The sequence below is a fragment of the Aliidiomarina quisquiliarum genome, from assembly GCF_023922585.1.
GTDB lineage: Bacteria > Pseudomonadota > Gammaproteobacteria > Enterobacterales > Alteromonadaceae > Aliidiomarina > Aliidiomarina quisquiliarum.
Genome location: NZ_JAMFTN010000028.1, coordinates 1 through 55047 on the forward strand (window position 1 = coordinate 1; position 55047 = coordinate 55047).

Sequence of the window (55047 nt, forward strand, 5' to 3'; positions counted from 1 at the left end):
CAGCCGATGTAGCTGCTTATATGAAGTATTACAACCTAAAAAGACTGCATACGTCTAATGGTGATATGACTCCGGTTGAGTATGAAAATCATCAATTAAACGTGTCCACTTGGGCTTGACCAGTACATTAAGCTAAGGTGGCTTCGCGCTAGACGGTAAACTGCTAGCTGAAGGTAGTAACGGACAACGCTAAACAGCTGAGAAATGTGAACTTGCTGTTGTTACAAAGGAATCCATTTTGTTGTGGCTTGGCTTATATTTCCGTTATTGCCCACTTTCTTTACTATCGACTTTACCTCTACACTTAGTGCCATAAAAATATAAGCATACGCAAGGAGGCGTTATGGGCTTTGCTGTGGTGATATGCCGCGCGCAAGTTGGCATGGATGCACCGGAAGTAAAGGTAGAAGTAAACCTGGGCCGAGGGCTGCCGGCCTTTCAAATTATAGGCATGCCGGAAACCACGGTACGAGAAGCCAAAGACAGGGTTCGCACGGCCATTATAAATAGCGGGCTAGAGTTTCCGGTGGCGCGCATTACGGTGAACCTTTCGCCTGCGGAGCTTCCCAAACACGGCGCGCGGTTTGACTTGGCCATTGCGCTCGGTATTCTTGCTGCCAACGATGCCATACCCGGCTCGGCCCTGGAGCAAATAGAATGTTATGGCGAACTAGCGCTCGACGGTGCGTTGCGTACGGTGCCGGGTATGCTGCCCGCATTACTTGCCACCCAACAGGCTAAGCGCACAGCCTTGATCCCGCCGGCGAACCAAGCTGAAGCAGCATTGCTGCGTAAATCCATGGCCTTTATTGTGTCAGACTTAGAAACGGCAGTATTGCACCTTACCCAGCGTGCAAAATTGACGCTGGTTGAGCCCGCCGAGCTTGATACGCAAATACAACAAGGGCCTGATATGGCCGATGTACAAGGTCAGCCTTTGGCCAAGCGTGCATTATTGTTAGCGGCTGCAGGTGGCCACCACGTTTTATTTGTTGGGCCTCCGGGAACCGGCAAAACCATGTTGGCAAAGCGTATGAACGGGCTAATGCCGCCATTAAATGAAGCCCACGCACTTGAAGTGGCAGCAATACAATCGCTCAGCAACCAACCCTTTGAATTAAGTAGTTGGCGCCAACGGCCTTTTCGTAGCCCCCATCATTCGTGTTCGGCTACCGCTTTAGTGGGGGGTGGATCTATTCCTCGCCCTGGTGAAATAACTTTAGCCCACCGTGGCATTTTATTTTTAGATGAGCTGACAGAAATGCCCCGCCATGTGCTGGACTCGTTGCGTGAACCGCTTGAGTCGGGCCGAGTTCATATAAGCCGCGCGAAACAACAAACAGAATATCCGGCTCGGTTTCAGTTGGTGTGTGCGCTGAATCCTTCGCCGTGTGGTCAGTTCGATGGTGACATTGCTTCAGCGCGAGCCACGCCAGATCAAATATTAAAATACTTAGGTCGGCTTTCAGGGCCATTTTTAGACCGAATAGACTTACAAGTTGAAGTGCCCCGGCAACCGGAGGTGCTGCGCCATAGGCAAACAAAAAGCTTAACGCCGAATACTGAAACAACGGCGGAGCTTGCTCAGCAAGTAGCAGCCGCTCGTGATATTCAGTACCAACGCCAAGGGGGGCTAAATACGGAGCTAGATGTGAAGCAGTTACACAATATATGTGTATTAGAAGCGGAAGATCATGACTTTCTTGTTAACGCGATTGAAAAGTTGCAGTTGTCGCACCGGGCCTATCATCGCACCTTACGTTTAGCGCGCACCATTGCCGACTTAGCTGGGTTGGAGCATATTGCTCGGCCGCACTTAGCCGAAGCGATGAGTTATCGTGCTTTAGACACGTTGCTAGCAAGGCTAAAGGAATTGTAATGTTCACCTACCGAACCTTTGTTGTATTTGTGTATCTACTGTAAAGTTAAAAGAATGAAAAACATGCGCAACGACAGTCGCTTTACAGTGAAAGCGACAAGAGCAGCGAGCAACTTCTAAGGTGGGTTCATGAAATTAATCAAAGTTTTTTTGTTCGCTGTTGTTATTTCTCTTTGCATTGGAATAACAAGCCAGCCAGCGGTAGCTGCTAGTGTTCAACTTCAAATAGACACATTACCCGACGAGCTGCGGCAGGTGATGGCAATGGCTTCCGAGGGGCGGCTAAAGGAAGCAGAAGACGAGCTGAAGTCGCTGCGCTCAACATTTGGTCACACGGCCGACTATTATTTTATAAAGGGCAGCTTAGCGCCTTTTAAGCTGGCAGAAGCTTCCGTGGTACGGGCGCCATTTATTGCTAGGGGCATGCGTAAAGACTGGGAAAAAGCAGTGGAAATAGACCCTAACCACGAACTTGCTAGCTTTTCTTTGGCGCTATTTTACGGTGCTGCACCAGGGTTGATTGGCGGTGACAAAGATAAAGCAGCGGCAATTTTGGCGCATTTACAAGCACTCGATTCGCCTTGGCAGTACCCTCTAAAAGCAAATTTAGCATTTGCACAAGAAGCAAGTTTGGACGTAGTAAAGGCAGCCCATTTTGAGTGGATTGAATTTGCTCCGAAAGAAATTCCCCCGCGCTTTAACTTAGCTACTTACCTTATTAATCATGAAGATTATGAAGCAGGGGCTGTGCAATTAACTCAGTTAGACGAGTTATTACAGACGCTAGGCGTTAGCTTAGAACGAGATGCTGAAGAGCAAGAGACAGCCCGAAATACGAGCGAAGAAATTGCAGCGTACCAGCTGAAGGTAGACTACCAATGGGGCAAACTTGCAGCTGAATCGGGCACTCATTTAGCAACGGGCCGAGAGCGTTTAATGGCATTAATTACCACCGAGCAGTTACCTGAAGGTATTGGCATGGGCTTTGTGCATGCGCGGTTGGCGCAAGTGTTTCAACATTTAGGCGAACCCGCCTTAGTGGCTGAACACCGCACAGCAGCAGAGCTGCTGGCAAGCGGTGATACTAATTTAACCGGCTTAATTAAAAAGTTAGACGGCTAACTACCAGCTGTATTCTTCATTGTCGAGCCAACCCCAAGGTGCTGGGGGAGTTGCTATGGGCTTGCTCAAGTCAACTTCAACTTGAAAGTCGCGTTCGTCTCGAAGTAACTGGTAACGCAACGTAGAAGCATTCGGGAAAGACACCACCCAAGTATTGCCTACAGATGCCGGCATATCATGCTCAGAAAACAGCACTTTGCTGTAATCGTCGGCTGGGAACACTTGGTTGTTGGCAGTGCCAATAGTAAAGGTACTGCCGCCATAACCAGTGACAGGGTCATGGCTGCCGTCGGCTAAACGGTGGTCGTGTTTAAGCTCCAAAGCATCTACGCTACGGCTAAATACCCAAGTGCGTGAATGGTCGTTGTCGACGTGTAAAGGCACACGAATACGATTTGTGCTGCATTCTTTCACTTCAATTACAATGCGAGCGGCCATCCAGTCGGCGTCAAGTTCGGGGTCACCAACACTGACCCGACCTTCGTATGAATTACCACAATGGGCTGCCAAGGAAGCAAAAAACTCATCTTGTGGGCTTTCTGCAGCAGGGCTACAAGCTGCTAATAATGGTAGGGCAACCGCTAGTGATAAAAAACCAGACCTTGTGTTCATATATTTACCTTTTAGGAAAAATTCGAATTCAGCACTACACCTATAGTACCTATTATTATACGTATTCTACAGGCGAGTTATTTGGGTTGAATAAGTAGCTGGCAAAGTTGATATAACGTAGCGTTGATTCGAATGGTAGGGCAGGGTTAGGTCTTGTACTATAAATGACAAAGCATTCCTATAAATAATATGTGCTGAAGAGAGTGATATGAAAGTATTTGGTAATGCGTTAGAAATGATTGGCAACACGCCTATGGTGCGTGTGAATTATCTCGACACTGGGTTATGCCAGTTATACTTAAAGTTAGAAACACATAACCCTAGTATGTCGATTAAAGATCGTATCGCTGTTTATATGATAGAAGCTGCTGAAAAAGCTGGCGAGATATCTCCTAGCGACACCTTAATAGAAGCAACCGCAGGTAACACGGGCTTGGGCTTAGCCATAGTAGCAGCACAAAAAGGCTATGCGCTTATTATTGTGATGCCCGACAAAATGAGCCGCGAAAAGCTATATAATTTAAAAGCACTGGGTGCAGAAGTAATTGAAACCCGCTCCGATGTGCAAAAAGGCCACCCTGAGTATTATCAAGACGTTGCGGAACGCATAAGCAAAGAGCGTGGCGCTTTTTATATCAACCAATTTGAAAATCCTGCCAACGTGCAAGCTCACTATGAAACCACTGGCCCAGAAATTTGGCAGCAAATGGACGCCAAACTCGACGCTTTTGTGTGTGGTGTTGGCTCGGGCGGAACCCTAACGGGCATTGGCCGTTATTTGCGGGAACAAAAAAGTGATGTGGAATTAGTGCTTGCCGATCCAGAAGGCTCTATTTTAGCGCCGCTCCTTAACGAAGGGAAAACGCCTAAGGCTGGCAGCTGGCGCGTCGAAGGTATTGGCGAAGATTTTGTGCCTAATATTTGTGAGCTTGAATTGGCGAGCACGGCTTATGCAATTTCGGACCAAGAAAGCTTCCAAGTTGCACGAGACGTATCACTAAAAGAAGGCCTGTTGGTTGGGTCGTCGTCGGGCACGCTGATTGCCGCTGCGTTGCAATACTGCCAAGCCCAAACCGAACCGAAGCGCGTAGTGACCTTAGTGTGCGACACGGGTGCGCGCTATTTATCTAAACTATTTAATGACGAGTGGCTTGCCGCTCAGAATTTTGAAAACGAATAGGTGCTCTATGCGCGACAATAAAAACTTAGCTTTTGCCACCCGAACCATTCATGGTGGCCAAGAGCCTGAGCCAGTAACAGGTGCGGTGATGCCGCCAATAGTGACCAGTTCTACGTATGTGCAAAAAAGCCCTGGTGTGCATTCAGGTTTTGAGTACTCACGCTCCCACAACCCCACTCGGTTTGCTTGGGAACGCTCGGTGGCAAATTTAGAAGGCGGGCAACAAGGCTATGCCTTTGCTTCGGGTATGGCAGCTACTTCGACTATGTTGGAAGTGCTCGATTCCGGCGACCATGTGATTGCCATGGACGACTTATACGGCGGTAGTTTCCGTTTGTTTGATAAGGTACGCGAGCGCTCTGCTGGGTTGCAGTTTAGCTATGTGGATTTAGCCAACTTAGACGCCATTAAAGCAGCATTAAAGCCTGAAACCCGCATGATTTGGATTGAAACGCCGAGTAACCCTATGCTGAAACTGGTCGACATTGCAGCCATAGCAGCGATTGGCCATGCCCACCGCGAAGACATGGTGGTAGTGGTGGATAATACCTTCGCCACGCCCTATAACCAACGCCCGTTAGAACTAGGTGCCGATATGGTGATGCATTCAGCAACCAAATATTTAAATGGCCATTCCGACATGGTAGGCGGCATTGCGGTGGTAGGTGAGCGTAACGATTTAATTGAAAAAATGACCTTTTTACAAAACGCCGTTGGTGCTGTTGCTGGCCCTTTCGACAGTTACCTTGCATTGCGTGGAGTGAAAACCTTAGCCTTGCGTATGCGCCAACATAATGAAGCGGCACTAGAAATTGCCCAGTGGCTAGAGCAGCACCCACGGGTGCGGAAAGTAATACATCCTGGTTTAACAAGCCACCCGCAGCACGAACTCGCTAAAAAACAAATGCACGGCTTTGGCGGGATGATTTCTATTTTCTTAGACGGTGATTTGAGCCATGCCCGCACTTTTTTAGAGCAGGTGAAAATATTTGCCTTAGCAGAAAGCCTAGGTGGGGTAGAAAGCTTAATTGAACATCCAGCCATTATGACCCATGCGTCGATACCAAAAGAAACTCGCGAAAAACTAGGTATTCACGACAACTTTGTCCGTATTTCAGTGGGTATTGAAGACACCGCCGACTTAATTGCCGACCTAGAGCAAGCATTGGCGGCCATGTGAATAAGGAACATAAAGCATGAGTAACAAGCAACAAAGCGTACAGCCATTTCACTTGGCTATTCCAGTGGATAACCTTGAACACGCTCGATCATTTTATGCGAATGTGCTTGGTTGCGCGCAAGGGCGTAGCTCGGAGCAATGGATTGACTGGAACTTTTTTGGCCACCAATTGGTAACTCACGTGGCGCCGGAGCGAATTTTGCCACCGGCACACAATGCCGTGGATGGGCATAATGTGCCGGTGCCTCATTTTGGCGTGGTACTGGGCATGGAGCAGTGGCAAGCTTTGGCGGATCGCGTACGTGCCGCTGGTATTGAATTTGTTATAGAGCCTTACCTTCGCTTTGAAGGCCAACCAGGCGAACAAGCCACCATGTTTTTCTATGACTACTCAGGCAATGCCCTTGAATTCAAAGCATTTGTCGACCTAAACCAGTTGTTTGCCAGTTAAGGTAAATTAGTCGTCAAAACAAATAAAGTGTTCCGTGGCTACCGCCGCATTCATCGTTAAGCACGAATGTGGCGGCACTATAATAACTAAGTCACCAAGCTTAAGTTCACGCACCATAGCGGCGGGCAAACGTAATTTTCCATGCTCTTGGGAAAGGCTAATCACCACGGCATCGGTAATAGGCGCCCCCCAGCCGTTGGCGGTATTGTGCATAACCTGTCCGAAAATACGTTCGCTGCTGCCATTAGGCTGGGTGGTATCTACCCAGTCTTTTCCAAAGTGCACGGCACCACCATGAACCACCACTTCATTGCGCTCTGGGTAGCGAGCAATAACAGGGCAGGCCATGGCTAAGGCAATATTTTGCCAGTTGCAGGCGCCAATGGTTTTTTGCTGCAAGTCGTAAAACACATAATTGCCTGGGCGAATTTCATTGGCCATAGGAAAACTGTCCATACGGCTACAAGTGGGCGTGTCGCCAGTCGACACCCAAAGCGGGCTGCCGTGCCACGCCATCATATCTATCAACTCTTTTAAACGCGCTGAACTTTCTTGATGCACCGCTTGAATAGCCGCGTCGCCCGTGGCGTTATAGCTGTGGCCACTATGCACCATTAAGCCAATGCGCTGCACCTTGGGCTGTGCTTGTAAGGCATCGAGCAACGACCGAATACGGTTGTGTTGTTGCCAATGCATACCGGTACGGCCGTATCCGGTGTCTATTTCAACCATCACCTTAAGCGCATGGGTAATATTATTTATGACGGCTAAAGCGTCTTCGTGCTCAATGGTTAAGGTTAAACTTACTCGGCTGGCTAAACTATTTAGGGCAGGCAATTCGCGTGGGTTAAGCGGAATAGCAATATGAATGTCGGTCCAGCCGGCGTCGGCAAATTGCTGCGCCATAGTCAGTGACGACACGGCAATAGGGGTGCTTTCGGGTGGCCCAAACCATTTGCCAATAAAGTTTGATTGGTGGGTTTTGAAGTGCGGCCGTAGGGCAACCCCAGCTGCATTGGCTTTTTCTTGCATGGTACGAATATTGTGCTGGGCACGGCGGCGGTTTATTAATACCGTGGGGCCGGCAATTGTGTCCCAATTAATTTTCATGACGTCATCTCCAATGGGGTAACAGGCCAAGGCAAACAGGTAACGTCGAGGTTACCGCCACTTAAAATAAGCCCGGTGGTTTTGTTGGCAAAAAAATCAGGGTAAGCCAGTACAGCAGCTAACACCGTGGCCGACGAAGGCTCAATAATAATTTTAAGCTCTTGCCAAACAAGCTTCATGGCCTGTACTACGTCGAGGTCGCTTACTTTTAATATTGCCGCTACGTCACTTTGAATAATTGGAAAAGTAAGTTCACCTAATTGGGTAAGTAAACCGTCACATATACTCACTAAACCACGTGAAGGTTCAATTTTACCACTTTGTAGCGACGCCCAAGCATCGTCGGCCCGTTCTGGCTCAGCGGCGTACACGGTCATATTCTGGCTGTGACCCACCATGCAGGTGCCAGCCAATAAACCACCGCCACCCACAGGAGTAATTAAATTGTCTATGCCAGGCACTTGTTTAATCAGCTCAAGAGCCGCGGTACCTTGGCCCACAATAATGTCGGCGTGGTTATAAGGAGGAATAAAAAGCGCGTTTGGGGCTGCTTGCTGTTGTTGGTCAATAAACGCTTGGCGAGCGGGCATGCCTGCACTTATTTCCGTTATTTTTGCGCCATAACGGGCAATGTTGGCCTTCTTAAAAGCTGGCGCAGTTACTGGAACAGCCACATGAACTGGAATATTAAGCATTTGACCCGCACAAGCGAGCGCGGCGCCATGGTTTCCAGAAGACACGGTGTAAACGCCACCAGCACGTTGTTCGGCGGTAAGTTTTAGTAGTGAGTAACAGGCGCCACGAAACTTAAAAGCCCCCGTACGCTGAAGGTTTTCGCACTTGAAAAACAACGTGCCGTTCACTAACTCATTTAATGCAAAGCTTTGTAACACTGGGGTTTTTACAATATAGGGTGCGATTAACTGTTCGGCTTGGTGCACGGCGGCAAGGTTAATTGCGCCGAAACCTGCCGCAGACTGCCATGCTGCCACTTTTTGCCTCTTTCTATGTTAGGAGTTACTGGTGATGAACTGACCAAAAGAGTACACTATGCTGGCCTCAACAGGCTAGCCCAATTAGCGCACTAAGAACCGCACTTCAGGAGATAAGAATGGATATTTGGACGGCTTCGATTACGTTATTACTGATTATGAACCCACTAGGCAACTTGCCTATTTTTCTTTCAGTACTGCGTCATATTGAACCTAAGCGTCGTCGTGTGGTGTTGGCGCGTGAGCTTATTTTCGCCTTAATTATTATGCTTATTTTCTTATATGCGGGCACGGGCCTATTAGAAAGCTTAGGGTTACGCCAAGAAGCGGTAGGTATTGCCGGCGGTATTATTCTTTTTATTATTGCTTTGCGAATGATTTTCCCGCAACCAGGTGGAGTACTTGGCTTACCCGCGGGTGAAGAGCCATTTTTAGTACCCTTAGCCACGCCATTAATTTCAGGGCCGTCGTTACTGGCGTCGCTGATACTGTTAGCGAACCAGTCGCCCGATCGTATGCTCGACTGGACCATAGCTGCTGTTGGCGCCTGGTTAGTGTCGGCAACCGTACTTATGTTTAGTAATGTGTTTTTACGTGCTTTAGGTCAGCGAGGCTTAAACGCTATCGAACGCTTAATGGGTATGATCTTGATTATGATTGCGGTGCAAATGTTCCTCGACGGCATTATGCAATATGTTGAACAAGGTGCGCTGGCATGAGCCGGCGTACCTTATTCCAACGTATTCGGGCCCTTGAACCCGATAGCCAAGGCGTGTTAGCAGCTTACTTATGTGAGCGCCTACTCCCAAACTACGACTTGTTTGCTGAGCAAATGCAGGCAGGCGACAGCAAAATATTGCGTGGCATGCTGAATGCTATATGGGACAAGTTTGCCACCGGTAAAGGGGCAGACTGGGAGCGCTGGCAAGAAAAAATAGAAACCGTAACGCCCAGCGAAATAGAGCACGATGTACTGGGTGTTTATCCGGCTATTGCAGCCTGTACAGCGCTAAGTAGTTTAGCCCAAGGGTTAGCTGATCGGGAAGCGGGCCCCTTTTTAGACGTGGCTAAAATTTCGCAAGGTAGTGTGGCGCATTATTTAGAGTTAGGCGAATGTGCCGATATAAACGATGCCGCCGCACGCGCTGAAGCAATTGAAAACCATGAACTTATGCTTTACGAAGAAGCCACCCAAGAGGCCATGGTAGAATACCTTGAGCGAGTGGGAGTCGTAACGAAAGGGTTAGTTCGCGACGTTCGCCAAATTGCTCGCGAAGAAGGCCATTCTAACTTAGGCTTGTAAGTTGCTAGGTTGGTTAGCTGGTAAGATAAAGACGAGCACTTGATTGACCCATTATTTTTTCTTTCTGTAAATTCCAATGGCTTGGTAACTGTATTGCAGCATTAACTTCTGTTTCAAGGTAAACCAAGGCGTTTTCAGCCAGCCAATTGTGTTTAGCCAGTAACTCTATGGCTTGGTTGGCAAGGTTTTTATGGAACGGTGGGTCAATAAACACCAGGTTACAGGCTTGCTGTACGGAAGCCTGTGCTAATAACGTTAAGGCGTTGCCAGGGTGCACCTGGCTTATGTTTTCTGCTTGAAGTGTGGCAAGGTTGGTTGTTAATTGTTGGGCTGATGCGGGCTCCTGCTCAAAAAATATAACATGGGCGGCACCGCGAGAAAGGGCTTCAATACCTAGGCTGCCGGTGCCGGCAAATATATCGAGTACCTGTACGTCGGCGAGTTTAAACTGCAGCCAGTTAAACACGGTTTCTTTTAATCTGTCGGTAGTTGGACGCAGTCCGTCAGCGTCTAATACTGGTAGCTTGCGACCACGCCAACGGCCACCAATGATTCTGATTTGGCCCATCGCTGCAGTTGTTTTTTTTCGCGCCATTGGTATGTCCTAATTTAAAACAAAATGTTTACCCGCTCATAGGTGAAATGATACATGAATTGCCCGTATGATGGAGGCAATAAGATAAGCCACCTATGTTATGATTTATTTTTCTCGGAGAAGTATGTGATATGAGTGAGAAAGGCTCTCTTTTTTCATCGTGGTTCAGGCGTAAAAAGACCGTTGACACCGACTCGGTAGACCCTCAGGTGCCCGAGCAAGAAGTGCCGGTAGAAAACGCAGAAGAGCCAGCGCCCGTCGAGCCCGTTACAATTGAACCAGAACCAAAACCCGAATCTGAATCTAAACCTGCGGTTGAAGCTGAATCTGCCCCAGCAGAGCCAGAAACTGTAACGGCCACTCGGCCGAAGAAGAAAAGCTGGTTGCAACGACTACGGGAAGGCTTACAGAAAACTTCAGGTAGTTTAGGCAGTGGTTTAAGTAATTTATTCCGCGGCAAAAAAATTGATGACGAGCTGTTTGAAGAGCTAGAAACCCATTTGTTAATGGCCGACGTTGGCATTGAAACCACCTCACGTATTATCGAGCTATTAACCGAGCACGCGTCGCGCCATGAGTTACAAAACGCGGAAGCTTTATACGACCGTTTAAAAGAAGAAATGGCGCGCTTACTTGAGCCAGTGAACCAGCCCCTTATTATTCCAGAAAACCACGAAGGTCCTTTTGTTATTTTAATGGTGGGTGTAAACGGGGTGGGTAAAACCACTACGATTGGTAAGTTAGCTCGCCAATTTAAAGCTGAAGGAAAGTCGGTTATGTTGGCAGCAGGCGACACTTTCCGTGCTGCTGCGGTAGAACAACTGCAAGTATGGGGTGAACGGAACGATATAGCGGTTATTACCCAGCATACGGGCGCCGATAGTGCGTCGGTATTGTACGATGCGGTAGAAGCTGCAAAAGCTCGGGGTATTGATGTATTGTTAGCTGACACGGCAGGGCGTTTGCAAAATAAGTCTAACCTAATGGAAGAATTACGGAAAATTGTTCGGGTTATGCAAAAAATAGACCCGAATATGCCCCACGAGGTTATGCTAACTCTCGACGCTGGTACCGGCCAAAACGCAATTAGCCAAACGAATTTATTTAACGAAACCGTTCCGTTAACGGGTTTAGTAATGACTAAATTAGACGGCACAGCCAAAGGTGGAGTTATTTTTGCGTTGGCAGATCAATTTAAAATACCTATACGTTATATTGGCGTAGGCGAACAACTGGAAGACTTGCGGCCCTTTAATGCCAACGAATTTGTGGCCGCCTTGTTTGCTAACAACGAGGCAAAGGATACCTAACACGCTATGATCCACTTTGAACAAGTAAGTAAAACTTACCCAGGCGGCTTTCAGGCACTTAAACAAGTGAGTTTCAGGCTTGAACAAAGCGAAATGGCGTTTCTTACGGGTCATAGTGGAGCAGGCAAAACCACGCTTCTAAGGTTAATTTCATTAATGGAGCGGGCGTCTATTGGCCGCGTAGCTATTAATGGCCACGACTTACGCAAAGTAGGGCGCAAACAAGTACCTTACTTACGCCGCGACATAGGCATGATTTTTCAAGACCACCGCTTACTTATCGATAAAACTATTTTCGATAACGTGGCCTTGCCGCTTTATATAGAAGGCTACACGCAAGGCGAAGCCCGCAAACGAGTACAAGCTGCGCTTGATAAGGTGGGTTTAGCAGGCAAAGAGCGTCATTACCCAATGATGCTTTCAGGCGGCGAACAACAGCGAGTAGGCATTGCTCGAGCTATTGTAAACAAGCCGCCTTTATTGCTCGCCGACGAGCCAACAGGAAACCTAGACCCAAAATTGTCAATGGAAATTATGCGCTTATTTGAAAGCTTTAACGACGTGGGGGTAGCCGTGTTAATTGCAACCCACGACTTAGGGCTGATTGCACGTATGAAATACCGCACCTTAACGTTAAAAAATGGCCAAATGATTAATGACGGTCTTGCGCATCATTCGGAGCAGCTAGACGGAGCTGTTTTATGAATAGCGGTAAAGTGAAAATATCGGCTTGGCGTCGTTTTGTCATGTTCTGGGTGCATAATCTTCAGCAAGCGTTAGGAAGTTTGGGTGAGCTAACGCGTAATCCGTGGGCGTCCATGATGACTATTGCGGTATTAGGGCTAAGCTTAACCTTACCAAGCACGTTATATGTAGTGGTTAAAAATAGCCAAGCAGCTACGGTGGGTTTAAGCGACGCGGCCGAAATAAGTTTGTATTTGCGTAAAGATTTGAAACAGCACGACGTGGAAACCTTTGCTAAGCGTATCGAATTAAGAAATGACGTAGAGCAAGTGCAAATTATAATGCGCGATGCCGGCCTGCGCGATTTTCGTGAAAGCTCGGGTTTTGGGAGTGCGCTCGACTATTTAGACGAAAACCCATTGCCCGACGTGCTGGTGGTGTTGCCCCAGGCAGATTTTAAGTCGGTTGAGCGGGCGCAAGGTTTGTTAGCGCAATTACAACAAGAGCGCGAAGTAAGCTCAGCAAGTTTAGACTTGCAGTGGCTAGAACGACTGCAAGCTTTGGTTCGTTTTGTTGAAGATGTACTAGGTGCACTTGCGGTGTTATTGTGTGCGGCGGTTGTACTTATTGTAGGTAATACCATACGGCTGATGATTTTAAATCGGCGCGACGAAATTATTGTTATGAAGCTGGTTGGCGCTACTGATGCTTATATCCAGCGACCATTTCTATATACGGGCTTTTGGTATGGTATAATAGGTGGTGTAGTGGCGTGGATAGCCACTGCAATACTTGTTTTTTGGATAGCTCGAGCAGTGTCGGGAGTAACGGTTCTTTACGACAGCTCGTTTCAGTTGTCAGGTTTGAACTTTACCGAACTGATGATTTTATGGCTGGTTGCAGTGGTGTTAGGGCTAATAGGTTCTTTTATTGCTGTGCGCCGGCATGTGGCGGCTATTGAGCCGCGGTAAAACATAGGTTTGTTCCTACTTGCGCGACGCTCTAGCTCTGCTAGAATGCAAGTTTCCGGGAACTTTTAACCGGTTTATGGCTCTAATGTTTTGAGCGTTTAAAGTGGGTTATTTTAGGCTGATGTTGAGCTAAAATAACCGCTGGAAAACAATGCATTTTAAGTCATACATTCGCTTGAAGAGAGGTTTGTCGATGACTAATCAAATTAATTCAATGGCTATAACAGTCCCACAAACGGGCAGTCTAGAGGCCTATATAACTTCGGTGAATCGCATTCCTATGCTAACACCCGAAGAAGAAATAGAACTAGGTGAACGCCTACAAGAATCAGGCGACCTAAGCGCAGCAAAACGACTAATCATGTCGCACTTACGCTTTGTGGTACATGTAGCGCGTGGTTATTCGGGTTATGGCTTACCCCAAGCTGACCTTATCCAAGAGGGTAACGTTGGCTTAATGAAAGCGGTAAAGCGCTTTGATCCTACTTTCGGGGTACGTCTGGTTTCTTTCGCGGTGCACTGGATAAAAGCAGAAATTCATGAGTACGTGCTACGTAACTGGCGCATTGTTAAGGTAGCTACTACTAAAGCACAGCGTAAGTTGTTCTTTAACCTGCGCCGTTCGAAAAAGCGTTTAGGTTGGTTTACGGGTGAAGAAGTAGAAACGGTTGCCCGTGAATTAGGGGTAACGCCGAGCGACGTAATGGAAATGGAAACGCGCATGAGCGCCCATGATCCTGCCTTTGAACTAAGCTCCGACGATAGCGATGCGCGGGAAGGTGCTAACTTTTCGCCAGCCCAGTACTTACAAGATCATGCTTCTAACCTTGCTGAAGAAGTTGAACAAGAAGACTGGGAAGAGCATAACAACAAGCGCTTAAGTTATGCTATGTCGAGCTTAGACGAACGGAGCCAGCACATTGTACGTGCTCGTTGGCTGGAAGAAGATAAAACCACACTGCAAGACTTGGCTAATTATTACTCTGTTTCTGCAGAGCGTATTCGCCAACTTGAAGTGAATGCAATGAAGAAATTGCGCTCTGCCATGCAGTGATAGCAATACCATCGATGAAATGTCGAATAGGGTGCGGTGCGTGTTGTATCGCGCCCTCTATTTCTAGCCCCATTCCTGGTATGCCTAACGGTAAACCCGCCAATACCCCTTGCATACAGCTTACCAAAGACTTTACCTGCGCCATTTTTGGCCAGCCCGAGCGGCCGCAAGTGTGTCGAGACTTTACTGCCGAAATAACAACCTGCGGCAACACGCGCGAGGAAGCGCTTATTTACATATCGCGGTTAGAAGCAGAAACCAGTAGTTAAAGTATTACTTTGTTAGGTAGGTGCTTGGGTTGACGGGATCACCACGGTGGCGAATTTCAAAGTACAGCCCTGGCTCACTTTGGCCGCCACTTTGGCCCACTAAAGAAATAATCTGCCCTTGCCGCACGGCCTCGCCCACGTCGAACATTAATGCTTGGTTATAACCATACAAACTCATAAAGCCTTCACCGTGGTCTAGCACTATCACTAAACCAAAGCCCCGCAACCAATCAGCAAATAGCACCCTGCCGTCGGCAATACTACGCACGGGTACTTCAGCGGTGCCGTTTATAACAATACCGCGCCAATTAACCTGGCTACTTCGCTGTTCACCAAAACGATGGCGCAACTGACCGCTTAATGGCCAAGGTAGCTTGCCGCGTAAATTAGCTAAACCAGATAAATTGATATCGCTGGCACGCAATACGTCGGCAAGGGCGGCAAGTAATTCAGTCATTTCTTGTTCATTTTGCAGCATGGCCTGAAGCTCGCTAGAGGTAGAGCTTTGTGCTGCTTGAAGTGCTGCCACGCGCTGTTCTTGCTCATTCTGCTGGGTTTGCAAGCGGCTGCGTTGGCGCTCTTGTTCGGTGCGCCGTTGGGCTAAGCGGGTATGCTGTGCTGCCAAGTTGGTTTGAACTTCAACCAATTCCAGCTCGGTGGCGTGTAGGTTGCGTAGCTGGCTTAAGCGTGCTTCATTTAAATGGCGATAATATTCTAGTAAGCGTTCGAAGCGACCAGGATGGTCTTGATTCAGCAGTAATTTCAGGAAGTTATAATCACCAGAGCGATAAGCCGCTTCAATTTGATCGGCCAGCACACCAGCTTGTTGCTGCAAGCTTAATTGAAGTAAGTTTTGTTCCTCTTCTAACTCACGAATACGTGCCTCAATACCGCCCATTTCCTGCTCTGTACGGCGCAGGGCTTGGGTGCTGGTGGCAATGTTTTGTTCAATGTCCCGCAGTGCTTTCTCGGTACTGGTAAGTTGTTGCTGGCGCCGTTCAAACTGGCGCCGTTGTTGGGCTATATTCTTTTGTAAGTCACGTAGCTGTTGCTCTGTACGGGCAAGCTCTTGGCGCGCGTCGCTTTGTTGGGCGCCCACGGCAGTAAAGGCCAAACTAAGGCACAAAAAAAACACACAGGCAAGAGCATAGTTACGCGCAGTCATTGTTACCTACTTCAGCTGCATAAGAGTCTTGCCAGTCATTTCTGCTGGCTGCTCCATACCCATTAGGTGCAGCATGGTGGGGGCCACGTCAGACAAGCGCCCGCCACTGGTTACTGGGGTAGCGTCGCGGCCCACATAAATAAAGGGTACTAAGTTGCTGGTATGAGCGGTATGCGACTGGCCGGTGGCGTGGTCTGCCATTTGTTCAGCATTACCATGGTCGGCGGTAATTAAAGCTTCGCCACCATAGGTTTTTAACGCTTCGACAATGCGGCCGACACAAGCGTCTAGGGCTTCGCAGGCTTTTACCGTGGCATCAAAGTTACCGGTATGGCCTACCATGTCGCCATTGGGGTAGTTACAAATAATAGCGTCGAATTCACCCGACTTTATAGCTGTAACTAAGGCGTCGGTCAAAGCTTCAGAGCTCATTTCAGGCTGTAAATCATAGGTGGCAACTTGGGGCGAAGGAATAAGAATACGCTGTTCACCTTTAAATTGCTGCTCGCGGCCACCACTAAAAAAGAACGTTACATGGGCGTACTTTTCAGTTTCAGAAATTCGCAATTGAGTTTTATTATGTTTTTCTAGCCATTCACCAAATACATTGGTTAGTGTTTCAGGCGGGAAAGCTGCCGGGGCGTCAATGTCGGCGGCGTATTCCGTAAGCATTATAAAATCGCTTAGCGCTGGGGCTTGGCGTGCAAAATGGTTAAATTCCTTATCAACAAAACAATGGGTTAATTCACGGGCCCGATCAGCACGGAAGTTCATAAAAAACACCGCGTCGTTGTCGCCAATAGGTGTTGCGCCGTTAATCCAAGTGGGCTTCACAAACTCGTCGCTTTCACCACGGTCGTAGGCTGCAGCTAAACCCGCTGCTGCTGTTGCCGCAGGATAATCAGTTTGTGCCGCTGTAAGTAGCAGCCAAGCCTGTTCTATTCGGTCCCAACGATTGTCGCGGTCCATGGCATAATAACGGCCACATAAACTAGCAAAGCGTGCGCCGGGAATATCAACAAAAGCTTGTTCTAGCTTTTCAATGCTGGCTGCTGCAGAGCGTGGCGGCGTGTCTCGGCCGTCTAGAAATGCATGCACTAAAATAGATTCAGCACCGCGTTGGTGAGCCATTTGCGCCATGGCAAGTAAGTGGTCTTCGTGGCTGTGTACGCCGCCTGGGGAAAGCAGGCCGATAATATGTACGGTGCCATTTTTTGCCGCGCAGCGTTCCAAGCCTTTAACTAATACTGGGTTGTCAAAAAAGTCGCCGTCGGTAATGGCCTTAGAAACTCGCGTGAAGTCTTGATACACAATGCGGCCGGCACCTAAATTCATGTGGCCTACTTCAGAATTACCCATTTGGCCTTCGGGTAAGCCAACAGCTAAGCCTGAACCGTCTACTAATGTATGTGGTGCAGTGGTATATAATGAGTCTAAAACCGGTGTGCGGGCATGAGCAATGGCATTATCAGGCGCCATTTCACGGTCTCCCCAGCCGTCGAGTATAACAAGCACAAGTGGGTTTTTACGGACAGCAGCAGATGTCATTGTTACTCCTAGCGGAACATTTGTTTTTGAAAGCGTCGGAAACGATGATAATAGTGCCAAGAGTTTACTTTATTTAACAACCCGAAGCACCCCAAGCAAAGATTATTTACTGATCCTAAGCGTTATAGTGGTTATACTCTGCAGCTATATTTTTGTGCGGGCAATGTTAGGAGAGGTCATGGACCAAATTATTGAGTTTGCTACTGAACATTATATTATGAGCGCCCTATGGTTAGGTGTGCTGGTTATGTTAGTGGCAGATATCGTTAAAAATCGCTTTTCAACGGTCACAAGCTTAAGTCCACAGCAAGCGACACTGGTGGTAAACCGTGGCGGAGTATTTGTAGATATTCGCAGCGAGGAAGAGTACAGCCAAGGGCATATTCATAATTCTCGGCTCATTAGTTTGCAAAATATTCGCCAAGGAAACATGAAAGAGCTTGAGAAATACAAAAATGCCCCCATTGTTACTATATGCAATTATGGAAATACAGCACGAACGGCAGCAGCGCTGCTAGCGAAGGCTGGTTATAGTCAAGTGTCTGTGTTGCAAGGTGGTATGCGGTCCTGGAAAGGAGCGGGTATGCCTGTAAGTAAACGCGCATCGAGTGCACCAAAGCAAAAGAAAACTAAGAAATAATCCAATTCATCATGAACTTTTAAGGTAAAAACAATGGCTGACGAACAACAAAATGCAGGCGCACAAGACGTGCAACAACAAGAACCACAATTCGCTATTCAGCGTATTTATGTAAAAGACGTGTCGTTTGAAACGCCTAACTCGCCGGCAATTTTCCGCAAAGAGTGGGCACCAACAGTAAGCGTCGACATGAACGTGAACAACACCAAGTTAGAAGACAACCTACACGAAGTAGTGTTAACCCTTACGGTTAAAAACACCATTGGTGAAGAAACTGCGTTTTTATGTGAAGTGGCTCAAGCAGGTATTTTCTCTATTGGTAGTGAAGTACCAGAAGAGCAATTACCACAACTTTTAGCAGCATTCTGCCCAAATATTTTGTTCCCTTATGCGCGCGAATCAATTGCTAACTTAGTAAACCGTGGTACTTTCCCACAGTTAAACTTAGCACCGGTAAACTTCGACGCAGTATTTGCTCAGCACATTCAGCAGCAACAAGCGGCTGAAGGTCAGAAGCTAGACGCGTAATGAACACTACCTGCGACCCAAATGTGGTAACAGTATTAGGGGCGGGGTCTTATGGCACCGCCCTTGCTATTTGTATTGCTCGTAAAGGTATTCGAACCCTACTTTGGGGGCGAGACCCAGCCGCAATGCAAGCCATGGCCGACAGTCGCAGTAACGAACGTTATTTGCCAGGAATTCAATTTCCGGCCAGCCTCGAACCGGTTTCGAACTTAACTGAGGCAGTAGCTGCTTCTGCCATTATTTTAGTAGTGGTGCCAAGTTACGGGTTTTCCGAGGTATTGAAGCAAATTAAACCTGCGTTGTGCCAAACAGCCCGTGTGGCTTGGGCAACAAAGGGGCTAGAGCCTGAAACAGGGCGTTTATTGTCGGAAGTAGCAGGCGACATTCTAGGCCCAGAACGACCCTTAGCGGTACTTTCCGGGCCAACTTTCGCACGCGAAATGGCGCTTGGTATGCCAACGGCTATTTCTGTGGCAGCGACCGAACCTAAATTTATCACCATGCTTTCAAACGCCTTACATTGCGACAAGTCGTTTCGAGTTTATTCCAACGACGACTTTATTGGCATGCAAGTGGGTGGCGCGGTTAAAAACGTGATCGCAATTGGTGCTGGCATGGCCGACGGCCTTGGTTTTGGCGCCAATACCCGTACCGCGCTAATTACTCGCGGCTTAGCCGAACTCACGCGGTTGGGTTTAGCCTTAGGCGGCCAGCCAGAAACCTTTACCGGTATGGCGGGCTTAGGCGACCTTATTCTTACCTGCACCGACAACCAGTCGCGTAACCGGCGCTTTGGCTTAGCTATTGGCCAAGGCAAAACCGTTGAGCAAGCCATGGCTTCGATTGGCCAAGCAGTAGAAGGCTACCGCAATACCCGCGAAGCTTTTGCTTTAGCCAAGCGTTACAATGTTGAAATGCCCATTGTAGAACAGCTTTATTACGTGTTGTACGAAGGCAAAGAGCCAGTACAGGCAGCGCATACTTTGTTAGGCCGGGCGCAAAAAAACGAAAGCGAAACAGGCAATAATTAAATATTACAGCAAGCCTCGTTCAGCAAACGACACGGTTTCCCCAGCGCCAATTACAAAATGGTCTAGTACCGCCACATCTATGGTCTTTAAAGCCTCCTGAATGCGCTCTGTTACGCGCCTGTCGGCTTGGCTAGGCTCGGCCACGCCACTAGGATGATTATGCGCCAGAATGATGGCAGCGGCGTTTTTGTCGAGCACTAATTTAACAATTTCCCGAGGGTATACGGGTGCCGCGTTAATAGTGCCGTAAAAAAGCTCTTCGTAATGCAGCAAACGATGTTGGTTGTCGAGCAGCAAAAGGGCAAACACCTCGCGGGTTTGGTGCCGTAGTTTGGTAGCCAAATAATCGCGTACTAGCTGTGGGTTGGTAAAACCCGCACCAAGTTTTAAAGTGCTAGCCAGATAGCGCTGCGACAGTTCTAGAATAACTTGTAACTGCATACAGCGCGCAACGCCTACCCCATGCAGTTTTTGTAATTGGGTTGACGGCATGGCCAACAGCTCGGCTAAACCGCCAGCCTGTTGCAGAAGGCTTCGCGCCCAAGTCATGACGTCTTGGCCGGCAGTGCCAGTACCAAATAAAACTGCTAGTAATTCAGCGTCGCTTAACGACGCTGAGCCATGAGCAGCAAGCTTTTCACGTGGTCTTTCGGCCACCGGCCATTCACGAATGTGCATGATNAGTTTAGTTCGTCCGTGTTAATCTAACGTAAGGGTTCACCTCGTAAAGAACAACTATGCTAGCGCTTAAAAACCGTAATCTATTGCTGATTGTTACCGGCGGTATCGCCGCGTACAAAACACCAGAACTGGTTCGCCGCTTGAGCGAACATCAAGTAACCGTGCGTGTGGTTATGACCAAAGGCGCTAAAGCCTTTATTACGCCACTTACGTTACAAGCTGTGTCGGGCCACCCAGTGCACGACGACTTACTTGATCCCGTAGCTGAAGCAGCCATGGGGCATATTGAATTAGCCCGCTGGGCCGATTTAATTGTTGTGGCTCCAGCCACCGCCAGTGCTATTGCACGCTTAGCCCATGGTTTTGCCGACGATTTATTTTCTACCTTATGCCTTGCCACCGACGCGTCCATTGCCGTAGTGCCGGCTATGAACCGACTGATGTGGGCAGCCCCAGCAGTGCAACGTAATGTGGAACTGCTAAAAGGCGACGGTAAATTAATCTGGGGGCCTGGTGAAGGCTCGCAAGCTTGTGGCGAAGTAGGGGCAGGGCGCATGTTAGAGCCGGCGGAAATTTTGCAACACATAGAAGGCTTCTTTAGCACCACCACAGCTATTTCCACAGTACCAGCAGAGGCAACAAAGCAAACCGTGGGCGCGACTATGCATGGTGAGCATGTGGTAATTACGGCTGGCCCAACTCGAGAAGCCTTAGACCCGGTTCGTTATATTACCAACCATAGTAGCGGCAAAATGGGCTTTGCGCTTGCCGCAGCGGCTGTTTTAGCCGGCGCAAAGGTTACCCTTATTGCTGGACCCGTTTCGTTACCTACGCCAGCAGGGGTAGAACGTATAGACGTGGAAAGTGCGCTTGATATGCAAGCGGCAGTAGCCAGTACCTTAAGCGCTTGCACGCTATTTATCGCCTGTGCTGCGGTTGCAGACTTTCGTGCTGCCGATGTGGAGACGCAAAAAATAAAGAAAACCACCGACGCCGACACAGTAACGCTTACGTTAATGAAAAACCCAGATATTTTAGCTTGGGTGGCAGAGCAAGAAAATGCACCTTTTACCGTTGGCTTTGCTGCTGAAACCCAGCACGTTGCAGACTATGCAATAGCGAAACTAAACCGCAAAGGCATTGATATGATTGTAGCCAACGACGTGAGCCAAGCCGGTTTAGGCTTTAATAGCGACGACAACGCCGTAGAGGTATTTTGGCGCGCAACAGGCAAGGTAAATGAATCTGGTGAAGCAGAGGTTGGCCGCAAAGCGTTCTCGCAACGTAGTAAGGCGTCTTTAGCCAACGATTTAATTCAACTCATTAGAGAACAAAAAAATTATGAGTAAAAGTATTGATGTAAAAATATTAGATCCGCGAGTAGGTAAAGACTTCCCCTTACCAGCCTATGCCACCGAAGGCTCGGCAGGAATGGACTTACGCGCTTGTTTGTCGCAAACCGTTACCCTAGAGCCAGGCCAAACTGAGTTGATTGGTACTGGTATCGCCATTCATATTGGTGATGCAAACTTAGCCGCTACTATTTTGCCGCGTTCCGGCTTAGGCCATAAACATGGTATTGTGCTTGGTAACTTAGTGGGTTTAATTGATTCCGATTACCAAGGTGAACTCATGGTTTCGGTGTGGAACCGTGGCAACACTACCTTTAGCATTGAGCCAGGCGAGCGCATTGCGCAAATGGTTATTTTACCCGTGGTGCGGGTCGACTTTAATATTGTTAGCGACTTTACCGCAAGCGACCGTGGCGAAGGTGGCTTTGGTCACTCGGGCCGGCATTAAGCAAGCCAGCCCGCAGGTTATGTTTATTGATTAGATTGATTACAGGAACCATACACTTATGACTACGGCACGGAAAACAAATCGCAAGGAAGAAATTCTTGGCACGCTTGCGCACATGCTTGAAACAAGTATTGGCAAGCCTATTACCACAGCTAAGTTAGCAGCAGAAGTGGGCGTTTCAGAAGCAGCGTTGTACAGACACTTCCCGTCGAAGGCTAAAATGTTTGATGACCTGATTAATTTAATCGAAGACATATTGTTAGGCTCGATTAACCGTATGCTAGAGCAAGAAAAAAACACCATGAGCCGCGTACGAGAAATGATTTTAATTTTATTTCGCTTGGTTGAGCAAAGCCCAGGTATGAGCCGAGTTCTAACCGGTGACGCTTTAATGGGCGAACATGATCGTTTAAGGCTGCGCATTGTGATGTTATTTGATAAACTTGACAGTCAGATGAAGCAAGTGCTGCGCGAACGCCGTTTACGTGAAGGCGCAGAATTTGCGACAGATGAAGGTGTTTTAACAAATGTTGTTATGGCATATGCAGAAGGAAAGCTGCTACAATTCGTTCGATCTGGTTTTAAAACCAAGCCCAGCGCCCAGTTTGAAACACAATGGGCGTTGATAGAACGGCAGCTTTTAGGATCATAATTTGGCGAAAGCTCGACATGAGCCAAGCGAAAGATCAGCTAAATTTCAGAAATCGCTTGCTTTTGCAGCGATATTTTTGTATAAATTGCGCCCTCGAATTTAGGGCAAAGCCATAAAGGCTATCAGGCGAGCTGCAAGCAATTTCGGAGTAAAAGATAATGTCTCGAGTATGTGAAGTAACAGGAAAGCGGCCAATGGTTGGTAACAACCGTTCACACGCAAGAAATGCGACCCGCCGTCGGTTCCTGCCAAATCTGCAATCACACCGTTTCTGGGTAGAAAGCGAGAAGCGTTGGGTGAAATTGCGTATTTCAACCAAAGGTATGCGTATTATCGACAAAAACGGTATTGATACTGTTCTTGCCGACTTGCGTGCCAAAGGTATCCGGGTTTAATCCGGCTATAAAAAAGGAGAACAACGATGCGCGATAAAATTCGTCTGATTTCTTCTGCTGGTACAGGATATTTCTACACCACAGATAAAAACAAACGTAACATGCCTGAAAAGTTTGAGATCAAGAAATATGATCCAGTCGTTCGTAAGCATGTGCTTTTCACAGAAGCAAGAATGAAGTAATAAAAACCCGGCTGCGGCCGGGTTTTTTATCCCTGTGCATACCATGTATTCACTCTTTCTACCCCACCAACGCCTACGCGCCTTCTATATTTTAGTAATGCTTTCGTACCTACCGCCTTTTTTCTGGCAGCTAGTTAGTGGCAACGGTATTTATCAGCATGGCTACCATATTTTACTGGTGCTGCTTGCTTCAGGCGTAGCCACGGGTGCTGCCGTACGTTCACCAAGGCTCAGCCTGTTTTTATTTGCTTCAATGCTGCTGAATGTAATTATTTTATTGCTAGACGCTGTTGGCATACGTTTATCTATGGGCGCTTCCTTGGCCGCTTTAACCCTGTTGGTGCTATGTTTAATGTTTTATTATGGGGTTTGGGCTGTTGTTTTAGTTAACCGTTTACGAGCTAAAAAATAACTCGCTGGCAGGCATGCTTTAAGCCGAAGGGTCTACGCGGCCTGCGTCGCTACCATTATGGCGAAACCAACCAGTAATACTGTAACGGGTGCGGTGAGCTTCTTTTACTTCATGCACAAACACATCACTTAAAAATACTACCAAAGTTGATTGCTTAGGTAATATGCATTCCAACACTTGTTGCTGGTCGCCATAAATAATTAACTCACCACCATGCGCGTTGGTCCAGTCAGGGTTAAGGTAACAAACGGTAGACAACACGCGATTGCCGCGGCCTTTAAAGGCGTCTAAATGCTTCTGGTAGCGACTTCCCGGTTCATAGCGGGCTAGGTGGCACTCGTAGTCGAATAAGCCCAGGAACAAGCGGCGGTTAAGTGCCACGCGAAGTTGTTCCATGTGTTCAAGCCACATGGCTTCAAGGGGTTGTTGCGTGCTTAACCAATGAATTTTGTCGCTCCGCACAAGAGTATTAACCGTATGCTTTTGCTCACGGCCGATTCCGGCTAAGTGCCATTGGCTAGATGGCAAACTTTGCGCATAGTTATAAAGTAGGCTAGCTTCTGCTTGTTCAAGAAAGTCGGGTATGATGGCATATCCTTGTTGAGCAAGTGCGTCGCACATGAAATCAATTGAATCATTCAAACATGAGCGGAACACAAGTATGTTAACTCCTTAGGCAATGTAACGAACTCTTACTATAAGCATTAAATGTAGTGCTGAGTATCATTTTAAACGGTTGTAGACCATATATATATGAAAAATAAGCGTAGACAAGAAAGTGATTACCGAACGGTGCTGGGCTTTACCTTAAGTAAACGGGGCTGGAACAACGTACTTATTTACGTGGTACTGATTGTTATGTTTGTGTTCTATTTTCTTGGCCATGATAGCGGCAAAGTTGCTTCGGCAAGTCGTTGGCAGCCTTTTGCAGAGCGCACCTTGGTAGCTATTTCCGACCATAAAGTAAGCTTAGTGCGCGTGGCGAATAATTGGGAGCAGCGGGCAGGCAACACACTTGCGGCTAACGCCCAAGCGCGCTGGCTACAGGCGTGGCAGGAACTTAGCCTAGAGCCATCAGAGCAATTGTTAGCTGGGCGAGAATATCAGGTTGAGCTTACTTTTGCCGACGAAGCAGAAAGTTGGAAGGTAGGAGTGTTTTTTTATAACGGTGAAGCATTTGTGGCTTTGCCTGGCGCCGACCAAGTATTTCGTGTGGTGGGCGACCATGCTGCGCTAGAAGCGCAGAGCTTTTAACGTAGTTGGTGGAGTATAACGGTGCCAGAATTACCCGAAGTAGAAGTTAGTCGGTTAGGTATTCAACCCTATTTAGAAAACCAGCAGGTGGCTGAATTAAAGGTTTATCAGCCTAAACTTCGCTGGATGGTGCCAACGGAAGCACAGGATATTGTCGGACAAACGGTTCGCGCAGTGAAACGTCGTGCTAAGTACCTGCTGATAGAAAGTGACCCAGGCACGCTAGTAGTTCATTTAGGTATGTCGGGTAATTTACGCGTATTGCCCGCAGGCAGTCCATTAGCAAAGCATGATCATGTGGAATTAATAACCAGCGCCGGGCAAAGTTTACGGCTAAATGACCCGCGCCGGTTTGGCTGCGTGCTTTGGCAAACGCCAGACAAGCCGTTGAGCCAGTTGGCGCGCCTTGGGCCAGAGCCGCTTTCAGCAGACTTCAACGACGATCATTTGTTTGCTCAATCACGAGGAAAAAAAGCAGCCGTAAAAACCTTTATTATGGACAATTATATTGTGGTTGGTGTTGGCAATATTTACGCCAATGAAGCGCTGTTTATGAGCGGTATCGATCCTCGCCGTGCTGCAGGGCGTATTAGCAAGGCGCGCTATCGTGTGCTTACCGAAGCAATTCGTACGGTTCTTGCCCAAGCTATTAAACAGGGCGGTACTACGTTAAAAGACTTCAGCCGCGCTGATGGCCAGCCCGGTTATTTTGCCCAAGAGCTGGCGGTTTATGGCCAGGGTGGTAAAGCGTGCCCACGCTGTCAGCGGGTGCTTAGCGAAATACGGCTAGGCCAGCGCAGCACGGTGTTTTGTAAAGCATGCCAAACCTAAACCGAACGTTCGCTAAACTGAATTAAGGTTTGGCAAAAGCGCTCTGGCTCATTTAAAAATGGCGTATGGGCGCTGTCTTCAAATATTTCCACATGGTCGATGGTTTTATTCAATAGGCTGGCCTGCTTCATTGGCACTAAGCTGTCGCGACGACCATAAAGGCGCAGCGTAGGGCATGTTAAAGCTTCAAACTGTGTACGCAAGTCGAGCTCTTGCAGCCAATTTAGCCCCGTTACCAGTGCTTCAGGGTGAGGCTCGGCACCCTGTGCTAGTAATTCTTGCATAAGACGAATATCGCGGATGATATGAGGACTACCCATGGCTTGCACTGCTAAGAAGCGCTCAATGGTGGCAGCAAAGTCGCGTCGTAGCTGTTTTTGAAACATGGCTAATACCGACTCTTGAATACCTGGCCAATGCGGTGCCTGAGCAAATTTAGGCGTGCTAGCAATAAGGGCCACACGTTGAATGTTCAAGTTACCTCGTGCCGCTAAGGCAATGGCATACAACCCGCCCATCGACCAGCCTAATAGGTTTATGGGGCCAGGCTCGTGAGCCAACAAATGGTCTTCTAAGGCGCTTACGGCCGTTTCAAAATCAACATAGTCGGGGTGCCAACTACTGTCACCAAAACCGGGTAAGTCGACGGCCCGAATACGTATTGACGGACTTAATGTTTTTAGCAGTGGCTGCCAAATAGCGCGATGCATGCTCCAACCGTGTAGAAACACCCAAGACGCACCCTTGCCATGTACGCTATCGATTATATGCATTGTTATGTTGCTCCCGGCTAACTATAACTACTGAAACACCTTTAGAATGCATGGTAACCATGTTCAGTAGCTTGGGCAAAAACATTTCTACTTTAACTCGAATGTGTCCCTTGTGTCATTATGGCCAAGCAAGCGCACTGGGTTTATGCCGCGTATGTTTTAACGACTTACCTCGCTGCCCACCCGTTGATCTAACTGTACACATGGCTCAAGCGCCAAAAGGCGTTCGACTTATTCTAGCGTCACTGTGGTATATGGCTGAAGTGCGCTACTGGCTGGCGGCATTTAAGTTTCGTGGTCGCTCGGGTGAAGCCAATGCCATGGCCACCTTAATATGCGCCCAAGCGGTACAGCACTACCGTCAACAACAATTAAAGCTACCGAATTATTTACTACCTGTACCTATGACTAAAAAGGCATGGGCCGCACGGGGCTATAACCAAGCGCAATTGCTAGCTGAAGCCGTGTCTGAATTATTGGGAATTCCAGTTTGGTATGGGGTGGTGCGAACAAAGCAAAATATAAAAGCGCACAAGCTCGGGGCAAAGGCGCGGCGGCAAGTACTGAATGAAAGCTTTAGGCAGGTAGGCAAGTTACCGCGCGGAACACGCATTGCCTTAATTGATGATGTTTTAACCACAGGGGCCACACTCGGGGCTATTGCGTCGATATTGCCCCGAGCGGGCATTATTGTAGATGCATGGACTTTAGCTTACACGCCGCCGCCCATGCTCAACAAAGAGCGCTATTAATGGCTGTGCGCAGCTTCGTCTTCTTCTTCAACTGCTTCGTCGGCAGCTGTGCCAGCGGTATACTGCGACCAGTAAATAGCATTACTTAATAACTTCGAGGTGCCCCAGAAAAAAGCACGGAAGTTTAAGTTATCGGCAAAGCCAACTACTCGGCCAGCACCTAGGCGGTGCGCCACAATAGCAGTTTTGCCACCAAGTACAGTACGGTTTCCTGCTGAAGTAAAGCCCGCGAGTACCGGCTGCTCGGCATAGCGGGCAACGTCGACAAAAGGTGCTTCGTTAACGTCGAAAGCAATGGTGCTATTTTTGAACACGGGCAATTCATTGCGCGGAAAGCCAACCGTAAGTGGGTGACTTAAATCAAGCTGCGCGTTAAAAATTGCTCCAGCAATACGTTTTTGGGCAAAATGATCACTACGATCACCATAGCTAAGCGTGTTAGTAGGGAACTGCTCGTCGAATACACTCTGCTCAACAGCTTTAGCACTAAGGAGTTTATTTTTGCTCATCCATACCGCACCACCTTTTTGACCAATAAGTGTGCCACCCTTACGTACCCAAGCTTCAAGCTTGGCACGATTGGCTTCAGTCATGGTGCTATAGCTACCGTTAACTAAAATAATGTGGGTATAACGGGTTAGGTCGGCGCGGCCTAAACGGTCAATTTCCACTTTACTTACCGGTAGGTTTACATGGCGATCAAGGTAGTACCAGGCTTCACCAGCTTCTTGGGTGTTAACCCCATGACCCACGAGCATCATTACGCTTGGGGTAGGTGCTGGGTCAATACTGCGGCTACCAATGTCCATGCCTGTAGTAGGGGTTAATCCACCCGCTAAAGTGGCAACCTTAATTTCATTGCTATCGGCTAGCTGTTGTAAAGCTACTTTCACTTCGGCCCACGGCTTGCTTTGGTAGGCACGACTAACAATAACGGCACCTCGCTCGTAAGCAACAGTACCTGTTGGGGTATTAATGGTTACTGGCTCAACCGCTAAGCGGGTGTGAATACCTTGTTGCTGTAACTGGGTTAGCAAGCGTGGAGCAAAGTACGACTCCCAGCTAAACATATAGCCAACGCGAGTGTCGGCTAATTCGTTGGCAGCAAATGCAGGGGCGCCTGCCCAAGCGGTGTCGCTAAATTTAAAGCGGCGGCTGGTACGTACTTCTTCAAACTCCACGTTAAATGCCATGGGCAAGGTCCAGGCCGACACGTCGTAAAAGGTATTGTCGGGGAAGTCTTGGCGAGTACTAAAAGCACCTTTGAGCAAGCGGTAGTTACGTTGCACCACAGGCACGTAATATGCTTCGCCTGCTTCATAGGTAATGCCGTCGTGCTTAAAGGTTTCGGTTACCGGGTAGGCGTTTATGCGGTGCTGACGCAAAATGTTCAGTAATTCCACCATGCGCGCATTGTCGTTATCGGTACGTAACATAAAGCCGTCGTGGCGCTCAGCTTTTGCTAACTTTAAGTTTTCTTTAAAGAAGCGTTGCTGAAAGTCGAGCAGGCCCTCGCGCAGCTCATAGGCACCACGAACCGTTGAAAGCGAGGTTACGAATTGATTCCGAATAGTAAATGGAAACGTAATAACACCATTTACGGTGTCTTGCACATGGCCACGGCTCGACGCTTGCTCGAACAAAATGCCTATAGTGCCTTGGGCGTCTGGATAACTTGAGCCTTTACCGTAGTAGAAGTCGTCGAACGACTCTTCGGTGTAGTACAAGCTATTAATGTCGTCGAGGGCATCAGCGTGGTATTCAGCCAATTTGGCAGTAAAGGTTACGTTTTCTTCTGGCGTGTCGGGGTTTTTTCGCGAAGGAATTCCCGGCTGGAAGAAATAGGTGGAGTCGCTACCCATTTCATGGTGGTCAGTTAATACGTTCGGTAACCAGTCTTGGTACACCGCAATACGTGCGCGCGACTCTGGGTGCTGTAATAGCAACCAGTCGCGATTTAAGTCGAACCAATAATGGTTTTGGCGGCCACGTAACCAAGACTGGTTGTGCTCTTGATCTTGGGTGTCAGTGCCTTGCGTAATACTACGGAACTGGTTGGCCCACTGAGAAAAACGACCTAGGCCGTCGGGGTTAAACGAAGGGTCGAGAATAATCACGCTGTTGTCGAGCCAAGCGTCAATTTCGTCGCCCTGGGCAGCCGCTAAATAATAGGCTGTTAATAGCGCGGCGTTGGAACCAGATGATTCGTCGCCATGTACACTAAAACCAGCATAAACAACCAAAGGTGCGGCCTTGGCATTTACGTTTTGGCTTGGGTCGGACACGGCCATGTGGGCTTCACGCATGTCTTCTAGGCGGTCTTTGTTTTTCGCCGCGCTAATTTTTGCAATTATTAACGGGCGCTGCTCGTGAGTATGCCCAATTACTTCTAAGGTAACACGGTCGGAAAGTTCGGCCAGCACTTCAAAGTAACGCACTAGCTGGTCGGGGCGAACGTGCCATTGACCAACTTCATAACCAAGTATGTCGGCTGGCTTTGGTACGCTAGGGTTGTAGGTAACATTCTTCGGTAAATAATAGTCGAGCGTTACATTGTCAATGTCTGTACCACCGTCATAGGCGTGAGCAGTCAAAGCAAACGTAAGCATAACGACAGAGGCGCCGATGCGCTTGAACCATTTTTGCATGTGAAACTTCCTCTAATGTAAGTGAAAACAAGTTAACAAATACGATTGCGCTGAGCTACTGAATCACTATGCAACGCCCATAGTTTGCGATAGAATAAACCATAGTGATTTAGTCGGGTATTGCCGACGTCTTTTTTAGTAGAAAGTTAACCAAGAAGGTGGTTGCACGATGATTCGTATTTCAGACAGTGCTCAAAAGCATTTTAGCGAGCTCCTGAAGCAGCAGGAAGAAGGCACAAAAATTCGTGTCTTCGTAGTTAACCCTGGACAAGCGAACGCCGAGTGCGGGGTTTCTTACTGCCCGCCGTCGTCGATGGAAAGCGACGACATTATTTTACCTTTTACGGGCTTCGACGCTGTGGTTGACGAACATAGCGCGCCTTTTTTAGAAGAGGCAGAAATTGACTATGTAGAGCAAGACTTAGGTTCGCAGCTTACATTAAAAGCGCCCAATGCAAAAGCGCCAAAAGTAGCCGACGACGCACCATTAATTGAGCGTGTCGACTATCTTATTCAAGGCCAAATTAACCCAATGCTTGCTAGCCATGGAGGCCAAGTAGTTGTCACCGAAATTACCCCAGACGGTATTGCTGTTTTACAGTTTGGTGGTGGTTGTAACGGCTGCGCTATGGTTGACGTAACCTTGCAAGAAGGAATTGAAAAGCAGTTAATTGCTGCTTTCCCTGGCGAACTACACGGTGTGCGCGATGCTACCGAACATGCGCCAGGCGAACACTCGTACTATTAATTCTGCACCTGCATAGCCCCAAGGCTACAGCATTATTCAACTATGGCCCGGCAATTAGTCGGGCCAGTTTCCTTGTTCATCTTGGCGAATCCATTGCATTGAAAACCAATAAAAGCGACCTCGTTTCGCTTTACTGGGTGCGGTACAGTTGTAGCGCGAGCGCCCTATAGGTAAGTCGTGTTCAGCTACAACACGAAAGCGATTGTTTGCCACCCACACCGGGCTATGTAATTTACCACTAATAAAGCACTGCAGCTGGCTGGTGTAAAAGTCGCTGGTGTCGAGCTCTACTTCAAGGCTAGGGCGTGTAGTGGTGTGCGCTAATAGGGTGTCTTGGTAATGAACCTCGTGAGTGGTAAAGCTAAGCGCCGCCATTTTCGTGCCCAGCGTGCGCAAGTTTGCGTATATACCAGCTGCGGCAAAACGGGGTATGGCTTGAAAGTCGGTAGTAGGGCCAACGCCGCCAGAGTGTTGACCAAAAGCGGTAAAGCCAAGTTCAGCCACAAGGTTCTTTAAGGCATTGTTGTATTCGCCATAAGGATAAGCAAATAACTTATTGGTAATGCCTATGCGGCTTTCCAGCTGCTGCTGAGCATTTAAAATGTTTTCTCGTATACGCTTAAGCCACTGCTGCTCGCTTTCGCCTTCAAGGCGGCGGGGCATGTGGGCATGGTCGGAAGAATGGTTGGCAATTACTACACCTTCATTATGTAAAGTTTGCAGCTGCTCCCAGCTCATATATTGGCCGGGCGTGTCGCCAATGGGGTCGGTGGTTACAAACAAAGCCCAAGGCATATTAAATTCTTTTAATATGGGCCGCCCAGCGGTAAAAATATTTTGATAAGCGTCATCAAAGCTAATAACAATGGCTTTGTCGGGTAGCTCAGTTTCGCCCCGAACACCAGCTAAGGCTTGCTGAATGCCAATAACATTAAAATTATTGTCGCGTAGGTAAGTTAAATGTTCGCGCAATACGTCGGGCGACACACTAGTAACAGGCGGTGTAGTTTCGCTAACGTGGTGGTACATTAAAAAAGTAACAGAAGGTGGTGTTGCTTCTGCCGCTGTAGACAATGCTAGCAGCATAAAACTAGCGACCAATGACAACCACAAGGCTTTTACTAAACGCATGAATACCTCTCAACAGGCAACCTTTGGCACGAAAGCGCAGCACAAAACTATGTTTGCTATTGCGTTGCCTATGGTTATTTCGAACATTGCAGCCCCGTTATTAGGGCTCGTCGATACCGCCATCATAGGGCATTTACCCGAAGCTATCTACTTAAGTGCTGTTGCTCTAGGAGCAATGGCGGTTAGCTTTGTGTATTTATTAGCAGTTTTTTTACGCATGTCAACAACCGGGCTAATAGCGCAAGCCTTTGGTGCCAATGACAAGGCCGCCCAGCGGCAAATATTTTTCGATGCCACCTTGTTTGCGTTGCTGCTTGGCGTGTTGGTGCTGATATTTAGCCCCCTGCTGTTGCAGCTTGTTTGGCAGCTTGTAGATGCCAAGGGCGAGTTGCGGCATTTAACCGAGCGTTATATTCAAATTCGGTTTTTTGGTGCCCCCGCCGCCATGCTCACCTTAGTGATGCTGGGTGTTCTACTAGGCATACAAAAAGCAAAGCACGCCATGGTCTTGGTTATTACCACCAACGCCGTGAATGTGGTTGGCGATATTATTTTAATTATTGGCCTTGATATGAATGTAACCGGTGCCGCAATTGCCACTGTTGTAGCGGAATGGGTGTCGGCGTTGTTGGGTTTATACTTCGTTAGTAAGCACTTGCAATTGCGCTGGCGCATGTTACCAAAGGCAAGTGCTGCACGGTTACAAGCCATGTTTAGTTTGAATCGTGACATTTTCGTGCGCTCAGTTTTGCTCCATGCATGTATGGCCATGATGACCGCTTGGGCAAGCTATCAAGGGCAAATATTTGTTGCAGCTAATGCGGTGTTACTGCAGTTTTTAACCCTTATTTCGTTAGGCCTCGACGGCGTAGCCTATTCCGCCGAGGCGTTAATTGGCGAAGCCAAAGGGCAGGGCAACGAACAGTCGGCGCGGGTATGGTTGCGAGTGTGTTTATTCTGGTCGGGGCTATTTGCTATGGCTTACGCGACAGTTTTCGCTTTGTTTGGCGTGCATATTATACACCTAATTACCGATATTCCCGACGTGGTGGCCACCGCCGTGGAATTTTTACCTTGGGTTATTGTGCTGCCATTGCTAGCCCACTGGAGTTATTTATTCGACGGGGTATTTATTGGTTTGTCTGCCCGTAGGGCCATGCGTAATACCATGGCAATAGCCGCTTTCGGAGTGTATTTACCAGTGTGGTGGCTAACCAAAGACTGGGGTAACCATGGTCTTTGGTTAGCATTATCGTGTTTTATGGTTGGCCGCGGTGTGGCCCAGGCGTGGGTGTTGAAACGCTATCGCTTACTTAGTTTCAACACAGCTGACAGTTAAGCTTAGCGGTACGCTTGTACTATTTTCTTAAAGTCGCTAACCATAAATTTGGGGTTAATAGTAGTGTATTGGCCAGGCCGGCTAATAGGCTGAAAAATAGCGTGCTGGCGGCCTTCAGGGTTTACTAACACAATGGCCGCACTATGGGCTACTTCGTAATTGGTTTCATGCTCTTCAGGCACTGAATACATCATGCCAATGCTAGTCACAAAAGGGTAAAGCTGTGGGTGTTCGCCACGAATGCCGATAAAGTCTTCGCCAAAAAACCCAACGTAGGGTGCAAGCTGAGCTAGCGAATCGCGCTTTGGATCAACAGAAATCATCCACACTTTAATTGGTAAGTCACTTACCGAGGTTAATTCGTCCCAATGGCCTTTTAAGGCCGCCATGGTGGTTGGGCAAATGTCAGGGCAGTAGGTATAGCCGGTAAACAAAAAGGTCCATTGGCCTTTTAATGAAGCGGGCGTAGCCATTTCACCAGTGGTACTTTCTAAACTAAATTCAGCTAATGGTCTGGGTGTATCGTAAATACGTGCGGCTTCTAAACTAGGTGGGCTTTGGCGAGTAAAGCTAAAAAATGTCGCGCCGAGTACAGCAACAGCAATTAATCCCAACACATACACAATTCTCATAGTTAAAACCTATAGTGATCAACAAGTAGAAGAATAAACAACAGCATTAAGTGCCAAATAGAGTACTTAAACATATTGTAGGCGGTGAATTTATTGGGCCGGTACTTTAGTTTCAATGCATAGTAAAGAAACCCACCGTTTAATGCCGTTACGCCAAGTAAATAAAGTATACCACTCATGCCTACTAAATAAGGCAGCATGCAAATAGCAGAAAGCAGCACGGTATAAAGCAAAATGCAGGTTTTAGTAAATTCAACCCCGTGGGTTACAGGCAGCATAGGAATTTCAGCCCGCTCGTAGTCTTTAGCGCGATGTACCGCCAAAGCCCAAAAATGCGGTGGGGTCCAAGCAAACACAATCATAACTAGTAACAGTGGGTACGAATGTAATTCGCCGGTAACCGCTGTCCAGCCTAGTAACGGTGGTGCTGCACCGGCTAAACCACCAATAACAATATTTTGCGGCGTGGCGCGTTTTAAATACATAGTATAAATAAAGGCATAGCCCACTAGGCTAGCCAAGGTAAGTAGGGCCGTTAGCCGATTTACAAACACGTCTAAAATAATGAAGCCCAGCACACCAATTAGCACAGTAAAGGTAAGCACTTTTTGTGGTGTTAACGTGCCACTAGGCAAAGGGCGGCGTAGGGTGCGTGCCATGCGGGCGTCAATATGGCGGTCGACTAAATGATTAATAGCTGCTGCCGAGCCCGACATTAATCCAATACCAACTAGGGCAGGAATGAAAATGTCCCATGGCACCCAGGTTGGTGTGGCTAAGCACATGCCAACCACGGCGGTAAGTAAAAGTAATGCCACTACCCGGGGTTTGGTTAGCTCTAGGTAATCGCGCCAGGTTGCGCGGTGGGTGAGTGCTATTGATTTAGCCATTATGCAACTCCTTGGTGTCTTTATCAGCAACAGTGCTGCTTAAACCGTTTTGTATTGCGCCAAAATTTCTAAAGTAGTGTGTTAAAGCATAGGTAAGGGCCACCATGGTTGCCAGCAGTAGGGCACCAATGGTGTTGTGGGCAACAGCCACGGGTAAAGGCAAACTAAGTAGTACGTTCAGAATGCCAAGGGTAATTTGTACCACCAGTAATAGGCTGAGTAGCGCAGTAATAGTTTTAAACCAGTGGCTTGTAGCCTGCCGCCAAAGCCTTGTAATAAGTACTGACATGGCGATTAATAAAGCGATAGCCCCAAAGCGATGGAACACATGAATAGTTAGTCGTTCGTTATAGGAATGAGTACCAAATTCATACGTGGCTGCGTCGCTTAAGCTAAAGGCTCCGGCTAATTCAATACGCTCAAGCCAGTTACCTTGGCAAATGGGTAAGTCGGTGCAAGCTAAAGCGGCATAGTTAGCAGCTACCCAACCACCTAAAGCAATTTGTAGCACCAGTAAAGCCAGTACCAAAACCGCTAGCGGCAATAGCTTAGCAAGGTTAGCGTCGGCCTGCGGTGGTAACCAGTGTGCTTCTTTTAAGTACAGCAACAACAGCAGCGCAAAAGTAGCAAAACCGCCGAGTAAATGGCCCATAACAATAGCTGGCTGCAGCATCATGGTTACGGTCCACATGCCAAGTGCCGCCTGTAAAATAATAAGTGCCCCTAATACTAAGGGCAACTTAAACGCAGCGGGTGCAGTGTTTATAGGAGCAGTTAACCGCCGCCGAATAGCGATAGTAACAATGGCAAACACCAGTAGGCCCAGGGTGCCAGCCGCATAGCGGTGAATCATCTCGTTCCAAGCCTTGCCATGGTCAATAGTGGCATGAGGAAATGCTTGCGAAGCGCTAGCCATGCTTTGTTCGGAAAGAGGCGGTTTAATAAAGCCATAACAGCCAGGCCAGTCGGGGCAACCAAGCCCTGCGTCGGTTAACCGAGTATATGCGCCAAGCATAATCACAATCAAAACCAGCACTATGGCAACACGAAGTAATTTCACCATGTAATATTTACCTCCGTTAGCCTTAACCCACGCGCGACAATTTAAGCATTTTTTTCAAATCAGCCAACAAGTCGCGTGCTTGCATAATCATTTGTTCGCGCTCATCGCTACCTTCGTACCAAAGCATGACATTACCTACCGGGTCCATAATGAAAATACTACCGGCAGGAAGTTCGGCTAGGTGCTGATAGGCATTAGGTAAAAATATCAGGTGCAGGGTTGATTGAGCCGGCAGGTGGGCATTGGCTACAGGTTCCGTGTTTGCTTGAATGCCAATAGCACTTACGCGCTCTTGCAAACGGCCAAGCGCGTGGTACGACTGATTTATTACATATAAGCCATGCTCGCAGGCGGCAGCGCAAAACTCAGGCACAAGTATGCCAATTCGCCAGGTGTCGGGTAATTGGGCGTTATCAATAGCAGAAATACTAATGGGAGGGTCGAGCAAATGGCCTTTGTTGGTTACTCCAGCGTCGTACCAGTGCAGCGTAAGAACTAACTTTGCAGCAATTAATGGCAGAACAAAAACACCGGCGACAATAAGAAGCGTACGCCGACTGCGGCTTTTTGGTTTGGTTGACGACATAAATATACTTCCTTTAATTTTTATTGTTTTGCAAAGTTTTTCAAACGAGGTCGTTTACAACTAGCGAACAAAAATACTACCAAGGCAGCAAAAGCCAGCCCAAACCACTGTAAGGCATAGGCATAATGCTTTTCAGGCTTCATTACCACTATGGGCCAGTCGCGAATATAGCCAAATTCGGCATTATCGTTTAGGCGCACAATAAAAGGTGTAAGTGCGTAGCCGCTTAACTCGGTTAGTAGTCTTAGCTCGGGGTATAACAAGCGCACCGGCCAAACCAACTCGGGCTGTTGGGCGCTTAATAGAAAGGGTTGCTCGGGAATGTAAACATGCCCAGCCAGCTGCAGTGGCTGCTCAGGCAAGGTTACCTTGGGTAAAGTAGTGCGCTCTGCGGCTGCCGGTACCCAACCTAAATTTACCGGCACATATTTATGGCTAGCAGGTAGGGTGGCAAGGGCAATAACCTCATAGCCAACTTGGCCTTCATGAATTTTATTTTCAATTAAAAAATAATGGCGCGGATGTAGCTGGCCCTGCCAAGTTACGGTTTGCTGCGGGCTTTTAACCAATTCCAGCAGTTGCTCGTCTTGTAAGGGTAAGGTTCCTACACTGGTAGCGCTTATATGTTGATCCATAATTGCTTGTTTTTCAGCGCCACGACTTAGTTGCCAAAATCCAAGCTTGATCATCAGCGCAATCGCGAGCAAAGTAACTAACAAGGCAAACGGGTTAAGCCTAAATTTATTTGAACCGACGCTAAATGTTGTCATAACTACCTTTAAGGACGAGCCGTGCTAACTATTATTTTAAAAGTGCTACTTGTTGCACTCTTGCTGTATGTCATTGTGAATCTATTTCGAGCTTTATTTGCAGGCTTACGAAATGATCCAAATGCCCCTTCCATGACCCACTATATTGGTCGCCGAGTATTGTTTTCGGCGGTGGTGTTAATACTTGTTATTGTGGCCTTAAGCTCGGGGGTGATAGAGCCAAACCCACGTCCTTATTAGTTAATACAACGGCCAGTGGGCCTAAAGCCGCCGTGTTAAAACGGCGGCTTTTCGCTATAAAACATACACAAATACAAACAGGCACACCCAAACCACGTCAACAAAGTGCCAATACCAAACCGATCCCATAAAGGCGAATTGATTGTCTTTGTCGAAATGCCCGGCAAACACCCGTAAGGTCATAATAAATAGCATTAGTGCGCCTAACGTAACGTGCACACCATGAAAACCGGTAAGTAAAAAGAAGGTGTTGCCATACACACCCGAAGCTAAGGTTAAGCCCAGGTCGCGATATGCGTGCACATATTCGTAACCTTGAAAAAATAAAAACGTAACCCCTAAGGCCACAGTTAGCACTAACCATAGTTTAAGTTTACTGCGGTTGCCCGCTTCTAAGGCAATATGGGCAAAGTGTAAAGTAATAGACGAAGTAACTAGCAGCATGGTGTTCAACAGTGGCAAACCAAACCAGCCCATTGCTTGGGTTTCAGTGCCACCGGGGGTTAGGGTAAGTGGCCAAATTGCTTCAAAGTGTGGCCACAATAATTGTGCTGTCATGGCGTTATTGCTGGCGCCACCTAACCAAGGCACTGCAATCATGCGGGCATAAAATAAAGCACCAAAAAAAGCACCAAAGAACATTACTTCAGAAAAAATAAACCACAACATGCCGTACTTGTAAGACCGGTTTAATTGCAAGTTATGCATGCCAGCGCGCGACTCGCGAATTTGGTCACGAAACCAGCCTACCAGCATAATAAACAAAACGAAAATGCCTGCTCCAAGCACATAATGGCCAAAACCAGCTTCTTGCTTCGACGCTTCAATAGTAAAGTGGGCTGCACCAAAGGCCATCAAGCCTAAGGCAAGGGCGCCGACAATAGGCCAAACGCTCTGATCTGGCACATAATATTTGGTAGGTTCAGTACTCATTGTATTCCCCTCATGCTAACGGGCCGCGGTGGTTGCCACGTCCTTTACCTGATTAGTAATGTCGAACATGACATACGACAAAGTCAGCCGATGAATGCTTGTTGGTAAGTCTGGATCTAAATAAAAGCGCATGGGCATAACGGCTGTTTCTTTGGCGGCCAAGGGTTGTTGTTCAAAACAAAAGCACTCGGTTTTGTTTAAATACAACGACGCCTCGCCTGGCGAAACCGACGGTAAAGCCTGCGCCATACGATTTTGATTAGTATGGTTTTCAACAATAAAGTTAACCTGCTTTAACTCACCGGGATGCATGGTTATTGACCGCGTTTCAGGCCGAAACGACCAAGGTGCTCCGCGGTCGGTGCGGGTGGTAAATTCAACCGTAACGGTGCGCGAAGTGTCAACCACCATGCCATCAATGGTCATGGCGGCTATATTTTCTGTACGGCCGTTAAAGCCGGTAAGTTCGCAGAACTTTTCATATAAAGGCACTAACGCAAAGCCAAAGGCAAACATAATAACCACTGCCGCCAGAAGCTTTGTGATAACGCCCGCATTGTCTTGGTTTTGCTGTTGCCGGTTGGTCATTTATTTCACCTCAGGTGGTGTGTCAAAGGTGTGGTATGGGGCTGGTGAAGGTACTGTCCACTCTAAACCTTCGGCGCCTTCCCAGGGTTTCGCCGGTGCCGGCTCGCCTTTCTTCATAGCGCACTTCACCATAACCACTAAGAAAATAAGTTGTGAGAAACCGAATAAAAAGCCACCTACACTAATAATGGCGTTTAAATCGGCAAATTGCAGGGCATAGTCGGGGTAGCGCCGTGGCATACCGGCTAAGCCAACAAAGTGCATAGGAAAGAACAAAATATTGACCGATACCAGCGAACACCAGAAGTGCAATTTGCCAAGCTTTTCGTCGTACATTACGCCCGACCATTTAGGTATCCAATAGTAGGCCGCGGCCATAATTGAAAATACTGCGCCGGTTACCAATACGTAATGAAAGTGAGCAATAACGAAGTAAGTGTCATGGTATTGATAGTCAACGGGGGTTACGCCCAACATAATTCCCGACAGGCCACCAATGGTAAACAGCACCACGAAAGCAATGGCGAATAACATAGGAGTTTCAAAGGTCATCGAGCCTCGCCACATGGTGGTAACCCAGTTAAATATTTTCACCCCAGTGGGAACTGCAATAAGCATGGTCATGTACATAAAGAACAGCAGGGCAAAGGTTGGCATGCCGGTGGTGAACATGTGGTGGGCCCATACTAAGAACGACAAGCCTGCAATCGAAGCGGTGGCGTACACCATCGATGAGTAACCAAACAAAGGTTTACGCGCAAAAGCTGGAATAATTGCAGAGATAATACCGAAGGAAGGTAAAATCATAATGTAAACTTCAGGGTGGCCAAAGAACCAAAATAAGTGTTGAAACAACACGGGGTCGCCGCCGCCAGCAGCGCTAAAGAAACTCGTGCCGAAGAATTTATCGGTTAGCACCATAGTGACAACGCCTGCCAGTACCGGCATAACCGCAATCAGTAGAAATGCAGTAATTAACCAAGTCCAAGCGAACATGGGCATTTTCATAAAACCCATACCTGGCGCCCGCATATTGACCACGGTGACAATAACGTTAATGGCACCCATAATCGACGACATACCCATAATATGCATAGAAAACACGAATAACGCAGTTGAGTCGGTGCTATAGCTAGTTGAAAGTGGTGCGTAGAAGGTCCAACCGAAGGCAGGCCCACCGCCGGGCATAAACATCGACGACAACATGATTAAAAATGCAAAGGGTAGAATCCAAAAGCTCCAGTTGTTCATACGTGGTAAGGCCATGTCAGGAGCGCCAATCATCATTGGTAACATCCAGTTGGCTAGCCCAACAAAGGCCGGCATTACCGCACCAAACACCATAATAACCCCGTGCATAGTGGTCATTTGGTTGAAAAAGTGCGGCTCTATAATTTGCATGCCGGGCTGAAACAGCTCCATGCGTATAACAAGGGCAAAACTGCCACCCAACATAAACATGAAAAAGCTAAACCATAAATATAATGTGCCTATGTCTTTATGGTTGGTGGTGAATAGCCAGCGTTTAATGCCCGTTGGCTTGCTATGGTGATGCCCTGCGTGGGCGTCATTATTTTCGGCAACTACAGTACTCATAAACCAGTCCCCTTATTCTTCGCCCTGAATGAAATTGAAAATGTCTGCCGCTTGCACTAAGTCGCCAGTGTTATTGCCCCAGGCATTACGCTCGTAGGTAATTACCGCGGCCAATTCACTCATGCTTAGAGAGCTTCTGAATGCTTGCATAGCCGTTCCAGACGAACCATTCACGACAATATTTATATGTGCTGTTTTATCGCCAACGGCCATACCTTCGCCGGCTAATTTTGGGAATACACCAGGTATGCCCTGCCCGTTTGGTTGATGGCAAGCAGCACACTGAGAAAGATAAATGTTACGGCCGAGGTCCATTAGCTCGTCTTTCGACATTTCCATAGCCAATAACTTTTGTTCTTGTTCGGCTTCGGCGGCTAGGCGTTGCTCTTCCGAGTGCACCCAGGCTTCAAAGTCGGCAGGCTCTTTGGCTATTACCACAATGGGCATAAACGCGTGGCCTTGGCCACATAACTCGGCACAAAAACCGCGGTAAATACCGGGCTCTTTTATATTGGTCCACGACTCATTGATATAGCCGGGGTTGGCGTCCCGCTTAATGGCAAATTCAGGCACCCACCAAGAATGAATCACGTCTTCCGAGGTAATTAAAAAACGTACTTTGGTGTTAGTGGGTAATACCAAAGGGCGATCTACCTCATGTAGGTAGTTTTCGCTTTTTGGTAAGCGGCCGTATATCTGTTCATTTGGCGTAGCTAAAATACTTTGAAACTGCACGTCGTAATCAAGGTAGTTATAGTGCCAGCGCCATTGCGACCCTGTTACTACAATACTGAGTTCGGAATCGTCGGTATTATCAAGCTCTAGCAGTGTAATAGTGGCAGGCACTGCCATAGCTATTAAAATAATGAAGGGAATAATGGTCCAAATAATTTCTATTTTTATATTTTCATGGAAGGTAGCTGGTTTACGGCCATTCGACTTGCGGTGCCGAATAATCGACACCAGCATGACGCTAAATACGCCCACCGCTATAACCACGCATATATAAAACACCAGCATGTGTAAGTCATAAACCTTTTGGCTCATGTCGCTTATGCCTGGCGGCATATTTAGGCGTAGTTCATTACTTGCTAATACATTGGGTGCATTTAAAGCAGCAGCCAAAGCCCATAATAGGCTTTTTGTTTTTATTTTCACTCGACTTCTCCTCTTATTCTTGCCATCTAAATACGCCACGGGGATGGCATACATGATGAAAAGAACAAAGAGGCCAGTAAGAACAGGAACGGCTTTCCCCTGAAATCGAAGCTCTTACTTAACCCTTTGTGGTAACTTGTAACTGTTTAGTAAAAATAGCCATGTTTTTAGATTTAGCAAATTGCTTTCTCAATTTAGGTAACCACAAAAAGCACTTGCTTAATTAAAGCTCAGCTCAACGTAGCACCAAAAATATAAATAAAAAAGGGGCTGTTGAATAACAGCCCCGAAAAGCACCCTACAAAGGGTTAGTGGAGTGGGGGGTTCTGTAGTGGACTAGTGAAGAGAAAGTTAACGCTCTTACTGTTGCGCGACACCAGCTGCAGGCGCTTTTCTTCACGCGGGCTGCAGTGGCCTAGCCAAGCAATAACCAGCTGACTGTTATTTAACAGTAATGCTTGTTCAGTTGCCCAAACGGCTGTTTCAGTTGAACTTGGCGTAATGCAGCGAATGCGTTCTTTATTTATGCCTGCACTAGCCAGCTGGGTTAGAAAGTCGGCAGAAGGTCGGCCTATCAAAGTAACCCACTGGTTATCTTGGTGGCGCATACTACTAACGGTGGCCCAAAGTTGGTCGGTATTTAACTCAGGTATGGTAGCTTTTTTGGCTTCAACAGACTCATGGCCCCATAGCCCTGGGTGGCCTAAACGCTTATTTAACACGGAATGTTTCATTGTAAACCTCCATTACGGATAACGCCTACAGCTAAGCCTTCAATACTGAGCGGTTGATGTGCTAAGTCGACCCGAATAATTGCAAACTCTTCATTTTCTGGGTGTAGCAGAACCACACTGCCTTTGCGCTCAAAACGCTTTACTGTTACTTCGTCTTCAACGCGCGCAACAACAACTTGGCCATTGCGCACCTCTTGTGTTTTATGTACGGCTAAAAGGTCACCGTCGAGAATGCCTATGTCTTTCATGCTCATGCCCGACACCCGCAGTAAAAAGTCGGCATGGGGGCTAAACATGTTTTGGTCAACCTGGTAATGGGCTTCCACATGCTCTTGCGCAAGAATGGGTTCGCCGGCGGCTACTCGGCCAATAAGAGGCAGCCCTTCAAACTCCAGCAGGCTTTCTTCATGGAGTATACGAATTCCGCGAGACGTGCCAGGTGCCATTTCGATAGCACCTTTTTTGGCTAGGGCTTTTAAATGCTCTTCAGCGGCATTCGGTGAGCGGAAGCCTAGCTGATGAGCAATTTCAGCACGAGTTGGTGGCATGCCGGTAGCTTCAATATGGGCCCGAACAAGTTCTAAAACTTCACTTTGTCTTGGTGTTAATGGTCGCATAGGTCACCTGTTTATCTGTACAGTATGCTGTCAGTATATACAGTAATTAGCACTGTGCAAGGAACTGTTTAATAAAAACACAAAATAGTGTTGCTTATGGCCATAACACAAGGAACCAATGAAGTGGTATCATCGTCTACAATATACCTGTACCTGCTAGGCGTATTTTACCACCACGGCTGCAACAACAACTTGGACTATGCATGAATAATACATCTTGGATTTATTACTTATTACGTTGGCCATTACGTTGGGTTACGCGCTTTAAGGCGATAGCTGATGAGCATGACACTCAAGCGTCGGCACCTGATCATGTGGTGTACGTTATGCGTAGTCCTTCAGCCACCGACTTATTAATAACTCAGCGGGCTGCAGGGCAGCTTAATTTACCCGACCCAACCTCAACCTTTTTTGTGAATGGTAAAGAGTTTCCTCGTGTGTTGTATGTGGAAGACGTACGCAAGCGTTTGGAATATGACCCTATAGAACCATTTACCGAATTATTAAACTTGCACCAAGTCGACAATTCTTTGAATGTGGTTATGCACCCAGTAGCCTTGTTCTGGGGCCGTGAGCCCGGCAAAGATCACCGCGACGGTCGCACTATGGTGGCCGACATTGAAGTACCTGGAAAGTGGAAAAAGTTTTTACTTGTACTGTTTTCAGGGCGCGACATTTTAGTACGAATTTCACAACCCGTTAGTTTGCGCACCATGGCCGACAGCGAACGCACTGGCAGCGACTTGGCCTATAAACTGCGCCGTGTGGCTCGCACCCACTTTGCCCGTTTACGTTATGCTGTAGCGGGGCCTAAATTAAGTGGCCGGCAAGAAATTATTACTGAGTTATTACGTTTGCCAGCGGTACGCAAAGCCATTGCCGAAGAAGCTAAGTCGAAGCGTATTAGCGAAGCCAAAGCTGAACAAGTGGCGCGCGACTATTTACAAGAAATTGCCGCCGACTACCGCGACAGTTTAATCCGCTTGGGCGATCGCTTTTTAAGCTGGCTATGGACCAAAATTTACCGAGGCATTTCAGTTAAAAATAGCGAAGAAGTGCGTAAGCTTGCTCAACAAGGGCATGAAATAATTTATGTGCCATGTCATCGCAGCCATATGGACTATATTTTGTTGAGCTACGTTATTTATAAAGAAGGCTTGGTACCTCCACATATTGCAGCGGGTGTTAACCTAAACTTCTTCCCCATGGGGCCTATTTTCCGCCGTGGTGGTGCGTTTTTTATTCGCCGTAGTTTCCGCGGCAATAAATTATATGGCGTGGTATTTCGTGAATATTTAGGCCGCTTATTTCAAAAAGGCTACGCCATAGAATACTTTATGGAAGGTGGCCGAAGCCGAACCGGGCGTTTGCTACCGCCTAAAACCGGTATGCTAGCCATGACCTTGCAAGGGCAGCTACGGGGCATAAATCGGCCTATTAGTTTAGTGCCAGTTTATGTGGGCTACGAGCACGTAATGGAAGTAAACACGTACCACAGTGAACTGCGCGGTAAAAACAAAGAAAAAGAGTCCTTGTTCCAAGTGTTCGGCATACTACGTAAGTTACGTAATTTTGGTACAGGCTTTGTTACTTTTGGCCAGCCAGTACGTTTATCAGACTACCTTGATAATTCTGCCCCGAACTGGCGCGAGTCGGTAACTTCCGGTACAGAAGAACCCGCTCGGCCACGTTGGTTAACCCCAGCAGTAAACCAATTAGCAGAGTTATTAATGCGCCGAATTAACGACGGTGCAGCGGTGAATAGTATTAACCTAACGGCCCTGTGCTTGTTAAGTGCGGAACGAGAAACGCTTACCAAAGACGAATTGGTTGCTCAGGTGGGAGCTTACATGCAGCTGCAAAAAGAGGTGCCCTTTAGCCGCAATTTACACTTACCAGAAGGCAGCTTTAGCGCAGAAGCCTATTGGCAGCATGCGGTTTCAATGGGCAAGTTTAAAGTGCAAGAAGACAGCACTGGCGCAGTGGTTAGCCTAGAGCACACGCAAGCTTTAAGCATGACCTATTACCGCAATAATATTTTGCACGCCTTTATTATTCCAGCTTTAGTGGCCCGTTATGGTCGCGGCCATAGAAACTTTACCAGCTCTGAAGTGATCGCGTTTGTAGAGCAAATGTACCCAGTTATTCAAGCCGAAATGTTTTTAGGCCACGAGCTAGAAGACATTGGTGTATATGTTGCTGCCTTGTGTGAAGAGTTTGTGCGTTTAGGTTGGTTTGTAACGAGCGACAATGGTTTTGGCATAGCGCCGCGCGACAGCAAAGCCTATGTACAGCTGGTGTTGTTAGCTAATGCCGCCGGTGAAACCTTAGCTCGCTACGGGGTGGTGCTAGAGTTATTAGAGCAGTCGGCCAGCTTGTCGCGCAATGAACTCGAGCGCTATAGTGAACTGGTAGCAATTCGCTTAGGTGCGCGCCATGGTATCGACGCGCCCGAATTCTACGATAAAAAAATATTCAGCGTGTTGGTGGGGGTGCTTAAACACGAAGGTTATATTTCGGTTACCGAGCAAGGTGCTTTTGTTACCGACGAGCGCACCGACCGTTTTAGCAGCGAAGTAGACATATTACTTGGAAGCGCTATTCAAATGACCATTCGCGACTCAGTACAGCGCCTGTTAAAGGAGCAAACACAACCCTAGGATATAAGGCCTATACCGAGGCACCAAACGGCATAGGCAGCCAGTAATGTAACGCGAGCCCAATGGCAAAGACCATGCCGGCGTAATGGTTTTGTTGAAAAGCAATAAAACATTGTTTGGGGTCGCGTTTACGAATAAGCAGCCACTGCCAAATAAACATAACAGCCATGGCAGCTAAGCCAACCCAGTAAAAAATGGTAGCGTTAATAAAGTGCCCTACCCAAGCCAATAGCGCCACAGCAATAAGCTGAAAACCCGCAATAAATAACACATCAAAACGGCCCGTAATAACCGCTGTCGACTTTATGCCGGCAGCAAGGTCATCGGCTCGATCCACCATGGCGTATTCCGTATCATAGGCAACGGTCCAAGCTATATTGGCAGCAAAAAGCACCCAGCAAATAAATGGCAGGCTATTGGTTGCGGCAGCAAAAGCCATGGGAATTGCCATACTAAAAGCAACGCCTAAAACAAATTGCGGGCCATGGGTCCAGCGCTTGGTGAATGGATAAAGTACGGCTACGCCTAGGGCAACAAAGGAAAGAATAAGGGTAAGCCGATTGAGTGTTAACACCAGTAAAAACGCTAGTGTTACTAAAACAAAAAATAATAGAATAGCTTCCGTTGCGGTTACTTTACCGGTGGCTAGAGGCCTATTTTTAGTACGGCTAACATGACCGTCAATATGGCGGTCGGCAAAGTCATTAATAACACAGCCGGCCGAGCGCATTAAAAATACCCCTGCGGCAAAAATAACCACCAATCGAATTGAAGGGTCGCCATTGGCAGCAATAAGTAATGCCCAAAAAGTAGGCCAGGCCAATAACCAAGTACCAATAGGGTTGTCGGTACGCATAAGCGCCCGGTAGGCTTCAAATCGTGTCATGTTTTGGTGTCCTTATTTGATAACCAACGAATACATTATTTAGCATAGCAAGGGGTGGGAGAAAGGAATACTTCTGCCACCGAAATTGCGCCATGCTGTAAATGAAACATACGCCGACGGCCCCATAATGTGGTTTGTGTGTTGTAATACTGGCTATTTAATTGGCCGGGCTTGGTGTCTGCCGAAAAACTAGCAATTTGAATACGCCCAGGTGTAATGTCAGGCCGCGAAAACAATTGTTCGCCCAGCGGGTTGGTGCCCATTTTTGCTAAAGCTTGATCTGTGTTACTTAAAGCCGCCAATGGTAGAATAGACCGCGCATAAACCCACGGCCTATTGTTGCAGTGTAGCAATACTTCGCGCACCAAGGTGTCGGCGCTTGGACTAATGCCTAAAAATTCAGCTTCGTGCGGTTGGCACGGCAGCTGGTGCTGAAACAGTACTTCTACACGAAAATCTGGGCTAATTGCTTTAAGCTTAGCAGTAAGCGAGCCAGGGTCTAATAGCCAGTCGGTGAGTACAGAAGGGTTAGCTAACTTCGGCTCTTGCCAATTTGGTGTCATAATATGTCTATTCAAGTGTTTATTTTGCTGTATGTTACCGTAGTTCGTTGCAAGCTTCAGTAGTGTTGTTGTTTGCCGATAACTTAAGCGTAGCTATAAAGAAGGCTTTAAGCTTAAGCTTTTATTGACTCAATTCGGAAATTATTATGCGCGTTTTTATGTTTGTTTTATTTGCTGCAGTGGCCTTAATGGGAAGTTCGGCAGTTCACGCTCAAGGGCAGGCCTACTATGGTTTCGAGCCAGACATTACCACCAACTATATTCGTAGCGGCGACCAGCGCAGCCTTGGCTATATTCGAGTAGCCATTGAAGTAATGGTGCCAACCACAGCCGACTTGAAAATAATTGAATACCATCAAGCACTCTTACGCGACGCTTTCATTCGCATTTTAAGCACCGAAACAGAAGGGCGAATACGGTCGTTAAATGGGCGTGAGGAAATTCGTGTGGCTTGTTTAGAAGCAGCCCGAGAATTAATCCGCAAAGAAACAGGGGTAGACCTGGTGCGCGATCTTATTTTTACTAAGTATCTCTATCAGTAATTTATTACTTAACGAGTTATTATTTTTGTAGCCCGAAACGAACAAAGGCCCCAGCAATTATGCCGCTGATTAAGCCGGCTAAATGGGCGTCGTTGGCCATATTTACCGGTAACGCATTGGTATAACCAAGTAGCAACCAGCCCACCATAAAAACCAATAGCATAGGCGGTAACCACAACGGCCCCCCGCGTTTAGCGCTCATAACCATGGCAAAACCAAGCAGGCCATAAACCACGCCCGACAGCCCACCAAATAACGGGCCCTGCCAATAAAACTGAGTAATATTGGCCGCAATGCCGGTTACAAAAAACAGCCCAATAAGCATTTTCGAGCCAAGGTACAATTCAATACGACCGCCTAAATACCACCACCAAAACAAATTAAACACTAAATGAGTGGCAGAAAAGTGCAAGAAGGCTGGGGTAATAATGCGCCAAGGCTCCGACATATTAAGGTGCTGAAAATTTGGGTGGGCTATTAACAAGTACTTTAGAGTGGCTTCAGAACTTAATTGCTGCAACAGCCCCACGGCCAGAACAATAAAAGCAATTATAAAAGTAACCGGACCCGCTTGCTTAGCTAGCGTGCGCCACAAGGGCGCTAACACCGAAGTTTCTATCTCGTTAGCGGTATTGAAGCGCTCCGGGTGCTCAGCAAATTGTTGCATAAGCTCCCGGGCATGAGCTTCAAACGCAGGCTGCAGTAACCATAAGTGAAAGCGCTCACCTTCGCGGGTAACAGAAACAGGCACGCCATAACTATGCAACATAATGTAGATAGGCTTTATTTTGTCTTCCGATACCGCGCTAGCAAGCTTTTTCATATTGCTAATTAAGCCTTGTTACTGCCGGTGTTGGTGCCGACAATAAGTTTGTCACCATGGGCTTCAGACCAAGCAGTCATGCCGCCACTAAGGCTAAAAGCTTCCCCAACACCTTGTTCCAGCATGTATTGGGCAGCACGTTGGCTACTTACACCGTGGTAACACACCACTAATACGCTTTTGTCTGTGTTTGCATTAATAAAGTCAGCTAAGTTGTCATTATTAATATTTACCGCCCCAGCAATATGGCCTTGCTGATAAGACTGTGCATCGCGTATATCGGCCACCGCACAGTTACCGGCGTTAAGGCGGGCATGGGCGTCGTGTACGTTCATTTCTTGGCATTTGCTCATAACTTATACATCCCAGTCGAGAATAACTTTACCTGATTGACCCGACAGCATGGTTTGAAAGCCTATTTCAAATTGGTCAACAGGAAAATGGTGGGTAATCATTGGTGAAAGGTCTAAACCACTTTGAATTAACGAGCTCATTTTATACCAGGTTTCAAACATTTCACGACCATAAACCCCTTTAATAACAAGGCCTTTGAAAATAACTTGGTTCCAGTCAACAGCCATGTTTTCAGGTGGAATACCCAACATAGCAATTTTACCACCATGGTTCATGGTATCGAGCATTTGGTTGAATGCAACCGGTACCCCCGACATTTCCATGCCCACGTCGAAGCCTTCTTTCATGCCCAGCTCGTGCATTACGTTTTTAAGGCTAGTGGTACTGGTGTTCACCGCTCGGGTGGCGCCCATTTTTTCAGCTAACTCAAGGCGATAGTCGTTAATGTCGGTAATAACTACATGGCGCGCACCACAATGGCGAGCCACAGCAGCTGCCATAATGCCAATTGGGCCCGCACCGGTAATAAGTACGTCTTCACCCACTAAGTCAAAACTAAGTGCGGTATGCACTGCATTACCAAAGGGATCGAAAATGGCCGCTAAGTCGTCGGAAATTTCGTCAGGCAATTTAAATGCGTTGTCGGCAGGAATAACTAAGTATTCAGCAAAGGCACCAGCGCGATTTACGCCAACACCAACGGTATTGCGGCACAAATGACGACGGCCAGCACGACAGTTGCGGCAATGGCCACAGGTAATATGGCCTTCGCCGGACACCCGGTCATTAATAGCAAAGCCGCGTACGCCTTCGCCCATAGCTTCAATAACGCCTACATATTCATGGCCTACGGTCATGCCCAGTGGAATGGTTTTTTGCGACCAGTCGTCCCACTTATAGATATGCACGTCGGTGCCACATATTGCCGTTTTCTTAATTTTTATAAGCAGGTCGTTATAGCCGTATTCGGGCTTTTCTGCTTCAGACATCCAAAGGCCAGGTTCGGCTTTTAATTTGGCTAAAACTTTCATGGCAGACCTCAGTTTAATTAATAACAGGCGGCGTTATGCAATAACGCCGAGTTCACGACCAACGCGAATAAAGGCGTCAATGGCTTGGTCCAGTTGCTCGCGAGTATGTGCAGCCGACATTTGCGTACGAATACGGGCTTGGCCTTTAGGCACCACTGGGAAAGAAAAGCCAACCACATAAATGCCTTCTTCTAACAACCGTTCAGACATGTCTGCTGCCAGTTGTGCGTCGCCTAACATTACCGGAATAATGGCATGGTCGGCACCTGCTAAGGTAAAGCCAGCGGCGGTCATACGCTCACGAAAATAAATACTGTTGGCCGTTAGTTTTTCACGTAAATCGTCACCGTTGCTTAGCTTTTCTAACACACTAATGCTAGTGGCCACGATGGTTGGAGCCAGCGAGTTAGAGAACAAATAAGGGCGTGAACGTTGGCGTAACCATTCCACTAATTCTTTACGCCCGGAAGTAAAACCACCCGAAGCACCGCCAAGGGCTTTACCTAAAGTACCGGTAATAATATCAATGCGGTCCATTACATTATGAAATTCATGGGTGCCGCGGCCTTTTTTACCAACAAAACCAACGGCGTGGGAATCGTCAATCATTACTAGGGCATTGTACTTATCGGCTAGGTCACAAATGCCGGGTAAGTCGGCAATAATACCGTCCATGGAAAACACGCCATCGGTTACGATAAGTTTGTGGCGCACACCATCGGCGTCGGCCTGAATAAGCTGCTTTTCAAGGTCGGCAGTGTTGTTGTTTTTATAACGATAACGTTTGGCTTTACACAGGCGCACACCGTCAATAATACTGGCGTGGTTTAGCTCGTCACTAATCACGGCGTCTTCTGGGCCAAGTAAGGTTTCAAACAAACCTACGTTAGCGTCGAAGCACGAGGAATATAAAATAGTGTCTTCGGTACCTAAAAACTCTGTAAGCTTAGTTTCTAAGGTTTTGTGAATGTCTTGGGTGCCGCAAATAAAACGCACTGAAGCCACCCCAAAGCCGTGGCTGTCTAAGCCGGCTTTTGCTGCGGCAATAAGGTCGGGGTGGTTGGCTAAGCCAAGGTAGTTATTGGCACAAAAGTTCAGTACGTTCTCACCGTTTACGTCTATTTCAGCGCTTTGCGACGAAGTAATGTAACGTTCGTTTTTGTATAGCCCTTCGGCCTTCACGTCTTCAATTTGGTCACGTAGTTGCTGATAGAAAGCGTTTTTCATTGCAAACTCCTTGGCACATAAAACTCATGTTGTTAGCGCATCATTTTACGCAGGTAAGCGACGTATAGCACCAGAAAACTGGTCTGCTTCGTCGTAATATAGGCTATTCTCGCACACACGGGCACCATGTTGCTAATTGAGCGTAATGCGAGCGAATCAGTTAAGCTTGCTATACATAGCACAAGAATGGCAACTGCAATGGCTTAAAACACTGCTAGAATCAATGTTGCTTACATTCAACAGGTGCACAGCTAACCAAGCGCACAGAGGACAACCATGTATACACGAGCAATATACCCAGGCACCTTCGATCCAATTACTAATGGCCACGAAGACTTAATTGAACGCGCGGCAAAACTTTTTAATGAAGTTATTGTTGCCATTGCGGAAAACACCAGTAAACAGCCGCTGTTTTCCTTAGCAGAGCGGGTAGCCTTGGTAGAACAGGTGGTAGCGCATTTAGGCAATGTTCGGGTGGTTGGTTTTAGTGGCTTGCTTGCCGACTTAGCCCGCGAACACGAAGCAAGAATACTTATTCGTGGCTTACGGGCAGTGGCTGACTTTGAATATGAATTTCAATTGGCGAATATGAATCGACGTTTAAATAAAGAGTTAGAAAGTGTATTTTTAACACCGTCTGAAGAAAACTCGTTTATATCTTCAACCATAGTAAAAGAAGTCGCCTTACATAAGGGCGACGTGTCGCAATTTACCGCACCTATTGTTGCAAAAGCATTACAACAAGCCAGTGATAGGCGTCGGGCAGGCAAGTAAGCAGCGGCAGGAAAAGAGCCTGCCCAATTTTCATCCTATCTTTTTTGTTGCTGAAAAGGTATGATGCGGCCCTAATTCTGATGAGATTTTGCTAATTTAATTCTAAATTAGAAGTAAATTAGCGATGTCTCTTTTCTTCGACGATAAACCCGACCCGCAGGAGTCTTAGTATGGCTGACCTGGATCTGAGCCAGTATGGCATTACAGACGTCACCGAAATTTATTACAATCCGTCTTACGATTTCCTTTTTGAACAAGAAACTCGTGATGATCTTACCGGCTTCGACAAGGGCCAGGTAACTAGCAGTGGTGCAGTGGCAGTAGACACTGGTATTTTCACTGGCCGCTCGCCAAAAGATAAGTACATTGTACGCGACGATGTTACTCGCGATACTATTTGGTGGTCTGATCAAGGTCAGAACGACAACAAGCCAATTGATGGCGAAGTGTGGGCTCATTTAAAAGGCCTGGTAACCGAGCAGTTGTCAAACAAACCTTTATACGTAGTTGACGCTTTTTGTGGCGCGAACGAAAACACCCGTTTAGCTGTTCGCTTCATTACGGAAGTAGCTTGGCAGGCACATTTCGTGAAGAACATGTTTATTCGTCCTTCCGACGCCGAACTAGAAAACTTCGAGCCCGACTTTATTGTTATGAATGGTGCTAAGTGCACCAACCCAGACTTTGCAAAGCAGGGCTTAAATTCTGAGAACTTTGTAGCGTTCAACTTAACTGAGCGTATTCAACTTATTGGCGGTACTTGGTACGGCGGTGAGATGAAAAAAGGCTTGTTCTCAATGATGAACTACTACCTACCGCTACAAGGCATTGCTTCCATGCACTGTTCAGCAAACGTAGGTGAAAAAGGCGACGTGGCCGTATTCTTTGGTTTATCGGGCACTGGTAAAACCACGTTGTCGACAGACCCTAAGCGTCAGCTTATTGGTGACGACGAGCATGGTTGGGACGACGATGGCGTATTTAACTTCGAAGGCGGTTGTTACGCGAAAACCATTAACCTTTCTGAAGAAGCCGAGCCAGACATTTACCGTGCAATTCGTCGCGACGCACTGTTAGAAAACGTTACTGTGAGAGCCGATGGTACCGTTGACTATGACGATAACTCGAAAACCGAAAACACCCGTGTTTCCTACCCTATCTACCATATCGACAATATTGTTAAGCCCGTGTCGAAAGCAGGCCATGCGAAAAAAGTTATTTTCTTAACGGCAGATGCGTTTGGTGTATTACCACCGGTTTCAAAATTAACCAAAGACCAAGCGGAATACCATTTCCTTTCGGGCTTTACGGCTAAATTAGCGGGTACCGAGCGTGGTATAACTGAACCTACGCCTACTTTCTCGGCTTGTTTTGGTGCGGCTTTCTTAAGCTTACATCCAACACAGTATGCAGAAGTGCTAGCCAAGCGTATGACTGATTCAGGCGCCGAAGCTTACCTAGTGAACACCGGCTGGAACGGCACTGGTAAACGTATTTCAATTCAAGCCACCCGCGCTATTATCGACTCGATTTTAGACGGCAGCATTGAAAACGCAGAATTCGTTGAATTACCTTACTTCAACGTAGCCATGCCAACGGAATTACCAGGTGTAGAAGACAGCAGCATTCTCGACCCGCGCAAAACTTATGCAGACGTGAATGAGTGGGACAGCAAAGCGCAGAACTTAGCTGAGCTATTCATTAACAACTTTGAGAAGTTTACCGACAACGAAGAAGGCAAACGCCTAGTGTCAGCAGGCCCAACGCTGTAGGTACGGCACTGCCGTACGCTCTTAATGCCGTACGTATTGTCTGGAAGTAATTTAAAAACGCCGCCTTAAAGCGCGGCGTTTTTTATTGGTCGTAAAAGCTTAGCTTTTATGGCGATAAAACCACAACCCAAGGGCCATTAAAGTGAAGGTAAGGGCAAGTTTCGCGTTCAATTCAGGGCTAGCTAACTCGAATAGCAATTGCCCCGCTTGCACTTTATCGCCTTCCTGAACGTAAAGAGCGCTCACACGGCCGGCTACCTTACTGGCTAGACGAATTTCACGCACTTCCACCTCGCCATGTAAAAGCTCCGCATGGGGTTGCGGCCAAAGCCACCAAACAATGGCTATAAAAATGGCAAGTACACATATAAAGGCAGCCGTTAACGCTATTTTTTTGTTCGTTAGCATGATCAATCCTTAAAGAAAACCACATTGCTGCTCGTGCAACAATGAAGGTAGCCACTGAGAAAGTAGCTCGGGTTGGCCGGTATATTGGGCAAGTTGGGCCAAAGCACTAATATATTGAAATGCCGCTTGTAATGATTCAATTTCAGCCGCCGTTAGTTTTAGCCTAGCGTCGGTTACATCTAGCGACGTTGCCATACCTTCTTCAAAGCCATGACGCTGCATGCGCGCATGCTCGCGGGCAAGCTCTAAGTCTTGCTCGAGTAATTCAAACTGTTCTAAATATTGCATTACCGCTCGATAACTACTTTGCACGGCTAACTCAATATCGGCCTGCGCTTGTGCTTGGTGAAACGCTAGTTGTTGCTGCCTGCTGCGAACTACATCCATGCTTGAGCTGCGATTAACTGCCGTAGTGAAGTGATAACGAATACCCAAGCCAATACTCCAGTCGGGCTCGGTTAAGGGGGTGGCCGACCGGTTCAAGTCATAGCTACCCACCATAAACACCTCAGGCAGCCGCTTGCCTTGTTCAATACGCAGTTGTTGTTTTATTTGCTGGTCTTTTGCCAAAAGCTGTAAAAACACTGGGTTGTTTGCTTTGGCTTGGGCAACGAACCACGCCGAGTTTTGTTGCAAGGGCACAGGCCGAGGTAATGGCGTGCTTAAACACGCAGGGCCGGGTAATTGTAAAAAGCTTTGCAAGGCAGACTGAATATCTGTGAGTTGGCGGCTAGCCTGAATGGCTTCACGGTGGGCTGGGGTAAAATAGGCGGTTCAAAGGCTACATGCTTATGATAAGCAAGGCCTGCAACCGTAAGGCTAAGTTAAGGAATATTAAGGCTTTGCAATGCTTGTTGTTGTGCGCTCCAAGCGTCTATGTCGGCTTGTTGTGCTTGCACCGATCTGATCGAGCCTAGGTAGTGCTCGGCTTTACTAAAGCTTAATTCTTCTGCGCTGGCGCAAGTTGCGGTATAGCTA

The 55047-nt window shown here is 47.5% G+C and carries 63 protein-coding genes (1 of these 63 only partly in view); 32 read left to right on the forward strand and 31 right to left on the reverse strand.

Going from position 1 to position 55047, the window contains the following annotated elements:
• From M1L23_RS11995 to M1L23_RS12005, 3 genes are all read left to right on the forward strand, one after another.
• On the forward strand, nt 1–119 hold a 119-nt coding region (locus M1L23_RS11995; RefSeq protein ID WP_252627753.1), incomplete at its 5' end, for an IS3 family transposase.
• Between the two features lie 224 nt (nt 120–343).
• Complete coding sequence (locus M1L23_RS12000; protein WP_252627677.1) at nt 344–1879, forward strand: YifB family Mg chelatase-like AAA ATPase; 1536 nt, start codon at nt 344–346, stop codon at nt 1877–1879.
• Nucleotides 1880–2008: 129 nt separating this feature from the next.
• The gene (locus M1L23_RS12005; protein WP_252627678.1) at nt 2009–3001 is read left to right on the forward strand and encodes a tetratricopeptide repeat protein; all 993 of its coding nucleotides are present in this window, start codon (nt 2009–2011) and stop codon (nt 2999–3001) included.
• Here the strand turns inward: M1L23_RS12005 and M1L23_RS12010 are convergent, their stop codons facing one another.
• Complete coding sequence (locus M1L23_RS12010; RefSeq protein WP_252627679.1) at nt 3002–3613, reverse strand: hypothetical protein; 612 nt, start codon at nt 3611–3613, stop codon at nt 3002–3004.
• A 208-nt stretch (nt 3614–3821) separates the two neighbouring features.
• Between M1L23_RS12010 and M1L23_RS12015 the strand changes: the two genes are divergently transcribed.
• The 3 genes from M1L23_RS12015 to M1L23_RS12025 are packed head-to-tail and all read left to right on the forward strand — an operon-like array spanning nt 3822 to nt 6424.
• Nucleotides 3822–4793 carry a PLP-dependent cysteine synthase family protein gene (locus M1L23_RS12015; RefSeq protein WP_252627680.1) on the forward strand — a complete coding sequence of 324 codons (972 nt, stop codon included), beginning with the start codon at nt 3822–3824 and terminating at the stop codon, nt 4791–4793.
• A 7-nt stretch (nt 4794–4800) separates the two neighbouring features.
• Nucleotides 4801–5973: a cystathionine gamma-synthase gene (locus M1L23_RS12020; protein ID WP_252627681.1), complete on the forward strand. Its 1173-nt coding sequence runs from the start codon at nt 4801–4803 to the stop codon at nt 5971–5973.
• A 16-nt stretch (nt 5974–5989) separates the two neighbouring features.
• Nucleotides 5990–6424 (forward strand): VOC family protein, encoded by a 435-nt coding sequence (locus M1L23_RS12025; protein WP_252627682.1) that lies wholly within the window; start codon nt 5990–5992, stop codon nt 6422–6424.
• A 6-nt stretch (nt 6425–6430) separates the two neighbouring features.
• Here the strand turns inward: M1L23_RS12025 and M1L23_RS12030 are convergent, their stop codons facing one another.
• Nucleotides 6431–7534, reverse strand: coding sequence for an alanine racemase (locus M1L23_RS12030; RefSeq protein WP_252627683.1), 1104 nt, complete (start codon nt 7532–7534; stop codon nt 6431–6433).
• Entirely contained in the window at nt 7531–8526 is a 996-nt protein-coding gene (locus tag M1L23_RS12035) for a threonine ammonia-lyase (protein ID WP_252627684.1), read from the reverse strand. The genes M1L23_RS12030 and M1L23_RS12035 overlap by 4 nt, the downstream gene beginning before the upstream one ends.
• Nucleotides 8527–8645: 119 nt before the next feature.
• Here M1L23_RS12035 and M1L23_RS12040 point away from each other — a divergent pair, with 119 nt between their 5' ends.
• Nucleotides 8646–9245, forward strand: a complete 600-nt coding sequence (locus M1L23_RS12040) for a YhgN family NAAT transporter (protein WP_252627685.1) — start codon at nt 8646–8648, stop codon at nt 9243–9245.
• On the forward strand, nt 9242–9829 hold the full coding sequence (locus M1L23_RS12045) for a DUF416 family protein (protein ID WP_252627686.1): 588 nt from the start codon (nt 9242–9244) through the stop codon (nt 9827–9829). The genes M1L23_RS12040 and M1L23_RS12045 overlap by 4 nt, the downstream gene beginning before the upstream one ends.
• A gap of 13 nt (nt 9830–9842) precedes the next feature.
• Here the strand turns inward: M1L23_RS12045 and rsmD are convergent, their stop codons facing one another.
• Nucleotides 9843–10424, reverse strand: coding sequence for a 16S rRNA (guanine(966)-N(2))-methyltransferase RsmD (gene rsmD / locus M1L23_RS12050; RefSeq protein WP_252627687.1), 582 nt, complete (start codon nt 10422–10424; stop codon nt 9843–9845).
• Nucleotides 10425–10555: 131 nt separating this feature from the next.
• On the opposite strand from rsmD, the gene ftsY reads away from it, so the two are divergent.
• The 5 genes from ftsY to M1L23_RS12075 all read left to right on the forward strand — a co-directional run bounded on the left by ftsY (nt 10556) and on the right by M1L23_RS12075 (nt 14712).
• On the forward strand, nt 10556–11734 hold the full coding sequence (gene ftsY / locus M1L23_RS12055; protein ID WP_252627688.1) for a signal recognition particle-docking protein FtsY: 1179 nt from the start codon (nt 10556–10558) through the stop codon (nt 11732–11734).
• A 6-nt stretch (nt 11735–11740) separates the two neighbouring features.
• A complete protein-coding gene (gene ftsE, locus M1L23_RS12060) occupies nt 11741–12439 on the forward strand; it encodes a cell division ATP-binding protein FtsE (protein WP_252627689.1) in 699 nt (232 codons plus the stop codon).
• Nucleotides 12436–13389, forward strand: coding sequence for a permease-like cell division protein FtsX (ftsX, locus tag M1L23_RS12065; RefSeq protein WP_252627690.1), 954 nt, complete (start codon nt 12436–12438; stop codon nt 13387–13389). Before ftsE ends, ftsX begins: the two co-directional genes overlap by 4 nt.
• A 193-nt stretch (nt 13390–13582) precedes the next feature.
• On the forward strand, nt 13583–14443 hold the full coding sequence (rpoH, locus tag M1L23_RS12070) for an RNA polymerase sigma factor RpoH (RefSeq protein ID WP_252627691.1): 861 nt from the start codon (nt 13583–13585) through the stop codon (nt 14441–14443).
• A gap of 14 nt (nt 14444–14457) precedes the next feature.
• The gene (locus M1L23_RS12075) at nt 14458–14712 is read left to right on the forward strand and encodes a YkgJ family cysteine cluster protein (protein WP_252627692.1); all 255 of its coding nucleotides are present in this window, start codon (nt 14458–14460) and stop codon (nt 14710–14712) included.
• Between the two features lie 4 nt (nt 14713–14716).
• Here the strand turns inward: M1L23_RS12075 and M1L23_RS12080 are convergent, their stop codons facing one another.
• Both M1L23_RS12080 and gpmI read right to left on the reverse strand, forming a co-directional pair.
• Complete coding sequence (locus M1L23_RS12080; protein ID WP_252627693.1) at nt 14717–15877, reverse strand: murein hydrolase activator EnvC family protein; 1161 nt, start codon at nt 15875–15877, stop codon at nt 14717–14719.
• A gap of 6 nt (nt 15878–15883) precedes the next feature.
• A complete protein-coding gene (gpmI, locus tag M1L23_RS12085; protein ID WP_252627694.1) occupies nt 15884–17425 on the reverse strand; it encodes a 2,3-bisphosphoglycerate-independent phosphoglycerate mutase in 1542 nt (513 codons plus the stop codon).
• A 178-nt stretch (nt 17426–17603) separates the two neighbouring features.
• Here gpmI and M1L23_RS12090 point away from each other — a divergent pair, with 178 nt between their 5' ends.
• The 3 genes from M1L23_RS12090 to gpsA are packed head-to-tail and all read left to right on the forward strand — an operon-like array spanning nt 17604 to nt 19624.
• The gene (locus tag M1L23_RS12090) at nt 17604–18065 is read left to right on the forward strand and encodes a rhodanese-like domain-containing protein (protein WP_252627695.1); all 462 of its coding nucleotides are present in this window, start codon (nt 17604–17606) and stop codon (nt 18063–18065) included.
• Nucleotides 18066–18098: 33 nt separating this feature from the next.
• On the forward strand, nt 18099–18593 hold the full coding sequence (secB, locus tag M1L23_RS12095; RefSeq protein WP_252627696.1) for a protein-export chaperone SecB: 495 nt from the start codon (nt 18099–18101) through the stop codon (nt 18591–18593).
• Nucleotides 18593–19624 carry an NAD(P)H-dependent glycerol-3-phosphate dehydrogenase gene (gene gpsA, locus M1L23_RS12100; RefSeq protein WP_252627697.1) on the forward strand — a complete coding sequence of 344 codons (1032 nt, stop codon included), beginning with the start codon at nt 18593–18595 and terminating at the stop codon, nt 19622–19624. Before secB ends, gpsA begins: the two co-directional genes overlap by 1 nt.
• A 3-nt stretch (nt 19625–19627) precedes the next feature.
• On the opposite strand, the gene radC is transcribed toward gpsA, so the two are convergent.
• Entirely contained in the window at nt 19628–20302 is a 675-nt protein-coding gene (gene radC, locus M1L23_RS12105) for a RadC family protein (protein ID WP_252627698.1), read from the reverse strand.
• Between the two features lie 59 nt (nt 20303–20361).
• On the opposite strand from radC, the gene coaBC reads away from it, so the two are divergent.
• The 6 genes from coaBC to M1L23_RS12135 all read left to right on the forward strand — a co-directional run bounded on the left by coaBC (nt 20362) and on the right by M1L23_RS12135 (nt 23746).
• Nucleotides 20362–21654 (forward strand): bifunctional phosphopantothenoylcysteine decarboxylase/phosphopantothenate--cysteine ligase CoaBC, encoded by a 1293-nt coding sequence (coaBC, locus tag M1L23_RS12110; RefSeq protein ID WP_252627699.1) that lies wholly within the window; start codon nt 20362–20364, stop codon nt 21652–21654.
• The gene (gene dut / locus M1L23_RS12115; RefSeq protein ID WP_252627700.1) at nt 21647–22105 is read left to right on the forward strand and encodes a dUTP diphosphatase; all 459 of its coding nucleotides are present in this window, start codon (nt 21647–21649) and stop codon (nt 22103–22105) included. The genes coaBC and dut overlap by 8 nt, the downstream gene beginning before the upstream one ends.
• 58 nt (nt 22106–22163) lie before the next feature.
• The gene (gene slmA / locus M1L23_RS12120; RefSeq protein WP_252627701.1) at nt 22164–22757 is read left to right on the forward strand and encodes a nucleoid occlusion factor SlmA; all 594 of its coding nucleotides are present in this window, start codon (nt 22164–22166) and stop codon (nt 22755–22757) included.
• 158 nt (nt 22758–22915) lie between these two features.
• Nucleotides 22916–23152 carry a 50S ribosomal protein L28 gene (gene rpmB, locus M1L23_RS12125; protein WP_252627702.1) on the forward strand — a complete coding sequence of 79 codons (237 nt, stop codon included), beginning with the start codon at nt 22916–22918 and terminating at the stop codon, nt 23150–23152.
• A gap of 26 nt (nt 23153–23178) precedes the next feature.
• Nucleotides 23179–23334, forward strand: a complete 156-nt coding sequence (gene rpmG / locus M1L23_RS12130; protein WP_252627703.1) for a 50S ribosomal protein L33 — start codon at nt 23179–23181, stop codon at nt 23332–23334.
• Nucleotides 23335–23377: 43 nt separating this feature from the next.
• Complete coding sequence (locus M1L23_RS12135; RefSeq protein WP_252627704.1) at nt 23378–23746, forward strand: hypothetical protein; 369 nt, start codon at nt 23378–23380, stop codon at nt 23744–23746.
• Nucleotides 23747–23764: 18 nt separating this feature from the next.
• Here the strand turns inward: M1L23_RS12135 and M1L23_RS12140 are convergent, their stop codons facing one another.
• A complete protein-coding gene (locus M1L23_RS12140; RefSeq protein ID WP_252627705.1) occupies nt 23765–24403 on the reverse strand; it encodes a 2OG-Fe(II) oxygenase in 639 nt (212 codons plus the stop codon).
• Between the two features lie 96 nt (nt 24404–24499).
• Between M1L23_RS12140 and M1L23_RS12145 the strand changes: the two genes are divergently transcribed.
• Nucleotides 24500–25000 carry a hypothetical protein gene (locus tag M1L23_RS12145; protein WP_252627706.1) on the forward strand — a complete coding sequence of 167 codons (501 nt, stop codon included), beginning with the start codon at nt 24500–24502 and terminating at the stop codon, nt 24998–25000.
• A 21-nt stretch (nt 25001–25021) separates the two neighbouring features.
• Nucleotides 25022–25831, forward strand: coding sequence for a bifunctional DNA-formamidopyrimidine glycosylase/DNA-(apurinic or apyrimidinic site) lyase (mutM, locus tag M1L23_RS12150; protein ID WP_252627707.1), 810 nt, complete (start codon nt 25022–25024; stop codon nt 25829–25831).
• On the opposite strand, the gene bioH is transcribed toward mutM, so the two are convergent.
• Nucleotides 25828–26604 carry a pimeloyl-ACP methyl ester esterase BioH gene (gene bioH / locus M1L23_RS12155; protein WP_252627708.1) on the reverse strand — a complete coding sequence of 259 codons (777 nt, stop codon included), beginning with the start codon at nt 26602–26604 and terminating at the stop codon, nt 25828–25830. The genes mutM and bioH overlap by 4 nt on opposite strands.
• Nucleotides 26605–26663: 59 nt before the next feature.
• On the opposite strand from bioH, the gene M1L23_RS12160 reads away from it, so the two are divergent.
• Complete coding sequence (locus M1L23_RS12160; RefSeq protein ID WP_252627709.1) at nt 26664–27356, forward strand: ComF family protein; 693 nt, start codon at nt 26664–26666, stop codon at nt 27354–27356.
• Here M1L23_RS12160 and M1L23_RS12165 read toward each other — a convergent pair.
• Entirely contained in the window at nt 27353–30004 is a 2652-nt protein-coding gene (locus M1L23_RS12165; RefSeq protein WP_252627710.1) for a M14 family zinc carboxypeptidase, read from the reverse strand. The two genes, M1L23_RS12160 and M1L23_RS12165, sit on opposite strands and share 4 nt — an antisense overlap.
• 169 nt (nt 30005–30173) lie before the next feature.
• Between M1L23_RS12165 and nfuA the strand changes: the two genes are divergently transcribed.
• Entirely contained in the window at nt 30174–30752 is a 579-nt protein-coding gene (gene nfuA, locus M1L23_RS12170) for a Fe-S biogenesis protein NfuA (RefSeq protein ID WP_252627711.1), read from the forward strand.
• A 54-nt stretch (nt 30753–30806) separates the two neighbouring features.
• Here the strand turns inward: nfuA and M1L23_RS12175 are convergent, their stop codons facing one another.
• On the reverse strand, nt 30807–31883 hold the full coding sequence (locus M1L23_RS12175; protein WP_252627712.1) for a polysaccharide deacetylase family protein: 1077 nt from the start codon (nt 31881–31883) through the stop codon (nt 30807–30809).
• Between M1L23_RS12175 and M1L23_RS12180 the strand changes: the two genes are divergently transcribed.
• On the forward strand, nt 31882–33222 hold the full coding sequence (locus M1L23_RS12180) for an MATE family efflux transporter (protein ID WP_252627713.1): 1341 nt from the start codon (nt 31882–31884) through the stop codon (nt 33220–33222). The two genes, M1L23_RS12175 and M1L23_RS12180, sit on opposite strands and share 2 nt — an antisense overlap.
• Nucleotides 33223–33224: 2 nt before the next feature.
• On the opposite strand, the gene M1L23_RS12185 is transcribed toward M1L23_RS12180, so the two are convergent.
• From M1L23_RS12185 to M1L23_RS12205, 5 genes are read right to left on the reverse strand one after another with little or no spacing between them, the layout of a single operon-like run.
• Complete coding sequence (locus tag M1L23_RS12185; protein ID WP_252627714.1) at nt 33225–33854, reverse strand: SCO family protein; 630 nt, start codon at nt 33852–33854, stop codon at nt 33225–33227.
• A gap of 2 nt (nt 33855–33856) precedes the next feature.
• Nucleotides 33857–34744 carry a heme o synthase gene (gene cyoE / locus M1L23_RS12190; RefSeq protein ID WP_252627715.1) on the reverse strand — a complete coding sequence of 296 codons (888 nt, stop codon included), beginning with the start codon at nt 34742–34744 and terminating at the stop codon, nt 33857–33859.
• Nucleotides 34737–35807: a COX15/CtaA family protein gene (locus tag M1L23_RS12195; RefSeq protein WP_252627716.1), complete on the reverse strand. Its 1071-nt coding sequence runs from the start codon at nt 35805–35807 to the stop codon at nt 34737–34739. Before M1L23_RS12195 ends, cyoE begins: the two co-directional genes overlap by 8 nt.
• 22 nt (nt 35808–35829) lie before the next feature.
• Complete coding sequence (locus tag M1L23_RS12200) at nt 35830–36393, reverse strand: hypothetical protein (protein ID WP_252627717.1); 564 nt, start codon at nt 36391–36393, stop codon at nt 35830–35832.
• 20 nt (nt 36394–36413) lie between these two features.
• A complete protein-coding gene (locus tag M1L23_RS12205; RefSeq protein WP_252627718.1) occupies nt 36414–37163 on the reverse strand; it encodes an SURF1 family protein in 750 nt (249 codons plus the stop codon).
• Between the two features lie 21 nt (nt 37164–37184).
• On the opposite strand from M1L23_RS12205, the gene M1L23_RS12210 reads away from it, so the two are divergent.
• A complete protein-coding gene (locus M1L23_RS12210) occupies nt 37185–37403 on the forward strand; it encodes a DUF2909 domain-containing protein (RefSeq protein WP_338021847.1) in 219 nt (72 codons plus the stop codon).
• Nucleotides 37404–37457: 54 nt separating this feature from the next.
• Here M1L23_RS12210 and M1L23_RS12215 read toward each other — a convergent pair whose 3' ends face one another.
• The 6 genes from M1L23_RS12215 to lexA form a co-directional block, all read right to left on the reverse strand.
• Nucleotides 37458–38336 carry a cytochrome c oxidase subunit 3 gene (locus M1L23_RS12215; protein WP_252627719.1) on the reverse strand — a complete coding sequence of 293 codons (879 nt, stop codon included), beginning with the start codon at nt 38334–38336 and terminating at the stop codon, nt 37458–37460.
• A 15-nt stretch (nt 38337–38351) separates the two neighbouring features.
• Nucleotides 38352–38924 carry a cytochrome c oxidase assembly protein gene (locus M1L23_RS12220; RefSeq protein ID WP_252627720.1) on the reverse strand — a complete coding sequence of 191 codons (573 nt, stop codon included), beginning with the start codon at nt 38922–38924 and terminating at the stop codon, nt 38352–38354.
• Nucleotides 38925–40520 (reverse strand): cytochrome c oxidase subunit I, encoded by a 1596-nt coding sequence (ctaD, locus tag M1L23_RS12225; protein ID WP_252627721.1) that lies wholly within the window; start codon nt 40518–40520, stop codon nt 38925–38927.
• A gap of 12 nt (nt 40521–40532) precedes the next feature.
• Nucleotides 40533–41645, reverse strand: a complete 1113-nt coding sequence (gene coxB / locus M1L23_RS12230; protein WP_252627755.1) for a cytochrome c oxidase subunit II — start codon at nt 41643–41645, stop codon at nt 40533–40535.
• Nucleotides 41646–41986: 341 nt separating this feature from the next.
• Entirely contained in the window at nt 41987–42412 is a 426-nt protein-coding gene (locus M1L23_RS12235) for a hypothetical protein (RefSeq protein WP_252627722.1), read from the reverse strand.
• Complete coding sequence (lexA, locus tag M1L23_RS12240) at nt 42409–43029, reverse strand: transcriptional repressor LexA (RefSeq protein WP_252627723.1); 621 nt, start codon at nt 43027–43029, stop codon at nt 42409–42411. Before lexA ends, M1L23_RS12235 begins: the two co-directional genes overlap by 4 nt.
• Before the next feature lie 203 nt (nt 43030–43232).
• Here lexA and plsB point away from each other — a divergent pair, with 203 nt between their 5' ends.
• Nucleotides 43233–45689 (forward strand): glycerol-3-phosphate 1-O-acyltransferase PlsB, encoded by a 2457-nt coding sequence (gene plsB, locus M1L23_RS12245; protein ID WP_252627724.1) that lies wholly within the window; start codon nt 43233–43235, stop codon nt 45687–45689.
• Nucleotides 45690–45699: 10 nt separating this feature from the next.
• On the opposite strand, the gene ubiA is transcribed toward plsB, so the two are convergent.
• Together ubiA and M1L23_RS12255 are read right to left on the reverse strand one after the other, a co-directional pair.
• A complete protein-coding gene (gene ubiA / locus M1L23_RS12250) occupies nt 45700–46575 on the reverse strand; it encodes a 4-hydroxybenzoate octaprenyltransferase (protein WP_252627725.1) in 876 nt (291 codons plus the stop codon).
• A gap of 35 nt (nt 46576–46610) precedes the next feature.
• Nucleotides 46611–47138, reverse strand: coding sequence for a chorismate--pyruvate lyase family protein (locus tag M1L23_RS12255; RefSeq protein WP_252627726.1), 528 nt, complete (start codon nt 47136–47138; stop codon nt 46611–46613).
• Nucleotides 47139–47284: 146 nt separating this feature from the next.
• On the opposite strand from M1L23_RS12255, the gene M1L23_RS12260 reads away from it, so the two are divergent.
• A complete protein-coding gene (locus M1L23_RS12260; RefSeq protein ID WP_252627727.1) occupies nt 47285–47680 on the forward strand; it encodes a flagellar basal body-associated FliL family protein in 396 nt (131 codons plus the stop codon).
• Nucleotides 47681–47699: 19 nt separating this feature from the next.
• Here the strand turns inward: M1L23_RS12260 and M1L23_RS12265 are convergent, their stop codons facing one another.
• Genes M1L23_RS12265 through M1L23_RS12280 form a run of 4 tightly spaced genes read right to left on the reverse strand, consistent with a single transcriptional unit; the run spans nt 47700 to nt 51115 of the window.
• Nucleotides 47700–48503 (reverse strand): rhomboid family intramembrane serine protease, encoded by an 804-nt coding sequence (locus M1L23_RS12265; RefSeq protein WP_252627728.1) that lies wholly within the window; start codon nt 48501–48503, stop codon nt 47700–47702.
• 8 nt (nt 48504–48511) lie between these two features.
• Nucleotides 48512–48856, reverse strand: a complete 345-nt coding sequence (gene glpE / locus M1L23_RS12270; RefSeq protein WP_252627729.1) for a thiosulfate sulfurtransferase GlpE — start codon at nt 48854–48856, stop codon at nt 48512–48514.
• Between the two features lie 3 nt (nt 48857–48859).
• Nucleotides 48860–49888 (reverse strand): L-threonine 3-dehydrogenase, encoded by a 1029-nt coding sequence (gene tdh, locus M1L23_RS12275; protein WP_252627730.1) that lies wholly within the window; start codon nt 49886–49888, stop codon nt 48860–48862.
• A gap of 33 nt (nt 49889–49921) precedes the next feature.
• On the reverse strand, nt 49922–51115 hold the full coding sequence (locus M1L23_RS12280) for a glycine C-acetyltransferase (RefSeq protein ID WP_252627731.1): 1194 nt from the start codon (nt 51113–51115) through the stop codon (nt 49922–49924).
• A 276-nt stretch (nt 51116–51391) separates the two neighbouring features.
• Between M1L23_RS12280 and coaD the strand changes: the two genes are divergently transcribed.
• Nucleotides 51392–51889 carry a pantetheine-phosphate adenylyltransferase gene (gene coaD, locus M1L23_RS12285; RefSeq protein WP_252627732.1) on the forward strand — a complete coding sequence of 166 codons (498 nt, stop codon included), beginning with the start codon at nt 51392–51394 and terminating at the stop codon, nt 51887–51889.
• A gap of 170 nt (nt 51890–52059) precedes the next feature.
• Nucleotides 52060–53661: a phosphoenolpyruvate carboxykinase (ATP) gene (gene pckA, locus M1L23_RS12290; protein WP_252627733.1), complete on the forward strand. Its 1602-nt coding sequence runs from the start codon at nt 52060–52062 to the stop codon at nt 53659–53661.
• Nucleotides 53662–53760: 99 nt separating this feature from the next.
• On the opposite strand, the gene M1L23_RS12295 is transcribed toward pckA, so the two are convergent.
• From M1L23_RS12295 to M1L23_RS12305, 3 genes are all read right to left on the reverse strand, one after another.
• Nucleotides 53761–54069, reverse strand: coding sequence for a biotin/lipoyl-containing protein (locus M1L23_RS12295; RefSeq protein ID WP_252627734.1), 309 nt, complete (start codon nt 54067–54069; stop codon nt 53761–53763).
• A gap of 9 nt (nt 54070–54078) precedes the next feature.
• Nucleotides 54079–54771: a TolC family protein gene (locus M1L23_RS12300; protein ID WP_252627735.1), complete on the reverse strand. Its 693-nt coding sequence runs from the start codon at nt 54769–54771 to the stop codon at nt 54079–54081.
• 122 nt (nt 54772–54893) lie between these two features.
• Nucleotides 54894–55047, reverse strand: partial view of a hypothetical protein gene (locus tag M1L23_RS12305; RefSeq protein ID WP_252627736.1) — the 3' portion only. Its footprint extends 35 nt past the window's final position; only the last 154 of its 189 coding nucleotides appear in the window; the start codon falls outside the window, past its right edge — the gene reads right to left on this strand; the stop codon is at nt 54894–54896.

Excerpts from the sequence above, each read along its gene's own strand:
- M1L23_RS12255 (WP_252627726.1), bottom strand. The coding sequence starts at position 47,138 with ATGACACCAAATTGGCAAGAGCCGAAGTTAGCTAACCCTTCTGTACTC.
- M1L23_RS12200 (WP_252627717.1), bottom strand. The coding sequence starts at position 36,393 with ATGTCGTCAACCAAACCAAAAAGCCGCAGTCGGCGTACGCTTCTTATT.
- M1L23_RS12165 (WP_252627710.1), bottom strand. The coding sequence starts at position 30,004 with ATGCAAAAATGGTTCAAGCGCATCGGCGCCTCTGTCGTTATGCTTACG.
- M1L23_RS12040 (WP_252627685.1), top strand. The coding sequence starts at position 8,646 with ATGGATATTTGGACGGCTTCGATTACGTTATTACTGATTATGAACCCA.
- M1L23_RS12180 (WP_252627713.1), top strand. The coding sequence starts at position 31,882 with ATGAATACCTCTCAACAGGCAACCTTTGGCACGAAAGCGCAGCACAAA.
- M1L23_RS12020 (WP_252627681.1), top strand. The coding sequence starts at position 4,801 with ATGCGCGACAATAAAAACTTAGCTTTTGCCACCCGAACCATTCATGGT.
- M1L23_RS12175 (WP_252627712.1), bottom strand. The coding sequence starts at position 31,883 with ATGCGTTTAGTAAAAGCCTTGTGGTTGTCATTGGTCGCTAGTTTTATG.
- nfuA (WP_252627711.1), top strand. The coding sequence starts at position 30,174 with ATGATTCGTATTTCAGACAGTGCTCAAAAGCATTTTAGCGAGCTCCTG.
- coaD (WP_252627732.1), top strand. The coding sequence starts at position 51,392 with ATGTATACACGAGCAATATACCCAGGCACCTTCGATCCAATTACTAAT.
- M1L23_RS12135 (WP_252627704.1), top strand. The coding sequence starts at position 23,378 with ATGTATTCACTCTTTCTACCCCACCAACGCCTACGCGCCTTCTATATT.
- rsmD (WP_252627687.1), bottom strand. The coding sequence starts at position 10,424 with ATGGCGCGAAAAAAAACAACTGCAGCGATGGGCCAAATCAGAATCATT.
- glpE (WP_252627729.1), bottom strand. The coding sequence starts at position 48,856 with ATGAGCAAATGCCAAGAAATGAACGTACACGACGCCCATGCCCGCCTT.
- M1L23_RS12015 (WP_252627680.1), top strand. The coding sequence starts at position 3,822 with ATGAAAGTATTTGGTAATGCGTTAGAAATGATTGGCAACACGCCTATG.
- bioH (WP_252627708.1), bottom strand. The coding sequence starts at position 26,604 with ATGCATATAATCGATAGCGTACATGGCAAGGGTGCGTCTTGGGTGTTT.
- M1L23_RS12080 (WP_252627693.1), bottom strand. The coding sequence starts at position 15,877 with ATGACTGCGCGTAACTATGCTCTTGCCTGTGTGTTTTTTTTGTGCCTT.
- lexA (WP_252627723.1), bottom strand. The coding sequence starts at position 43,029 with ATGCGACCATTAACACCAAGACAAAGTGAAGTTTTAGAACTTGTTCGG.
- cyoE (WP_252627715.1), bottom strand. The coding sequence starts at position 34,744 with ATGGCTAAATCAATAGCACTCACCCACCGCGCAACCTGGCGCGATTAC.
- M1L23_RS12005 (WP_252627678.1), top strand. The coding sequence starts at position 2,009 with ATGAAATTAATCAAAGTTTTTTTGTTCGCTGTTGTTATTTCTCTTTGC.
- gpsA (WP_252627697.1), top strand. The coding sequence starts at position 18,593 with ATGAACACTACCTGCGACCCAAATGTGGTAACAGTATTAGGGGCGGGG.
- tdh (WP_252627730.1), bottom strand. The coding sequence starts at position 49,888 with ATGAAAGTTTTAGCCAAATTAAAAGCCGAACCTGGCCTTTGGATGTCT.
- M1L23_RS12235 (WP_252627722.1), bottom strand. The coding sequence starts at position 42,412 with ATGAAACATTCCGTGTTAAATAAGCGTTTAGGCCACCCAGGGCTATGG.
- ftsX (WP_252627690.1), top strand. The coding sequence starts at position 12,436 with ATGAATAGCGGTAAAGTGAAAATATCGGCTTGGCGTCGTTTTGTCATG.
- rpmB (WP_252627702.1), top strand. The coding sequence starts at position 22,916 with ATGTCTCGAGTATGTGAAGTAACAGGAAAGCGGCCAATGGTTGGTAAC.
- ftsY (WP_252627688.1), top strand. The coding sequence starts at position 10,556 with ATGAGTGAGAAAGGCTCTCTTTTTTCATCGTGGTTCAGGCGTAAAAAG.
- plsB (WP_252627724.1), top strand. The coding sequence starts at position 43,233 with ATGAATAATACATCTTGGATTTATTACTTATTACGTTGGCCATTACGT.
- dut (WP_252627700.1), top strand. The coding sequence starts at position 21,647 with ATGAGTAAAAGTATTGATGTAAAAATATTAGATCCGCGAGTAGGTAAA.
- M1L23_RS12220 (WP_252627720.1), bottom strand. The coding sequence starts at position 38,924 with ATGACCAACCGGCAACAGCAAAACCAAGACAATGCGGGCGTTATCACA.
- M1L23_RS12090 (WP_252627695.1), top strand. The coding sequence starts at position 17,604 with ATGGACCAAATTATTGAGTTTGCTACTGAACATTATATTATGAGCGCC.
- radC (WP_252627698.1), bottom strand. The coding sequence starts at position 20,302 with ATGCACATTCGTGAATGGCCGGTGGCCGAAAGACCACGTGAAAAGCTT.
- M1L23_RS12160 (WP_252627709.1), top strand. The coding sequence starts at position 26,664 with ATGTTCAGTAGCTTGGGCAAAAACATTTCTACTTTAACTCGAATGTGT.
- M1L23_RS12205 (WP_252627718.1), bottom strand. The coding sequence starts at position 37,163 with ATGACAACATTTAGCGTCGGTTCAAATAAATTTAGGCTTAACCCGTTT.
- ftsE (WP_252627689.1), top strand. The coding sequence starts at position 11,741 with ATGATCCACTTTGAACAAGTAAGTAAAACTTACCCAGGCGGCTTTCAG.
- M1L23_RS12195 (WP_252627716.1), bottom strand. The coding sequence starts at position 35,807 with ATGGTGAAATTACTTCGTGTTGCCATAGTGCTGGTTTTGATTGTGATT.
- M1L23_RS12000 (WP_252627677.1), top strand. The coding sequence starts at position 344 with ATGGGCTTTGCTGTGGTGATATGCCGCGCGCAAGTTGGCATGGATGCA.
- M1L23_RS12185 (WP_252627714.1), bottom strand. The coding sequence starts at position 33,854 with ATGAGAATTGTGTATGTGTTGGGATTAATTGCTGTTGCTGTACTCGGC.
- coaBC (WP_252627699.1), top strand. The coding sequence starts at position 20,362 with ATGCTAGCGCTTAAAAACCGTAATCTATTGCTGATTGTTACCGGCGGT.
- M1L23_RS12260 (WP_252627727.1), top strand. The coding sequence starts at position 47,285 with ATGCGCGTTTTTATGTTTGTTTTATTTGCTGCAGTGGCCTTAATGGGA.
- M1L23_RS12280 (WP_252627731.1), bottom strand. The coding sequence starts at position 51,115 with ATGAAAAACGCTTTCTATCAGCAACTACGTGACCAAATTGAAGACGTG.
- M1L23_RS12045 (WP_252627686.1), top strand. The coding sequence starts at position 9,242 with ATGAGCCGGCGTACCTTATTCCAACGTATTCGGGCCCTTGAACCCGAT.
- pckA (WP_252627733.1), top strand. The coding sequence starts at position 52,060 with ATGGCTGACCTGGATCTGAGCCAGTATGGCATTACAGACGTCACCGAA.
- rpoH (WP_252627691.1), top strand. The coding sequence starts at position 13,583 with ATGACTAATCAAATTAATTCAATGGCTATAACAGTCCCACAAACGGGC.
- gpmI (WP_252627694.1), bottom strand. The coding sequence starts at position 17,425 with ATGACATCTGCTGCTGTCCGTAAAAACCCACTTGTGCTTGTTATACTC.
- M1L23_RS12215 (WP_252627719.1), bottom strand. The coding sequence starts at position 38,336 with ATGAGTACTGAACCTACCAAATATTATGTGCCAGATCAGAGCGTTTGG.
- M1L23_RS12030 (WP_252627683.1), bottom strand. The coding sequence starts at position 7,534 with ATGAAAATTAATTGGGACACAATTGCCGGCCCCACGGTATTAATAAAC.
- M1L23_RS12265 (WP_252627728.1), bottom strand. The coding sequence starts at position 48,503 with ATGAAAAAGCTTGCTAGCGCGGTATCGGAAGACAAAATAAAGCCTATC.
- M1L23_RS12025 (WP_252627682.1), top strand. The coding sequence starts at position 5,990 with ATGAGTAACAAGCAACAAAGCGTACAGCCATTTCACTTGGCTATTCCA.
- M1L23_RS12145 (WP_252627706.1), top strand. The coding sequence starts at position 24,500 with ATGAAAAATAAGCGTAGACAAGAAAGTGATTACCGAACGGTGCTGGGC.
- M1L23_RS12075 (WP_252627692.1), top strand. The coding sequence starts at position 14,458 with ATGAAATGTCGAATAGGGTGCGGTGCGTGTTGTATCGCGCCCTCTATT.
- M1L23_RS12010 (WP_252627679.1), bottom strand. The coding sequence starts at position 3,613 with ATGAACACAAGGTCTGGTTTTTTATCACTAGCGGTTGCCCTACCATTA.
- rpmG (WP_252627703.1), top strand. The coding sequence starts at position 23,179 with ATGCGCGATAAAATTCGTCTGATTTCTTCTGCTGGTACAGGATATTTC.
- M1L23_RS12295 (WP_252627734.1), bottom strand. The coding sequence starts at position 54,069 with ATGCTAACGAACAAAAAAATAGCGTTAACGGCTGCCTTTATATGTGTA.
- ctaD (WP_252627721.1), bottom strand. The coding sequence starts at position 40,520 with ATGAGTACTGTAGTTGCCGAAAATAATGACGCCCACGCAGGGCATCAC.
- ubiA (WP_252627725.1), bottom strand. The coding sequence starts at position 46,575 with ATGACACGATTTGAAGCCTACCGGGCGCTTATGCGTACCGACAACCCT.
- slmA (WP_252627701.1), top strand. The coding sequence starts at position 22,164 with ATGACTACGGCACGGAAAACAAATCGCAAGGAAGAAATTCTTGGCACG.
- secB (WP_252627696.1), top strand. The coding sequence starts at position 18,099 with ATGGCTGACGAACAACAAAATGCAGGCGCACAAGACGTGCAACAACAA.